The sequence below is a fragment of the Sporolactobacillus laevolacticus DSM 442 genome, from assembly GCF_000497245.1.
GTDB classification, from domain to species: Bacteria; Bacillota; Bacilli; order Bacillales; family Sporolactobacillaceae; genus Sporolactobacillus; species Sporolactobacillus laevolacticus.
Window position 1 is genome coordinate 1 of record NZ_AWTC01000019.1, and the last position, 57,671, is coordinate 57,671.

The window sequence follows — 57,671 nt, forward strand, 5'->3', positions numbered from 1 at the left end:
TCTTAGCACGAAGGGAGGCTTTTTTTGATACATCGCTGGAAGCTTTCCGGAACCCCAGGCATAGCCTAGGGTTTTCAGTACAAGAAAAAAAGGAACCGAATTACCGGTTCCTCCGAATCTTTTCTTTTCACAGATGCAGACGCAGGTATGCGTCGATAAATGGATCAAGATCGCCGTCCATGACGCGGTTAACGTCTCCGATTTCGACATTGGTACGATGATCTTTGACCATTGAATACGGGTGGAAGACGTAGGAGCGAATCTGACTGCCCCAGCCGATTTCTTTCTGCTCACCATGTAGTGCAGCCATCTCGGCTTCTTTCTTCTCTTCTTCCAATTGATAAAGACGTGATTTCAGCATTTTCATCGCCTGATCACGGTTCTGGAACTGAGAGCGTTCCGACTGGCAGCTGACAACGACTCCGGTTGGAAGGTGCGTCATTCGCACGGCAGAAGAAGTCTTGTTGATGTGCTGACCGCCGGCACCACTGGAACGGAATACGTCGACACGCAAGTCCTCCGGTTTGATCTCGATCTCAATGTCATCATCGATTTCAGGCACCACTTCGCAAGATACAAAGGATGTATGGCGGCGTCCGGCAGCATCAAACGGCGAGATACGCACCAGACGGTGAATACCTTTTTCAGCTTTCAAATAACCGTAAGCATCCGGTCCCTTGATCATCAACGTGACGCTCTTTACTCCTGCTTCATCGCCTGGCAAATAGTCCAGTGTTTCGACTGTGAAGCCTTTATTTTCAGCCCAGCGTGTATACATACGCAGCAACATTGACGCCCAGTCCTGTGCCTCGGTGCCGCCCGCACCCGGATGAAGCTCCAGGATCGCGTTGTTGCGGTCATGTGGACCGCTTAAAAGCAATCGTGTTTCATAGTGGTTGAACGCAGTACGCGCTTCGCCTAGAGATTCCTCAAGCTCAGCTTGAAGATCTTCGTCTTCTTCTTCTTTGACCAGTTCATAGGCAACCTGAAGATCTTCGAATTTTGTTTCAAGATCTGTCAGGCTGTCAACCTTGCCCTTCAAATCATTGGATTCATCGATAACTTTTTGAGCTTTTTCATTATTGTCCCAAAAGCCCGGCATCGACATTTTTTCATCCAATTCGGCGATCTTTGCCTTCTTATTATCTAAGTCAAAGAGACCCCCTAAAGTCTTTGAGACGAGTTTCCATCTCATCAATTTCGTGTTTCATTTCAGGTAAATCCATGTCCATCCTACTTTCCATTTCGCACGGATTATTTTCCGTGGCAGTTTTTATATTTTTTGCCGCTGCCGCATGGGCACGGATCATTACGGCCGACATGCACCTTGCGCTTGGCGGGTTGTTTTTTCGCCGGTTCGTCGTCCTGGCCGCCGGAGATCACGCGCAAGCCGTGTGTCACACGTTCACGCTGGATCGGTTCCTCACGGATCTCAGCCTTCATCAGGAAGTTGACAATCTCTTCATCGATACTGGCAACCATTTCTTCGAACATCTTGAAGCCTTCGATATTATATGCGCGGTAAGGATCGACTTGACCATAAGCACGCAGATAAATACCTTCGCGAAGCTGTTCCATCGCGTCGATATGATCCATCCATTTTGTATCGACCGTGCGCAGCGTAATCACACGTTCAAATTCACGCATCCGATCCGGAGTAAATTGCTCCTCTTTTTCATCATAGCGAGCGATTGCTTTTTCATACAGATCCTCAATCATTTCTTCAGGATCCTTGCCATCAAGATCACTGAGCGCTAATGTGCCTTCGTCGAACACTTTCGCGTTCAGGTAGTCGATGACGCCCTGAAGATCCCATTCTTCCGGCACTTCACGTTCCGGTGTGTGGGCTTGAACCTGACTTTCAATGACCAGTTTGATCATGCCTTCAATATCAGGACGCAGGTTCTTCGACTCGAGTACTTCCATACGCTGTTTGTAGATGATTTCACGCTGCTGGCGCATAACGTCATCAAATTTAAGCAATTGCTTACGCGCATCAAAGTTATTGCCTTCGACGCGTTTCTGAGCTGCTTCAACCGACTTGCTGACGAGCTTGCTTTCAATCGGTGATGTATCATCCATCCCGATTCGCTCCATCCAGCTCTTCATCTTATCTGAGCCGAACCGCTTCATCAGATCATCTTCAAGCGACAGATAGAAACGTGATTCACCAGGGTCCCCCTGACGTCCTGAACGTCCACGCAGCTGGTTGTCGATACGACGAGATTCATGCCTTTCCGTACCAAGAATGAACAGACCGCCAAGGTCAGCAACGCCTTCGCCGAGCTTAATGTCGGTACCACGACCGGCCATGTTGGTAGCGATCGTTACCGAGCCTGCTTGCCCTGCATTTTCAATGATTTCTGCTTCACGCGCATGGTTCTTAGCGTTCAATACGTTATGCGGAATGCCGCGCCTTTTCAACAATTTCGAAATCAATTCCGAAGTTTCAACGGCGACAGTACCAACGAGCACCGGTTGACCGCGATGATAGAGCGTTGCAATTTCATCCACAACAGCATGGAATTTGCCTTTTTGCGATTTATAGATCAGATCCGCGTTATCGATACGGACCATCGGTTTATTCGTTGGAATCTCAATAACATCCATGTTGTAGATGCTCTGGAATTCTTCTTCTTCCGTCTTCGCCGTACCGGTCATACCGGAAAGCTTGGAATACATGCGGAAAAAGTTCTGCAGCGTAATCGTCGCCAGTGTCTTGCTCTCGCTCTGGATCTCAAGACCTTCCTTGGCTTCAATCGCCTGGTGAAGGCCTTCGCTGTAACGGCGACCCTGCATCAAACGACCGGTAAACGGATCGACGATCACAATCTGACCTTCTTGAACAACATAGTCCGTGTCGAGGTGCATGATCGCGTGCGCCTTCATTGCTTCACTCACATGGTGATTGATCTGTACATTCGTGTAATCATACAAGTTCTTGATGCCGAAAAAGTTTTCTGCTTTCGTCATGCCTTCTTCAGTCAGCTGTACCGATTTTGTCTTCAAGTCAACGGTATAATCCTGCTTCTCTGTCAATAAACGGGCAAACTGATTAGCACGTACATAGAGATCGGTAGACTTCTCAGCATTACCGGAAATAATCAAAGGCGTCCGTGCTTCATCAATTAAAATGGAGTCCACTTCATCGACAATCGCAAAGTTCAGCGGACGCTGAACCATTTCTTCTTTGTAGAGCACCATGTTGTCACGCAGATAGTCAAAACCGAACTCACTGTTCGTTCCGTAAGTGATATCGGCTGCGTATGCCTCTTTCTTTTCCTCAGGGGATAAGCCATTTGTATTCAAGCCAACCGATAAGCCGAGGAAGTTATATAACAGCCCCATCTGCTCCGCGTCACGGGAAGCCAGATAGTCGTTGACCGTAACCAGGTGAGCACCTTGACCTGCAAGTGCATTCAGATAAAGCGGCATCGTCGCAACGAGCGTTTTACCTTCACCGGTTTTCATCTCGGCGATGTTTCCTTGATGAAGCGCAATCGCGCCAATCAATTGGACATAGTAAGGCGTCATGCCCAGAATACGCGTCGATGCTTCACGTACTACTGCGAAGGCTTCCGGCAGCAGATCATCAAGCGTTTCGCCTTTTTCCAGACGCTCTTTGAATTCCGGCGTCTTCGCCTGAAGTGCATCATCGCTCAGTGCCTTCGTCTCATCCGCCAATTTTTCAATTTCATGCGCGATTTTTTCCATCTTGCTGAGCTTGCGGAGGCTCGTATCTCCTAGAACCCTTTTGAGCATTCCTATCATGCCTGCATACACCTCATTTAAGATTTCTGATTTAGTGCCGCTTGCCCGCACCTTCAGAGTCAATCCCTATATCATTCTTTCACGTATGAACCTGTCCGAAAAAATGTCTTCATCAATATGTTCTCTATTTTATCAATATTCGCCATCGGTGACAATTGGCAACAGACTGCGTTGCCAAAGATGCACTCATGTGGGCACACGAAATCATGTACATTCAGATGTTCGACCGTTCGCGATGTTTTTGGTCCCCTCAGGTAGCCAAAGGTGAACAATTTACATTATAAGGCAAAACGAATGCCTTGAAAATAGACGGTTCTGTGGACGCGATCCTAAAGAATGTCCAAACTTAGGCGATTCAGTAATGTCATCCAACGCGCTTTAGTGTTTTATCGACCTGTTTCGTTGAATTGTCGGAGTGCTTAATCATTTAAAAGAGGAGATCCGCATATGCGAATCTCCCCTCAGCTGTATATAAGCGGATGTTCAAAAATGTCCGGGAAAGGTAAGAAAGATCTTCTGCTAAGCACGTGCACGTCCTGTGCACAACGCAGAAGTCACCACATCCTGTGAAAGTTCTGCGTCAGCTTGTTTCTTCACTCCTCACGTATTACAGGGGATCTTCGACTAACGACCCTCACGTCCTGTGAGTAACGTCGAAGTCACTACATCCTGTAGAAGTACGCTCCGGTGCTCGAAACTGCGCTTCCTTGATCTTCTCGGCCTTTTTTATCCTCCTTTTTGAACAAGCTCTTAAGTTTTAATCGTTATTCCTGGTCAATCAAACCAAAGCGTCCGTCTTTTCGGCGATACACGACCGCCGTTGAATTGTCATCGGCATTGTTAAAAACAAAGAAGGAATGGCCGAGCATATCCATCTGGAGAATCGCTTCATCTACCGTCATCGGCTTAAACACAAAGTGTTTTTTGCGGACAACGCTAAGCGTCTCTTCCTCATCAGCCGTCTTTGTCACGGTAGTGCCGGCATTTTGGATGGCTTGTTTCGCACCATGACGGCCCTTCCGATTCAGTTTCGTTTTGTATTTCTTGATCTGACGTTCAAGCTTGGAAACCGCCAAATCAATGGCTGAATAAAGATCTTCCTCGCCTACCTCAGCTCTCAGGAGAAGGCCTTGAAGCGGAATCGTGACTTCAACCACCTGTTCTGTATTGTGAACACGCAAATTCACTCGCGCATCCGTTTCAATCGGTGCATTAAAGTACTTTTCCAGTTTGCTGATTCTTTTCTCTGCATAATCCTGCAAAGATGATGTCACTGTGATGTTTTCCCCGCGAATAATAATATCCATGAGAAAGCCTCCCTTCAATACTATATACATTCGCCATTCCCGTCCGAATTCCTTCTTAAACATCAAAATATTTTTACAACAAACGCTTTCATATTCATATTTTCGACAAAAACTGCTGATTTAAACGCATTCATTTATTCATGCAAAAAAGGTATTATTCACATGCAATAATACAATCAAAACACAGGCAGCAAAAGGACCAAATTGTATTGACGCGGCCTGTTATAGCACATATAATGATTACGCAAACAGGGAAAGATTATGGCAAAAGCCCTGATCTTGTCCAACATTTCCCTATATAAATTTATGAATTTAGTGTAAGAATATCTAACACAATCTTTTGAATATAATTCATAACACAAAGGTAATGAGCGAGACGGTGACCATATCTCTTAAAAGGAGTTTTGACCATGTCAGTCAAGAAGGAAGAAATCATTGAATTGTTCGAACAGCTCAATGAAGACGAAAAAGAATCCACCTACAATTACTTGCAATTCCTCGCAAGTCTGAATACAGAAACCGAAAGTGAAGCTGTTGTAGCCGACTAATCAATTGAAAAAGAATCGAACGCCCATCCGTTAATTTTAGCGGGTGGGCGATTTGTTTTGTTCGAAAAAAAAATAAAGAACTAAGTAACAAATTTCGATCACCAATGACATCAGTATATGGGCGAATGACTAATTTGTGACCACTGAATTTAGAAAACTTCAGGTTGAAGGTAGTCCCCAGTTGTTTGGGTTAAAAAAATAATCACCGGCGTCTGCGGTGATTGTCATTCCCTTTTATCTAAAAACATACCATCCTTAGTCGGTCCAGAATAAGGATTGCGGTAGCGATTAACTGTACGTTTCCTGTGTCGAAATGCATTCATGTCATTAGCAATTTCCTGCTTAATCGCCTGAAGCCCTTGATCGATTCTTTGGTTGATTCCTTCAATTTGATGCCCGAGCTCACGATCCGAATCACTGAAATGATCCGTAAGTTCTTTTAAAAGTGCTTCTCTTTCATCAAGCATCTCCTGCAGCTTCTCAATGAACAGATCACGGTTCGTGTGGTCATACGCTGCAATCAGATGATCCAACTTAACCGTTTGATCATAAACCTCTCGGAGTCCCATTTTACGCATGATCCCTTTTCGGTTGATTTTTTTGCGTAATCTCAATGACCTGCTTCCATGTATCACGGAACTCTGTTACCAGACCTTCCACTTCATTAAGGATCTTTAAGTCATTTTTGATGTTTGCCTCAATCAGGCGGCGATTCATGTAATCGTACATCTGCATCATACTTTGAGCGACTTGCTGTTTCTGGTCTAGGGTTACCATCAGTTCACGTATGATATCCTGAGCTTTTTGAAGATACTTGTTTTTATCCTCAATATTTTTCTCAGTGATAGCGATCTTAGCTTGACGGATAAACTTAATGCATCCATTGTAGAGCATCAAGGTCAATTCCCCAGGTGTTGCAGTTAAAATAGAATTTTGTTGGTAGGTTTTATACGCACTTGCGGGCATAATATTCTCCCCTTAATTATTGACCTGTGAGTTGTGATAAGTAAGAAGCTTGGCTGTTTGACTGCTGAATCGCGGCTTCCATGGCGTCAAATTGATTGTAGTAACGAGTTTGAATGTCTTGGAGTCTCAATTTAAAAGCACTAATCCGATCATTCATTGTGTCAATACTTTCACCCATTGAATACTGGCTCAAGGTCATGTTTGTATTTCCGGCCTTGTTCTCAATCTGATCTATGGTATTCTTCAATGTTGTGTTTAAGCGTTGTATAATCCCCTGCGATGAAGAGCTAGTTCCTGTATTTGTAAACATTTCCATAACGGCTTGAGGATTTGTGCTGATCGCCTGTTTCAGCTTATCCGGATCACTAATAATTAGTTTCCCATGATCCATATAGTTCGAACTTGTCGTAATTCCAATACTAGCTAACTGATTCATTTTTGAACTTGATGTTCCACTTACAGGAGAGTATAGATCAGTCCGCATTTCACTAAGCGCATTACGCAAAATATCATCGTTAGACAGCATACCTGATTGAGCCTTAGTAGTCCAAGCAGTAATATCCGAATCCTTCATCGTTGATTTTTGTGAATCGGTCAAAGGTGGGTAATCGCGATTGCGAGTTTCCGATAATTTATCATTAATTTGTTTGATTGTATCGTTGTATTTGTCAACGAAATCAGAGATCGATTTAAATACTGTATCTGTATCATTGTTGACACGAATTGTCACAGAATCGGAAGAGCTTGCGGTATTTCCTTGAAGTGTAAATGTTACACCGCCAAGGGTAAATGTATTTGAATGACTCTTTGAAGCAGCAGGAAGTCCATTAATATTATACGAAGCGTCTGTCCCCCCTTTTTCTTTAGTTGCGTCCATCTGCAGTGTTTGTGTCAAAAAGCTGCCGTTGAATTGCATCTGCGGACCACTGCTGTTTAATTTTCCGGTATCAGTCCGTGTCATGGAAACAACTTTATTCGTTGAATCATAAAAAGCAGTCACTCCAGCTGATGATTGCGATATAGCAGATAAAATCGAATTGAGCGACGTGGAAGGAGCAAATGAAAATGATTTCGTATTTACTGTGCCGTCTGTTCCCGTCGTGTTCATTGAAAAATCAATTGAGTTATAGTTATAATCCGGTATGTTTAATTTTGATCCTGTAGTCAAAGTCTGATTAAACGTCATTTGCCCCGTCTTCCTATCCAGTAATACTTGCGGACCGGAAGATCCATCTGCTTTATAAATACTTGAATCTTGAACTACCTGATAATTTGTAGACGTTCCGTCTGCATTTTGAACATTAATCTGGCTGCCACTTGGAAAACTGTTGATATTAACAAAAGCATGCTTAAGTGAAAAAGTTTGCCCATTCGCGACTACAGTCTGAGTTTCGTTTTTAACTTCATTTAAATTCCAAGTTATACCGTTACTGAAAGCGCCATTACGAACAAGATCCCACATGCTTTGATCCGGATCAAAGTTTGTCTGATTAGTAATTGCTGTTTTGCTGTTATTATAAGCCGAAGTTGCCATCGTTATATTCGAGAGTGTATAGGTGGCATTTCCTGAAATTGGACCAGCAGTTGCTGTGACAAGCGAAGGATTGCTGGAAGTTGTTGTTTTTGCTAAAAAAGTTCCCTGCAGTTTCATCGTCTGTGTCGTCGTCTGTAGATTACTTAACAAGGTATTCATTGATCGATAATCATCACGTTGCCATTCGATCAGTTGCAGATTTTGCTGCATCTGGACAAGTGGCTGACTCTCCGCAGTCATCAACTTAGCCACAATACTATCAACGTCAATTCCACTCGCCAATCCACTAACACGGTTTGTATTTGTAGCTCCGATCAAACTATTTATTGAATCAATGGAAACACTGCTACTTGAACTAGAATCTGCCATAAAGAATCACCTCTTAACCCTTCAAATTTTTTTATTCACAATTAGCCCTAATTTTTCAGCGATTGCTGCGTACATGTCCATGAACTTTTTCGGAGGGATCTCCCTAATCACACGATGTGTTTTTACATCCTCTACCTGTACATAATACTTATTCAATTTATCATGAAGCACATAATGCATTTCAGTCAGTTCAGGATTCAACAGCTTGTTTGCCTCAACAACTAAATCATCCAATTGTTTTTTTGTAAAGGGAGAATAGACCCGCATTTTCCCTTTGTCCGAATCACCACTTTGATGATTTATTACTTGATTTGATTGTAAATCACCCTGCACTGATGAAGGCAATGCGGCTGTCTGATAATTTTGTTCCGTTGTGCCTAGCGAAACATCGGTATTCATGTTCTGTCCTCCTCTACATATCCACAAACTCTTCTACTACTTTTATCGGTTCTTAGGCTAAATATTTTAATAGGTATAAGATTAAATCAAAAGCGGATCCCCATCATGGAGACCCGCTCTGATTAGTGTAAAGTATAAATCAAAAAACGATCTTAATTATCTCAGTAATTGAAGAACGCCCTGAGGAAGTTGGTTTGCCTGTGCGAGCATTGCTTGAGCAGCCTGATTCAAGATGTTGTTCTTCGTGAAGGAACTCATTTCAGCCGCCATGTCAACATCCGCAATTCGAGACTGAGCTGCAGTCAGATTTTCAGAAGATGCACTCAGGTTGTTAACCGTGTGTTCAAGACGGTTTTGAAAAGCACCTAGTTTTGCTCGTTCTGAAGAAACTTTAGTGATAGCATCGTTCACAGCAGTAATTGCTGTTTCTGCTCCAGCTTGAGTTGTTACATCAACATTATCGACGCCTAAGCTCTTAGTATCCATTTTGTTGATGTCAACATTCATCGTTTGGTTTTCATTCGCACCAATATGCATAGTTAAAGCGTTGTTAGTTGTTGTAATAGTAGAGGTCGTTGCTGCTGCTTTACGTACTGAATCAATGTCTAAGCTAAATTGAAAACCACCAGCTTCAAAGTCGCTATCAGTAATTACTGTGTTTGCAGCATTAGAATAAACGCCACCACCAGCAGAGTTAGTAATTGTAAAGTCACCAGTAGCTGCATATTTTGCGTTAATGTTTAGAGTCGTTTGACCAGCTTGTACAGTGGAACCAGCGGAAATCGTTAATTTTTGACCACCAGAACCAACTAAAACCGCATCAGTACCACCATTGTAATTTACGTCACTTACTTTAGCAACTACAACACCATTTTCATCTGATAATTGGAAATCAAAATTTCCTGCTGTAGCACCATCTGTGACATTCAAAGTATAGTTTCCTAATTTCAAACCAGTTGAAGCACCAGCAGTTGTGAAATCCAAATCAGTTGCAGCTAAGCCAGTGGTATTAGTATTAATGTTTGCAGATACTGTAGCTGGAGCAACGTTTTTAACTGTGTAGGTATCTGCTGCTAATTTTGCATCTGCAACAGATACAGTTTTTAATGCAAGGTTATCTGTGCTTAATACAGCTGAATTTCCGACACTACCATTAAGTAACTTTTTCGTGTTGAATTCAGTATCGTTAGAAATACGATCTACTTCATCTTTCAACTGACTGATTTCTTTCTGAATTTCTTTTCTATCCGCATCAGTTGAAGTATCGTTTGACGATTGAACAGCAAGTTCACGCATACGTTGCAGGATATCTTGGGTTTCATTCAACGAACCTTCAGCAGTCTGAACAAGAGAAATTCCGTCTTGAGCGTTGCGGCTTGCTTGATCCAATCCACGAATCTGGCCTTTCATTTTTTCGGAGATTGCAAGACCCGCAGCATCATCAGCCGCACCATTGATACGAAGACCTGATGATAGCTTTTCAAGAGATTTTTGTGTAGCCGTTGTGTTTTTGTTGAGCTGAGTTAGTGTATTCAGCGCAGCAATGTTGTGATTGATAATCATAACTTATTTCCTCCTTGAATTGGAAATTCCACGTCCATGTGGAAAATTATTAGGAATTGGGAAGGCGCCTTCCCAACCGCCTTACATTTTATATATCGTCACTAGGAGGAAGATGTTTAGTTAAAATTTGATATTTTATAGCAGCAATATAAAAATGATCAAACAGAGGTTTATCATACCTACTCCATAACTATTATCGAAAATATCACTAGTATTTTTAGAAAGACACGTGAATCAAAACTGTTCATTTTTCTTGATATGGTAAGATTAAGCATAGATGTTAGGGGGTATCAAGTTTTCACATGAAAATCTTCCTTTATATCATCATGTTGTCTGCGTTATTAACGTTCCTACCACAATATCTTCATGCGCCGCTTTTGATCTTAAATGGGTTGATTGTTAGTTTTTCCCTCATCAAACAATCGACTAATAAAAGAAAAGCGGTGTGGCTGACTGTACTATTGATGGTTATTGTAGTCATTATTGTCTATCCTGGTTTGTTGTTGCGCGTTCTTGGGTTTGAACGCTAGTTGCATTAGCGTTAATGAATCGTCGGCAAAAAGCGAACTTGGATCAAATTATTGTCCTGGCTGATGGCCATGACGACATCGCGCTTGTTTGAGATATAGCCTGTTTTGTTCACACGTACTCTTACATAGTCATTATTCTTGGTTACCGGGATGTTTAGGGTAAAACGGCCATTTTCATCAGCTTTAACAGACTGTTGGAAGGTCGGGGATGGAAAATAAGCATAGCTTACCTTCACGCCGAGTGCAGTTATAACTTTAACCGTGATGGTGTCTGTTTTTTATAAATCGGATAAGCTCTTGAATCTAATTGTATAGGAAGCAATCGAGAGGCTTGGGTCGAAATGAACTTGCTGCTCGATGAAGAATCATCTTGAACCTCATGTAAGTTAACAGAGATTTTTTCTGTATGTGAACAACCGTATGCAGTAATCAATGAAACTACTGCCAATAGCTTTTTTATCACCTGCCTCCGCCTCACTTCTTCTAAGATCTGTGAAACTGATTTATTACCGATCTATTGATAGCTATTCGACTAAAAGCGTCTCAAACTATAGGGTACTGTATTCGTTAAATAGGTTGCTCCTATAACTCGATCTTTTTTCCCTATCAAAATCATTTCATTAGTAAGTGAGAACATATGATATGCGTGCTACTGCTGAAAATCCGGAGATCTTTTGTTTTTTATTTTATCAGTCTTTTCCAAAAACCCTTGACCTTTTTAATGAAATTGCACAACATGGCATTGAGCAAGGATAAAAATTAGGTGATCACATGACCGAAAAACAAAAAATCATCGGCGGCTTTTTTTCACTTGAGCTGCCGAAGCAAACCGAATACCACCGAGGAGCCATTCACCTGAACAGTGCACGTTATTGTCTGGAGTATGTGCTACGCGCGCGAAACTATAAGAAAATCTATCTGCCTGCCTACATCTGCGATAGTGTGCTTCAACCGATCAAGCGGCTAAACATTGATTATGTCTTTTACTCTATTGATGAGCATTTTGCGCCGGTTTTCGATCAGGTTCCAGAGAACGATGCTTGCTTCTTTTATGTCAACTACTTCGGATTAAACACAGGTAATGTCCGGGAACTTTGCCACAAAATGCAGCATCTCATTATTGACAATACGCAGGCGTTTTTTGACCTGCCGCTGGAGCACGTGGATACCCTTTACTCGGCTCGCAAGTTCTTCGGCGTACCGGATGGCGGCTATTTATTTAGCAATACTGAGAAACGGATTGATTTGGATCGAGATCCGTCCTATTATCGCTTCGATGCGCTGCTAAAACAGATTGATTTGGGCAGTGTGCCAGCAGAGCCGCTGTTCGAACAAAATGAAGCGTATCTTGACACATGCGGGATGCAGGCGATGTCTCGTACCACGCAACGAGTATTGAGAAGTATTGATTACGAGCACGTGCGCGCTACACGAAATGCGAATTTCCGTTATCTTCACAAACAATTTGGAGCATACAATCAACTGAATGCGAATTTCAGCAATGTGAACGGACCGATGTGCTATCCGTTCCTCATCGACCGCGGTGAACAATTAAAAGATTATTTATTGAAGCATCAAATTTACACCGATGATTTCTGGGAAAAAGTGACGTCGCGCGTTCCAACTTCTAGTTTCGAGTATCATCTGGCTAAGAATTTGATCCCACTGCCTATTGATCAGCGCTACAATGAAAAAGACATGGATGCAATCGTACGGATTGTTCGAAGTTTTCTAGGTTAATGGGAAAGAGCAACCAGTTCGGCCATAGGTTTGCTCCTCTGTAATGATAAAAAGAACAGCCTTTCAATGGCATAATGAACTGCCCCCCTGAAGTTGGACAACAAAAGTTCAACTTCAAGGGGGGGTTCTCTAAACCTAAATTGATTCTATCAATCTGATCACTCGATTGATCGCTCGGGATATCCTGGTCCCCTCACATAAAAATTTCAGCTCCAATTGCTAAACACTGCTCATAGTTTTGACATTTGTGCCCCTCATATAAAGCCTTTTTTACCATACCCGCATCATCTCTTCGACTTTTTCTTTGTCCGCTTTCCCGTTTTTCATAAATACATTTGGGAAGCCCGCTCCATATGCTCGGACATTTTTCTCGCCAAAAATTCCGGCAACGCGGCGGCATGTGTTCGTCAATCCTGAGTTTTCGTGGGATTGAAAATAATTTTTCAAATGCTCTCCATACATCCATTTGTCCTCAGCATCCCGATCAAATCCGATCACTGAGCACTTCACTTTTTCACTATCCATTTTGCGGCGTGCGGAAAGGATGATTCGTCCGATAAAATCGTCATCAGGCAGTGAGTAGCCGGCAAAGATGATGTGTCGTGCATTTTCGAGTGCCACTTTCATATCGTTCTGAATTTCTTGGATAAAGGAAGGCTGTACCGCTTTGAATTGGGTCTGCATCGTAATCGCCGTATGATGCGTTTCGGTAATTGTTCCGCAATGAATGCATTGAACGGCGTCATAAATGCCGGCATCCATCGCTTCTTTTTCCTCAAGCGACCGCGGCATTCTTGGGGAAAGCGAGGGCAGAATCTGCGGCGGAAACAGGCTTGGCGAATCAATCAACCATTCGTTGCCTAGATAAAAGGTCAGTTTGCCGCATTTCGGGCATTGCCTGAACCCATGGCAGCCATGCGGAAAGTAAAACTTGCCGATTCTGACCCTCCGCCCAGTCAAGTACTCCTCATCATTCAGCTGCTGCACTGCCGTTTCATTCATTGGAAACCAGGCGAATGGTTTCTTTCCCTCCACATTCCTCACGGCAATAAAATGAGCAAGATCGTTAAACAGTTTCATTGGTTGCGGTGGTGAACCAATGCTTGGGCACTCCTTCTTGCTGTTTAATTCTTTATGCGCGTTAAAGATTAGCCAGAGAAAAATCGGATCCCAATTCATCGAAATAACCGCATAACTGAATAAATAAAAGCGGCGTTCATCGAAGTCGGTCTCGGTTGCTCTTAACAAACCTTCGTCCGTCATCCGCTCAGCCAATAGCTTCGCAAATTGATGATAGTGCTGATAAAGTGGCAAGGTTTCCGGATTATGGATCAATTCAGTATAACCGATTGCATGCATTAATTGAGTCAGCATATCCAGTGTTCGTCGCGCCGAAATCAGCCGATCAAGTGTAATAAACCGTTCTTCCACTTCGATTCCCTTTTGAGACTGAATATGAACATCCAGCAAATTATATAAATCATCGAGACTGAATTGGTGATCCTGATTTCGCGGACAGCGCTCAATCACCAATTTAACCGCCCGCCAATCATAAAGCCTTTTTAAGTGTCGCGCACGTGTCTCGGGAATCTCAAGTATGCGCATCGCTTCTTCGTCTTGAACTTGAAAATCCGAATCAATAAGTTTTAATAAGGCGCACATCTCGCTGCGTATTTGTTCATTTGCCTTGGGAAGCACTTCATCAATGGCGTTCCGTATCTTTTTTTCCTTTTCACCGTCGGATGCTTCAGCCAGTGCCTGAAAGGCCCGTCCCAGATCCTTCGTTGTTTTCATATGTAACGGCTTGGTGGTTCCCGCGCCCCAGAAAATCACGGTTTCCGGCCAGTACGGTCTATAGTTTTCAAATTCGCTCATGTTCTCCATCCTGATCATGTTTTTCATCCTTTATTTTGCCCAAACAGCGATGAATCAGCCATTGTTTCTGTATCGAATGAAACCACTTAATCATTGGAAAAGTAATATAAGAAGATTTACTGTTTCGAACTTGATCCCAAAAGGAGCCAGTACATGCGAACTACACAATTAACTCATACATTTCTTGACATTGTTTTGAAGATGCCGGGACTGAAAGTAAATCGTAACGATTTTTTTAAGAGGGCATTCCCGAAAGAAGATATTAACCGACTGATGGAAGTCGGACCCGTACGTTATTTTGGACAAGCGGAGCTGGATCGGAAAGCTTCCCAACTGATTCACCATGCGACATGGAAAAGTTCAGCAATGTCGTTTGCCGCAGGTGTTCCAGGCGGACTCGCGATTGCGGCAACCCTTCCGGCTGATACGGCGCAATTTTATACGGTTGCGCTTCGTCTCGCTCAGGAGCTGGGGTATCTATACGGACGTGAGGACTTATGGCTTACTGAAGATTCATCAGATAAAAAGGGACAAGAAACACTTATTCTCTATTTGGGCGTGATGCTGGGTATCAGCGGAACTGGAGCAATGCTGCGTGTATTGTCATCAAAGCTGTCTGCCAGAGCATTAGAACGCATTCCGCAAAAAGCGCTCGAGCAAACACTCTACTACCCGCTGATCAGGAAGGTCGTGCGATTTTTCGGGATAAAAATGACAAAGAGCACCTTTGCGAGAGGCGTATCAAAAACGGTGCCGATTCTCGGCGGCGCGGTGTCCGGAGGAATGACCTATGCCACAATGAAGCCGATGGCTCGCCGACTTAAGAAAGCATTGGCCGCAGGTTTAGCGGATGATCGAACGGTGATTGAGCGTGATCTTAACGAATTGAAGAGACTCAGTGGTGAGCTAACGCCAAAGTGAACACAATATGGCAGCTTCATCTCCCTGACACTTGGTGCCAGGTTGTCTTGATTTACATGATTGTCAGAATAAACTAAACTGAAACTAGATTAAGACAACTGGAGATGATACATAGTGTCCGAACAATGGCAGACTTATCTGGCTGAACATCAAGAACGTTTTCTTCAAGATTATTTTGAATTGCTCCACATTCCGAGCATATCAGCTGATCCTGCGTACGCAAAAGATGTGCGCGCAGCTGCTGAATGGGTTGGAAAAAGGCTGGAACACGCGGGTATTGAGCATGTGAAAACACTAGAAACCGGTGGCCATCCCGTAATATACGGCGACTGGCTGCATGCGGATGGCCTACCTACTGTGCTGATTTATGGCCACTTTGACGTTCAGCCGGCTGAGCCGCTCGAACTTTGGGACTCGGATCCTTTTGAACCGGTTATCAATGATGGAAAAGTGTACGCACGCGCAGCCTCAGATATGAAAGGCAACCTGCTCCTCCCGATCATCGCTAGCGAGGCGTTGCTAAATACTGATGGCGCATTGCCGCTCAATATTAAGTTCCTTTTTGAAGGCGAGGAAGAAATCGGCAGCCGATCCTTAGGCAATTTTATCAGTACTCATAAAGATTTATTAGCTTGTGATTTGGTCGTTAGTGCCGATAGCGGCGCGGGTACCGAGGAAGATCCGAGTGTTGGAACCGGTGTGCGCGGTGTCTTTTCAATGCAGTTAAATGTAAAAACAGCAGACATGGATATGCACTCCGGTATGGGTGGCGGAATTGCGCCGAATGCCATTCATGAACTGGTCCGTATTCTCGATTCGATGCGCGATGAAGAAGGACGCATCCTTGTTGATGGATTTTACGATCAGGTACGTGTGTTAACAGAGAATGAAAAGAAACAAATCGCCGATTTTGATTCATTTCCCGAAGGGCTGCGTGAAAGCACGGGATTTAAGGAATTTTTCGGTGAGCCGGAATATACCCCAATGGAACGTGGCGTCGCTCGTCCGACACTGGAAATCAACGGTATTTGGGGCGGCTACCAAGGCGCCGGCGGAAAGACTGTCATTCCTTGCGATGCACATGCGAAGCTTACCGTTCGCCTTGTTCCGGATCAGACACCTGAGCGTATTCAGGAATTATTAGAAGATCACATCAAGCGTCACACGTTACGTTCTGTGGATGTAACCGTTGAGGACGCCCACGGAACAACGCCATACCGCGTACCTGATGACAATCCTGCACTTAAAATACTGGAAAAAGTGCTGAGCGACATAACCGGGCACCCGGTTAAACGACAGTGGTCCGGCGGCTCCGTGCCGGTTACAAGCTTGTTCAAAAGTGAGCTTGGCGCGGAATCCCTGTCTTTAGGTGGATCACAGGATGACGAGCGTGCGCATGCGCCGAACGAATTCTACCGTCTGAGTAGCTTCAAACGGATTCAAAAGGCATACTGCCTGTTCTTACAGGAGCTTGGCCATTTTTACGCGTAAGTACGTCACTCACACAATAAACAATTTTCACTCAATCGTTTTTCATCCGCCGGAATAACAACATCCGGCGGTTTTTTTTGAATCCATATTTGAAACAAACATGTTTGCGTCGATTTTGTTAAATTCTTCACATTTTCATGAAAGCGCATCAATAATTTGATAAAGTAGATGTGAAGAACAGCTTTTCTTTTACGTAGCAAGTATAAAAACGATAAACGAAACACTTAAACTAACCATCGAGGGATGAACATGTATCAGACAAAAGAATTTGATAAGCAAGGCCTACATTTTATCCGTTTAATGGATGAAACGTCTTATGTGGATATCTGCCCAGAGCGCGGCGGGATCGTGACGGCTTTTCACGCAGACGGCGAAGATGTGCTGTATATGAATGAAGCTACACTTTTTGACACAAGCAAGAATGTGCGCGGCGGTATTCCGGTGCTGTTTCCGATTGCCGGCCAGCTGGCGGACAAAACATACGAATGGAATGGCGAAACCTATCAAATGGCGAATCACGGACTGGCACGTACCCGGCCATGGCGCGTTATTAGGCAAGTGAACGATGAAGCACATGCCTCTATCAAAATCTCCTTCCATAGTACGGAAGAAACGCGGATATCCTATCCTTTTGATTTTGAAGTGGTACTCACGTACACACTGGAAAATGGACGACTAAGTATCGACCAGACGGTTAGCAATCTTTCCTCAGATCCGATGCCGATCTATCCGGGCTACCATCCTTATTTCAATATCACGGATAAAACGCTTCACTTAACCAGCAAAGCAACGAAGTATTTGGATTACAACGATCAAAAGATCAAACCATTTACCGGTGTGATCGACATGAACGGTTTGAAAGAATCGGTGGTATTACTCGATGGCGCAGATACTCGAATTGAGTTTGCTTTTAATACTGCAAAAAAAGTGGTGTTCGATCAGGACGCACGCTTTCGTTACACTGTTCTGTGGGTTGAGGGAGACCAGCCCTTCGTTTGCGTTGAGCCGTGGACAGCAACGACAAACGCAATGAATGAAGCTAAGAAGGATTTGCTACTGGTTAATCCTGGCGAACCGATTGAATTAAACGTCTCTATCCATCTTGAAAATCGTTAAGGTTTATTGGTAAAACAAACGGTTGCCCTCGTAATTTGAGGACAACCGTTTTCCTATTAGAGGGTGTTCGAAAAATCCGGGAAAAATCACCAGCGAATCTCTGTGTCAACTTGCTTCTTCGCTCCTCACGTATTATTCGCATACGCTCCGGTGCTCAAAGCTGCGTTTCCTTGACCTTCTTGGTTCTTTTTGTCCTCTTTTTCGAACAGACTCTATTATAAGATCGTTAACTGATTCGACGATTCTGTTCACGCAACTTTTCAATCTCTGCTTCAAGTTCCATTCTTCGTTGCTTTAAAGCATACAGTTCATTTGTGATTCCTTCTGTCAGCTGGACATTGCGTTGGCGTAGTTGCTGATACAAGCCCAAGATTCTACGATTCACGTAGGTTAATTGTACACGCAGATCACTTTCTCTCTGTCGGTCACGTTCTGACGACTCTTTGAGAAATGCTGCCAAATTATTCTTGATTTCTTTCTGCCATTCGTGATCATTCATTTTCGCGGCGAAGAGGTACAGGTCAAGATAGTCATCGATCTTTGCATATTTTGGATGATTCATCATGTGTAGAGCCCTCCCTTTTATCTTTCGATGCGCGTCTACGGATTAAAAACGCCATTCATGCAGTGAAGACTCATAGTGAACACGCCCATGAACATCTTCGGACACTGCTCGTCGACGAAAAAATCTGTTTTGTCCATTTTATTAAAAGATCGCAAAATTGTTACACTTTTTAATAATATGGCAATTGATTTTCTGTCTGTGCTTTTCGAATGCCAAACCCCCATTTACGCGAACGGTTTGGACTATGATCACCGTCTCATAAGCTATACATCTCGTAATTTTTCTTATTTTATCCTGAACATCGTGATCTGTCAAAAGATTAATCTATTGATCAATGAATACGTGAACCGCATCTGTGCATACATTTGTGTTCACAATTATAAAAAACTGGGAATGTCGAGGAAACGCTAAAATCCAATACCAGAAGCCGTCTCCTCTGTCTCAATTAGAAGTCTATCGATCAGTTTGAAGGATAAATCGATCACTTCTGAAAATATATCGATCACTTTCACGGATTTATCGATCATTTCCGCTTGAATGGATCGATCTGAGCTTCCGATGACAGCAACTTTTTTCTATTTTTATCCCAAAAAGCAAAAAACACGGTTTCCCGTGTTATCCATTACTTCTTTTTCTTCTTCATTGCTTTCATCGCTGTTAGAATGTCTTCTGGCAGATCGCCGCTCACTGCTCGGCTGTTTTCCTTCTGGATTGCCTCGTAAATCTCACCACGGTTGACGTCAACCTCACGCGGTGCTGTAATTCCGAGCTTGATCTGATCTCCAGCGATCGCAACAATTTTCACTTCAATATCGTCACCGATTCGAATCGACTCACCAAGTTTTCTTGTCAGTATGAGCATGTCGTCACGCCCTTTTTTCTGACGCGGCAGCAGCCAAGCGCGCTCTTAGCGAGTAATCAGAACGATCCGGAATATACTGTTTACCCAGTTTCTTGCTGCCGTTAATAATGATCGGTGCCTTAAGATTAACGGTTGATTCAGAAAACGGTTTTCGGACACTGACGATCACCCAGACGGCGACATCTTCTTGAGAACGGATATCCAATTGCTGTACGAAGTGATCAGGGAGATCAACACTATAACCCTCAAAATATAAAAATGGTGAGGTAACAATGAATGCGACATCTTCATCGTCAACAGACTGCAGAATGGAAAAAGCTTCACCGAACGGCTGAAGGATGAAGCGTTTGTCATGGGCAAAGCCGGGAATACCAAATGAAAATGAAATAATCTCGGTTTCTTTAATTTCCTGTTCACCAAAATACTTTGTTTGAATGATCATGAGCCGCTTTATCCTTTCTCATCGACAAAAATGCCGACCGCTTGAATGTCGAGTGACGGGTATTGCTGCATCGAAACATTAACCTGTCCAGGTTGATAGGTTAATTCAGGAGCACGGACGCCTGCTTCAATAATTGGAGCGTGGGTCTGCCAGCTTATCTGAAGCTGTGTAGGTGTTACCTCATAGCTGACCGCCTCTGATGCCGGAGTGCTTCCGGTATTATAATGTGTACCAATCACAGCAAGATCTACATTATTTGCTGCTTGCTTCGCAAATAGATTTTTTCCTTTGTTGCGTTCAATATGCAGGAGCTCGTCCCCTTCTTGAGCATGCCGGGAAATGCCGTCGAGCACTGCCTGCTTGCCGGCCTCAGCCGCTTCGGCGATTCGTACTCTGGCCGATTTCAAATCTAGATTATGCCATCCCGCCGACTGGTCAATCGCCACTTTGCCAGGTTGACGCTCAATCGTCATTTCCGCTTTGGGCTGCTGAATGGACTGGTCGGCTTTCGGCTGACGCATCGTCTGAAACGCATTTTGCGTGCTCATTGCTATTTTACCGAAAACCTGATGCATCTCTAAATGTGGAAAAGTAATTGCCATATTCTCACCTTATTCTTAAAAAGGTGCCTGCTTCAATGATGAATTGCTCAACCTGTTTTTAATCAGCGCAAAAAGTCAACGAGTGATGTCTGGATGATCTTGGCACCCACAGAAAGTGAAGCATTATACACGTTTTGCTGTTGATTCAGTTTAACAATCGTTTCCGCATAGTCCGCGTCCTCATTGTCGGACATGACCTGCGTCGCGATTGTTTTTTGCGCGTCCAATCGATTCTTTGTCATATCAATTCGATTGGTCTTCGCACCAAGGTCGGCTTGTGCATTACTTAAAGCATCCAGATGGGTGTCAATTTTACCTAGATAATTGTTAATATCGGTGCCAGTTGCACTCCCGCCGTTCAGCGCATTTTTTAAATCGTTTAAATCGCTGAACAACGATGAGGTAAACACTTGATTCGGGTTTACATTGATCGCCATTTTAATACCGTCATTGACAGCCACTGAAAAATCAGGATTATTCAATGCAGTTTGATTGATCGTGACGGTTCCATCCGCTGCTTGAGTTAGGAGCGAGTTTGCCGAGTCGCTGCCGCTGAAAATATACTGACCGCCAACCTGCGTATTGCCCAGACTGACGAGTTGTTGTGTCAGCTGATCCACTTCTGCGCCAATCGCTTTTCGCTGATCGGCCGTATATGTATCCGTACTTGCTTCATTCGTCAGTTCTCGAACCCGGTTCAGCACGTCATCCACCTGCTTTAAGGTATCATCGGAACTGTCCAGCCATTTATAAGCGTTCGTCACATTTTTTTGGTACTGCTCGACATGGCTCACGTCTGTACGGTAGGCAATACCCATCGTTGCAACAACCGGGTCCTGAGAAGGTCGGGTAATTTTCTTGCCGGACGCAAGCTGATTCTGGTAATCAGCGATTTTGCTGTAGCCGCCAGAAATATTTTGCAGAACATTATTGGTCATCATGCCTTGTGTTATACGCATTTATTATCACCCCATCTTATTAATCAAGGTGTCCAGCAATGTATCAAGCGTCGTAACGACTTTCGCCGCTGCGCCGTAAGAATGCTGGAGTTGGATTAAGTTGGTCAGTTCTTCATCAAGTGACACGCCGCTGATTGATGAGCGGCGATTTTGTGCGGCAGTGAGCATAGTGTTTGAATTACTGGAAAATTGGTCAGCAGATTGAGCATTAACTCCGATTTGGCCAATTAGGCTCTGTAAATAACTCTTCAGAGTTGTTGCATCGCTGGTTGCTCCATCAATGGTGTAAGGATTGACAGCAATCACATCGGATAAGGCCGAAGCCCCACTATTATCACCACTTGGTTTCGCAGTACCATCTGCATTCAGTCCATTCGCTTTCACATCACTGCCGGTTAAATTTTCATTCACATGAATATTAGCCGCATTCACCGTTCCGGATGCATCGCCTAAGAAAAATAGCCCTTTACTGCTGTCATACCCTGCAGTATTTTGATACACGGTGTTAAACTTATCTGCCAGAGTGCTCGCCATATTATCAAGGCTTTTCAACACGCTTGGATAATCGTTCGTATATGCATCGATTAAACCTTGTAGTTTTCCCGAGAATCCGGTCAATGCACTCGGTCCTGCCGGAGTTGTATCGTCTGTCTTAACCATCGATACAGTGACATTTGGACTAGAAGTACCTGCTCCGGTGATGTCTGTCTTCAAATGATTATTGGTCAGCGCCGCGCCATCAACCAATGTTGCTGCCGGACTGAAAGAAGCACCATTTTGATCAACCATCTCGATCGTATACTTTCCTTCAGCAAGCGGTGAAGGATTACCGCCGCTTGGCACCTTGGTCACCTTGATGTTGACAAGCTGTGCGAGCTTATCAGTCAGCGCGTCACGTTCATCATACAAATCATTTGCGAGCAAACCGTTGGCTTCCTGCTTGTTGATTTCGGTGTTCAGCGCGTTGATTTGATCTGCATAGTTGTTAACTAACTTCGTATTTTCCGTAATTTGCTGATTAAGGTTATTTTGAACCTTGCCCAAGGATAGAGCGATGTAATTAAAAGTGTCGGCGACGGCGGATCCTTTTTGCAGAACAACCGTGCCGGTACCGCTCGTTCCCGAATTTCCGGCCAGATCCTGAAGAGATTGCCAAAATCCGTCGAGTTCGGACGATATTCCGGTATCCGTCGGTTCATTTATGATATCTTCCATTTGGCTGTATGCGTCACTCAGTGAATTCCAATAGCCATTCTGATTGGAATTGTCCCGCACCTGCAGATCAACAAATTGATCGCGGATACGAACGATTGCGTCGTCGTTCACGCCTGTTCCGATCTGGCCGGCGCCACGTGCGGCATTGATGCCGATGCCCGGATACGGTAACCATGTGGTCAGGTTGACGCGCTGCCTAGAATATCCGTCAGTATTAGCGTTTGAAATGTTATGTCCTGTTGTCTGAATCGCTGTTTGTGTGACTTGCAGTGCCCGCTGCATCATATCCAAACTTGAAAAAATAGGGATCACTGATCGCACCTCCGTCTTGGTTAAGTCCGAGAATCAATACGTCCGCTGAAGACGGATAACGTTGCCTGTCCGTCTCTTGGATTTCGGTAATTATTAAGTGATTGCTTTTGCGGCTTAAGCAGGTTCAAGTTCAGCTTGACCCAGAGCAATGAATCACGAAGAAGTTCTTGATTCAGCTTGTTCGCCTGCTTCAACGTATAAACGCTATTGGCTAAATCAAGATAGATTTTTTGCCAAGCCTCACGTTCTTCATCTGAAACAACTGCTTTCTCCCAATCGGAAAAGGTGGCATCTTCGGCAGCACCGATGCCCAAATCTGATTGAACAACGTCTGCGCGGGATGCTTCCAGCTGCTGCAGCTGCTCAACGAGTGGATTTTCCTTTTTGCTGATCTCACTCACAGCCAGCGCGTCTCCCTTTTTGATCGCTTCCCGTTTTTCAATGGCAAGGGCATAAAGGGTGTCGTGGCACTGAAGCATCGCTGTCATTGTTTCTTTCATTCGCTCTAGAGACATGCTCGTTCACTCCCTGTTGCCGAACCTTTATTGTCTGTTCCAGAAATTGTACATTTTTTCCGCAATGCTCGTTGAGGAAACATGGTATGTGCCGGCATCGATCTGTGACTTGATCCGCTCAATCTTTTCCTGCCTGGCTTCTTCCAGTCTCTGACTACCTTGCAATCGCTTTGCCGCATTCGAAATTTCGACCTTGTCGCTGGTCTTAGCCGGCGAAGACTGCTGTTCGCCCGGTTTAGCCGCCTGGTAATTATTTGTATATGATTGAACAGGCTGATATCCGTTAATTTTCAATGGTTTCACCTCATCCCAGAGGAATTTTACCGTATTGTCATTTAATCCTTGGTAATGTTCTTCTGTCTTCTTTCCATACATTATATCGGCTGTCAAGAGAATTTCTTTAATCGTTCAGACATTTTTAGGTATGATACGTTTTTCCTTTTTGTTTCATTGCCGCGTCTCCCATTGTTTGTTCACGAGCAATATCGTGTTCTAATTGATGACGGCAGTTATCGCAAAGCGTTCCGGTCTGGATCATCTTCCCGCAGGACTTGCATGGGTAACCCAGATTAGGGAATACAGCGGTCTGAAGTCTCCCTTCACGGATCCACTGATAGATCAGGTTGATTTCGACGCCTGTCGCTTCGTGAACCTCAGTCACCGTTGACTGCCTGTTCTCCTGCTTGCGAATATAACGATACACCGTCTCATACATTTCGTTCTGTTTTTTGAGACAATCAGGACAGTATGGAGAAGATACTCTGACAAAAAGTCTGCCACAGCTCTTACAATTTTCGAGTTCGGCCAACTTGATTCCTCCTTTAAAATCAACATTCTGGGTGATCATACTTCGAAGGGATTTAACTCATAAAAAATTCTATGCTCACGAAAAATCTGACAAAAAATGAAGCTGTTTTTTTACTGTCTGCATTAATTATCGGTTAGGGTACGCTGAATTTTAGCGACATTGTCACATATTCAGCCTGAAGCAACAAATAACCATGGTAAAATAACTAAGCACTAATTTTAACAGTTTATCATTAGCCATGGCTAGTCCGCCAAGGCCTTAAGTCCGAATATAAAAACAAAGTCCGCATGATAATAATCAAGCACCAGGTATTCGATGCGAAACAAGCAGAAATCCGTCAAAACTCGCGTACGGCTTTGTCGAACAAAAATAATGCTACATATTGTCGCACAGTGAAAGGAGATGGCTTTGTGCGCTCTTTTAGAAAGCATTGGCTTGGCTGGTTTCTTTTGGTCGACATCATGCTTGCTGTGCTTCTTTTTATTGTTTATTCACCCGATAATCGCTTTATTGGGAAAAAATGGGTGGCAGATGTTTTTAACGATGCCGAACAAGTGAAAAATGAAGCTCTCCAGCTCGCTGATCAACCATCATCAAAACGCGCAGTTCAAATTGATGCACCGGAAATTCAGCAAAAACCGGAATTGCCGCGCGGTTGCGAAGTCACTTCTCTAGCGATGCTGCTTCAGAAGGCCGGCCTGCACATTGGAAAAATGGAACTTGCTCGTAAAATTGACAAAGTACCTTATTACCAGAATCAGCTGTTTGGTAATCCAAATGCAGGTTTTGTCGGTAGCATGGATGATATCAGCAAACAAGGTTTCGGGGTTTATCACGAGCCTTTGGCAAAACTCGGCCGTCAATATCTCCCAAGTCGGATTATTGATTTGACCGGCAGATCTTTTGACTCGGTCATTGCTCAGCTTCAAGACGGAATTCCGGTTGTTGTGATTACAAACGTAACTTTTAAGCCATTGCCGCAGAACGCGTTTCATCTATGGCATACGAATGAAGGCAAAATAAAAGTCACCAATCAGGAACATGCCGTTTTGGTGACCGGATACGATAAGAATCATATTGTGTTCAATGATCCGCTTGGAAAAAAGAATGAAACAGCTGATCGAAAAGCATTTATTGACGCGTGGCAGCAAATGGGAAGTCAGGCGATCAGCTATAGGAAATCACCGATCTTTTAATTAGAAAACATAAAGACCGGGAAGGATGGATTTACCGGAATTTATGTTTTTTTCATCCATGGATTAACGTAAGCGAATCAATCTGCTTCGGATGTGCCGCGGTTATCGCTGTCGCCGCAAGGCGCATGGTCGCACCAGTTGTGTATAAGTCATCGACTAATAATATCTTTTTTCCTGTGACTATCCTTACTTGATCATTCTTTAAATGAAACGGCGTTTCACGCATCAGCAGCCTTTCTCGACGGTTTTTCTTGCTCTGCTTTTGTTCATTTTTCTCACGAATCAGAGCGTCGACGATCGGCTGTCCAAGTTTCCGGGCCAGTAGTTCAGCTTGATTAAAACCACGCTCAACGAGACGCTCGCGACTGAGTGGTATCGGAACGATCGCTTCATATTCTCCGCCGCTCCGTAGATTCAAGAAACGAAAGCGCAAGCGATGATCAATGATTCGGCTATATGCCTTCTTTAATTCTTTTTCAAATCCATCGGCTAAAATGGCGTCTCCACGAAATTTGAACATAGTCATTACTTCTTTGATGAATCCGTTATAGCTATATATCGCGTAGTTTCTGCCGTACAGCCCGTTTCTACCACTTTGCTTCCACCGAATGCAATCATGGCAAATTTGATCATGAACAAATGCCGGCTCAAGGGAGTGCAGATCCCGGCCGCAAAGCCGGCAGCTGTACAGCGGATCAATACGTTCAAGTTGTTCTTGACATGAGAGACAAAAACCTGTGCTCGTATCCGGCGAAAGTAGTGAAAGGAACGTCAGCGGCTCCCGCTTTTCAGCACGACAAAACAAACAGTGCGAACCGCTCAAAATCCCCCCTCCTTGTTCATTTGTTCAATTTGATGCCGTGCCTGAACCATTGCGAATGTCTTCCCATTATGAAAAAAGAGGATATCGCCCTCGGGATAATCAGGAGACCTTCCCACTCGACCGGCAATCTGAACGAGCGCACAGGCATCAAATACCGGATCATCCGCGCCAAGAACTGCTACTTCAACCCCAGGAACCGTGACACCTCGTTCCAGGATTGTCGTTGTGACCAAAGTTCTGATCTTGCCTTCTCGGAACGCAGCAACCTTCGTGTGACGATCCGGATCTTCCGCGTGAACACCTGCTGTTCGCTCAAATCCTTCTTTTTGTAAAATCTCTGTCAGTTCACGCGCCAATGTGACGGTAGGAACGAATAGAAACTGCTGACACCCCTGTTTCTTTTTCTCCATCAGCCACTCATGAATTGTTTTAGGAAGCTGCCCATGCTGAATGAAACGCGTCCAATTGCCGATCCAGCGAAAGAGCGGTACAGGCAGCGGATGGCCATGATAACGACGGGCAATCTTGATGCCACGTAAAGAACCCATTAAATAGGCGTTCCTCAACCCTGGCGGCGGTGTTGCCGTCAGATAACCAAATGGCGCGCCGGGTTTCGCTGCTTTTCGTACTGCGAATTCCAACATCGGGTCATAATGGAACGGAAAAGCGTCCACTTCATCAATAAAAACACAGTCAAAACAATCGGAGAAGCGAATGAGCTGATGTGCCGTTGAAATAACCAGCTGCGCTTGTGGATCATTGTCATCGCTGCCGGCATAGAGACCGCTCACTGTAATCGAGGGAAAAGCCGAACGAATGCGTGGCAGCAGTTCACGCACGACGTCCGTACGCGGGGTCGCTAGCAGGATATGATGCCCTTGCATGAGTGATCGTTCAATTGCCTTGTATATGATTTCTGTCTTACCTGATCCGGTTACAGCCCAGATGAGAAATGAATAGCCGGCAGCAAGCGCTTGATCCAGAGCGTTCGCTGCCGCAGTCTGTTCTTCGGACAATATTCCGTTCCAGGAACAAAGCCTTGCAACACTGTTTACGCTCGCCCATGCTTTAGGCGCGGGACCGCTCCATGTCACAAGTTTGGTGCATGAGCGAACAATGCCCATATTGAGGCAATGCCGGCAGTAAACGCATTTTTTCCGGCAGCGTGCGCATGTGCAGACGGCAAATGCCTCCTGATCACGATTGCCGCAGCGACGGCACTGCCATTTCTTTCGGCCGGTCAGTAAATCAAGGAGATTTTCTTTTAAAAGCTCGACTGCCGGGCGAATAGCCACATACCCGTTTTTTATATGTGTTTTGATCACTTTTTCAGAAAAAGGAAGTTCTTCGGCACGGTACTCCCTTCCATATAAAAAGTGCTGCACGTCGAGGCTGAATTTCGGAGATGAATCGTTCTTGCTGGAGAGTAACATCATGGATAGACCTTCTTTCGGAGAATGAATGAGGAAAAGATTTGAAGAGGATGTTCGAAAAGTCCGGGAAAAAGGAGAGAAGGATCTTCTGCTAAAATCATGCACTTCCTGTGCATAACGCAGAAGTCACCGCATCCTGCGGAAGTTCTGTGTCAACTTGCTTTTCTGCTCCTCACGTATTATTCGTATACGCTCCGGTGCTCAAAGCTGCGTTTCCTTGACCTTCTTGTGACGCCTAGGATGGGCTAGTGCAGGCGTTGCAACAGGATGTTGCGTTCTTAGCCTGTAAACCTATCCTTTGTCCTCCTTTTCGAACGGACTCTAAAAGGAATTTGAGTCATGTGAAAAAATGATAAAGAGTGATGAATGAGAAAAATGGACTGAAGAGGGGGAAATAGGTGTTAAATAAATTTTCGACACATTCCGGAAAATTCCTGCATCAGGCGCTCTTTTTTGTTTGATTTTTTTTTGCTGCCTCCTAAAAAAAATAGAGCCACATGATAGACATGCGACTCCTCATACAAATCATATTTTTAAAAACCCGATCAATATATTTTAACCCAACCGTTCTTTATCGCTTCAACCACAGCCTGGGTTCTGTCTTCTACACTCATTTTCTGCAAGATGTTGCTGACGTGGTTCTTAACGGTCTTCTCGCTGATATACAAATGCTCGCCGATCGCCCTGTTGCTCTTTCCGTCAGCCATAAGCTGGAGCACTTCACATTCACGATGGGTCAGGATATGAAGCGGCGGACGGTATTCCAAATCACGAAAGCCGGACAGTTCGCTTGAATACCCTTGTGTAGCCAAACGACGGAATTCATTCACGAGATTGTGGGTGACTTTCGGATGTATGTAGGCGCCGCCTTGTGCGACAATCCGCACGGCTTCAATCATCGAGTCGGCATCCATTTCTTTCAGCAAGTAGCCAAGCGCACCCGATTTCAATACATGAGTTACATAGCTCTCGTCATCATGAATGGAGAGAATAATAACTTTCAGACCCGGATGATTCTTGATCAGCTGCCTGGTCGCCTCAACGCCATTCAGCTTCGGCATGTTGATATCCATCAGCACAACATCAGGATCTGTGTCTTCAATCAACTTTTCAGCAGTGCTACCGTCATCTCCTTCAGCAACCACTTCAAAATCGCTTTCCATATCCAAGATTCTTTTGACGCCTTCACGGAAAAGACGATGATCATCAATTAAAGCAATAGTTGTCACTTTTGGTCGGACATTCGTCACAATTATCTCTGCAGTCAACAGTACGATTCATAAGTAGATACCAGCGGATACCGCATACATTTTGCTCTATGCTTATCTTTAATAATTAATAATGGCCTAATTAACTGATTGCTGGTGTATTTATTGATCCGTACATCCCGGATGACTGCAGATTCTCACCTCTCTTTTGGTCTGTCAGAATGTTCAATGAGGCATGGGATTGCACTCACCTGACATGTATATTTCGTTGTTATTCGAGTTCATCTTCGCGCTGGAGTGGGATGTTAATCAGAATTTTGGTGCCTTGGTTAAGTTCCGAATGAATGATCAGCTCGCCATTCAGTAATTCGGCGCGTTCCTTCATTCCGATCAGTCCGTAACTTCCTTCCTTTGACACCGACTGATCAAAGCCTGTCCCATCATCCATCACCAGAATAAGGACCTTGTCCGTCCTATATTCCAGCCGGACATTGATTTGTGTTGGATTCGCATGGATGCAAGCGTTCTGCATGGCCTCCTGAATAAGCCTGAATAAAGCAGCCTCAATACGTGATTGAAGCCTTTTTTCATTTCCGATACTGTCAAAAATGATTCGGATGGCTGGATAGTCACTGTTCACGCGATGAAAGTACTTCTTGAGTGTCGGCACAAGCCCTAGATCATCGAGGCTCATCGGGCGCAGATCATAGATGATCCGCCGAACTTCAGCTAATGCGCCTTGCACCATGACTCTGTACTTCTGTAATTCTTCGTGGGAAGCTTCCATACCTTCCTTTTGCCCAACACGCTCGACCACATCAAGACCAAGCAATACTTGAGCCAGAGTTTGTGCAGGCCCGTCATGAATCTCTCGTGAAAGTCTTTTTCTTTCTTCTTCAAGCGTTTCAATAATTTTAAGGCCAAGCGCGCGTTGCTCCCTAGCGCTTGCAATGACCTCTCCTACTTGCTGCAAGTCGCTTGTCAGATAATTCAGCACAACCGTCACTTGCCCGATCAAAGTCTCCGCTTTTTGAATAGTCGCTGTCAGCTGAATCAAACGGCGCTCCAATTCGTCACGCCTTTTCTTCATCTGTTTCTCCATTTCACGGACAATAGACAAATCGTTCTGAATCGCATTTGCTGCTTCATAGGCGTGGCGAATATCTTCTTCTCCATACTGATTAAACGCTCGACTGATCTCAGCAAGACGTCCTCTCGATTTTCTCGCCTCTATTTCGAGTACGTCGCTTCGATCAATAATGCCTTTCAATTCTTGCTTAACAAGTTGGAGTTCTTTTACCAGCGCGTCATGCTCTTTACGTGATTCTTCACCAATCTCAAAGATTTGAGTTTTGCTGCTGCTCACATTATCAATCATGCTATTGATAATTTTATCAAGATGCTTGACATCAAGTGCCGCGTTGATCGGTTTGCTGGTTGACATAATTTCCCTCCATAACAAATGTAGCGGAACACATTAAGACGTGCTAGCCACATTGTGCCTATCTACGTATAGGCCTAAAGCACTAATTCAACATCAAATGCCTTTGCTCCTGCTATTTTTCGCTTCTCTCACTTATTTTATATTGGTCTGAAACTCATGTACCGCAGTCATTCGATGTTATTTTTGCCATAAAATTGTCTATATCCATTGTTTATTAGGGATAAACAATTATCAAGTGTAAATGTTACCATATAGAGGGAGTTTAAAAAGTCCGGGAAAAATTGCTGTCGAATCTCTGCGTCAACTTGTTTCTCCGCTCCTCACGTATTATTTGCATACGCTCCGGTACTCGAAACTGCGTTTCCTTGATCTTCTCGGCCCTTTTTGTCCTCCTTTTTAAACAGCTCATATAAAATGATAGCACGTATACTTGGCTTGTCAGGATGAAAATATATTTCTTCTACGGACGAAATGCTCCAATATGGAAACGAATGAAAGGTATGGATGGAAGAGTCTGTCTTCATCTCTTTTCAACTGGCACATGCCCCCACACCGATACATTCGGCTTAGAACGTTTTATTTTCATGCATTGCTATTTAAAATGCTGCTGTGACTGCAAGTATAAGATAATATATTTCATTCAGAGCCAACGAAAATTTTGCCGATATAAAGGAAGGAGAAATTTATGCCTTTAGTTAATTACATAACGGTCCGAACATCCGCTATGGTTGAAACTGAAATTAAGCGTTCACGTTTTATTGCTGCCGTCTATCCGGTCGAAACAGAGAGCGACGCCGAACAGCTGATTCAGAATGTTCGTAAAGAACATTGGAAAGCAAATCATAATTGTTTTGCTTATATCATAGGAAAGAAACAAGAAATTCAAAAAGCCAGCGATGATGGCGAGCCGAGTGGAACTGCCGGTGTCCCCATGCTCGATGTGCTGAAACGCCGTAATATATGCAATGTTCTCGTTATTGTTACCCGTTATTTTGGAGGTATAAAGCTTGGGACAGGCGGATTGATTCGTGCGTATGCACATGCAACTAGTGACGGACTTAATGCTGCAGAAGTCATTGAACAGGTGCCCTCCCTCCAATGGGCTGTGACCGTTGATTATCACTTGAGCGGGACTTTAGAAAACAAATTGCGTGAATCCCCTTATATCGTTAAAGGGGTCCAATATAGTGACAAGGTCACCTTTGAGCTTTACACTAGTCAGGAAGAAGGTCCCGCATTTATCGAATGGATCACAGATTTGACAAACGGCCAGGCACAAACAGAAAAAACATGCGAACTTTATTTACAGAAAAAGCTCCCGAATCCTAGCGAATTGTCTTAAAATTTCATTTTGTAGATCCCAGTGACTTTTGGTCTCACCTCAGTGCCGACGAATCGTCTTCTCTTGTTATTTTTGTTACCGTGTTTCTTTCTTGCGAAATTTGCCGAAAAAGCACAAATTTTACATTGATGGATTGGACGGACTTATGTAAAATTAAATTATTGTAAAGAAAAATGTGACTAATTAACCACAACAGTAGATTACTACACACGGTGAGTTCTTAATGGCCTTATGCATATTTGTAATAGATAACGAATCCTAAGGAGAATACGTCGAAAATGGCATTGAGCAGAATAGAAAACCAAAAAAAGAAAAAGTATGGCTTGCGAAAAAAAGTTATCATTATTATTTTGACTGCACTTCTTGTTCTGGTGGGGAGCGGCGCAGCGTACGGCTATTATTTAACGAAAAAACTTGAAACTGTAACAAACCATGCTCAAAAGAAACTGGCACGCGGCAACAAATCGGACTTGCGTGCTGAAAAGGTTGATCCTGTAAAAGATAATTTCTCTATTCTGTTTATGGGGATTGATAAACGTAAAAATGAACCAAGCAGATCTGATGCCTTAGTCCTCGCTACGTTTAATCACGCCACAAATCAAGTTCATATGGTCAGCATTCCACGTGATTCAAAGGTACAGATTATTGATCCTACACACACACGCGACTATGGCATTTCCAAGATCACACACGCACATGCTTATGGTGATGCGAACAATAATCAAGGTGCAGACTATACCATTGCAACTGTTGAAAACCTGTTCAAGGTTCCCGTAGATTATTATGTGCAGGTCGATTTCGCTGCATTCGTTAAAATCGTTAATGCACTTGGTGGCGTAGAAATGAATGTTCCGGTCAAACTGGTTACGCAAAACAGTCACGACAAGAAAGGCAAAGACGCAATCGTACTTGAGCCTGGCAAACAGCTTCTCAATGGTGAGCAAGCACTTGCTTTGGTCCGCAACCGCAAGTCCCCAGGCGCGGGAGGAGATTTCGGCCGAGGGAGAAGGCAAATGGCTTTGATTGAAGCTATTGTTAAGAAGAGTGCAAACCTTTCTTCGGTTGCCAAATACAGTTCAGTCATTGATTCTCTTGATAAGAACTTTGAAACGAACTTAACCTTTGGCCAACTGCTCAGTCTGCGCCGGTATGCAGGGTCCTTATCAAAAATTAATACCCTGCAACTGAAAGGTACAGATGACATGAGCAGCGGAATTTACTATTACGCGCTTGATGACAACTACTTGAATAAGGTACGGTCAGAGCTGAAAGCACAGCTCGATTATAAAACCATTGCCGCCAGCGGTAACGGAGCATCCGATAGCAGCGGAACGAGTGGGACGTCTTCCAGCGAAAGCTCTAATTCTTCAACTGACTCATCCGGCCTGGCAACCGATTCATCTGGAGGCACAAGTAATCAATAATCATTGTACTTAAGCCTGTACGCAGTATTCATGCGTACAGGCTTTTTTGTATTTGTAGTATGCATGATATTTATAATACTTGGTCCTATCTCTGTAAAAGTTGGTCTTATTCTCGAATAAGTCGGTCCTATTCGTGTTACTTGGTCCTTTGACCACTGAGTGTTATTGACGCTTGATTTTATCCGAAAGTTGACGCCATTGCCTGTCCAATAAGTGCCAGCTATAATGTCCGTAGGACGTTATAGCTGGCACTTATTATGAGAAAGGAAAAAGGTATCCCTTTACCGTGTAATCCTACTTACACGAGGGATACCCATAAATCAACCATATGGTTATTATATCAAACTATGACCTTGTTGGTAACCAATTAACAGGTGTTTTCTGTTAAGAGTGCGGGAAAGGTGCCTTGCCCTTGTTGCGGAGGAGAGCTTAAAGTTATTGGAAGCCGTTTGAGGAAATACATCGAAGACTCGGGAAAGTGCGTGTCTCTAAGAATTCGTCGTTTGTGTTGTGGCACCTGTTCTAAGATTCATCATGAACTCCCTGATCTACTTCTTCCTTATAAACGTTATGAGTCCTGTTGCTTTGAAAAAGCAATTTCCCAGCCCAACAAAAATGATGTCGCTACGGACAATTCGACTCTATTCCGTTGGAACCGTTGGTTCCTTGAGTTTATCGATTACTGGCTGGCCTGTCTTCATTCGATCGCTCTCCGCTTTCAACAAATGGATTTAGCCCCGGTGGCTCCTTCGTCCGTGGAATCACTGACACTTTCGTGTTTGAACCTAAATCATGGCAAAGTAACGCCAATCATCCTAATGACTAAGTCCAAAATTTTATACTTTCTTTCTTATCCTGCAAAAAAAGCATGGAGCAGCTCGTATGAACCGCTCCATGCTCTCTTGCTTACGATCTATTGTAAACTACCTTTATTTTACCTTCGCTAAGTTTAAGATCCGCTTGTACGTATTCAGAAGCGGTTTGTAATTGGCACTCACAAGGCCGACACCCTCAACGACGAGTTCAATAATCAACATAACACCAATGATAATGATCATTGATCCAAGCAATGTTGATGTTGAGAAGAGGATTGCTGCCAGTGCGAACATTGCGCTCATGCCATAAATCAGGACCACCGTCTGGCTCTGCGTGAAACCAAAGCGGAGCAGGCAGTGGTGCAAATGCGATTTGTCAGGTGCCGTCAAAGGCCTTCTGTTAACAAGTCGGCGAATAATCGCAAACAGTGTGTCGGAAATCGGCACCGCCAGAATAATAATCGGCACAACGAGTGAAAACAGCGTGACATTCTTGAAGCCAAGCAAAGCAAGCACAGAAATGATATAGCCTAGGAAGTAGCTACCCGTATCACCCATGAAAATTTTCGCCGGATGAAAATTGTACGGCAGAAAACCTAAAGTACTGCCAAGCAAAATCGCACTGACGGAGAACACAAACAAGTTGCCTTCCGTTAATGAGAGCCCGGCGATCGTCAGTATTACAATACTTGATACACCTACAGCAAGTCCGTCAAGACCGTCAATCAAATTAATCGCATTTGTGATGCCCATGATCCACAACAAGGTGAGCGGTATGCTCAGCCAGTATAGATGCAAGACACCGTTAAATGGAAGATTAATAAATGAAACATTGATTCCGCTCAGAACAATAACCAGTGCGGCGAAGAAATGCGCAATTATTTTCACCTTTGGCGACAATGAATACATGTCATCCAGAATGCCTGTGATTATAATAATCACACTGCCAATGATCAGCGGCAATGTGAAACTACTGTCCGGCCACAGGATAAGCATGCCAATAATAAACGCTAAGTAAATAGCCAAGCCGCCCATTCGCGGCATAATCGTTTTATGCACTTTGCGGGCGTTCGGAAGATCTGTCGCGCCGATGCGAATCGCCAGTTTCCTGACTAGAGGTGTCAAACCAACCGCAGCAAGAAAACAAATAATGAACGTCACATAGACCATTTTGTCAGCCCCGCCCTTAACCAAAATTTCGGATTCGTGTCATGTCTCAAAATAGCACTCTCTAAAACTTTTCTTATACGGAATTATAACATATTGTAAAGACAATGCTACATGTTTCTTAACAATCTCTCAATGATATCCACAATCCGTTAAAATTAGTTTACAATATTAACAGCCTATAGAACTAAATTCGGTATTTTTTTGATGATTCCAAGCAATAATTGGAATCCCAAGTAGGATAAAACAATGCGGAACAAGGCAAAATGTATAAGACTGCCTCATTGAATTAAGGATGGGATTTTATTGAGTGAAAAAAAACAAGTCGGCACGATCTATATGAATGACTTTCACACAAAGCAGGAATTTACGGCTGTTTTTAATGACAGCCTTGCAGATCGTAAAACCATTAACCTATATTTTCTTAATGATCACGGTTTTAACATTGCGCAAAAAGATCGCGATTATAATGCAGTGCTTAATCGCGCGGACTACTTGCTCAATGACGGCATCGGCATCAAATTAGGAGCGAAGCTGTGGGGTGTCAACCTTCAAGAAAACTTGAATGGAACAGACCTGATTCCCTTATTACTGCAAATATGCACAGAGAACAGCTTGTCGGTCTATTTGCTTGGATCAACTCAAGAAATCGCACTGTCAGCCTCTAAAAAGTTAAAGGAACAGCATCCAAATTTAATCATCGCCGGAACGCATGACGGCTATTTTTCATCTGATTCCGAAGTTGTCTCAGCGATTAATCAATCGCGTGCCGATGTCCTACTCGTTGGAATGGGCATGCCGCTGCAAGAAAAATTTATCGATCGTAATTCTGAAGTGCTGAAACCATTAGTACGAATCGCTGTCGGCGGATTTATCGACTTTGCTTCCGGAACAAAACCGCGGGCGCCGAAAATCATGCGCCGGTTGAATCTTGAATGGCTGTTCCGCATGGCACTGGAGCCGCGGAGAATGTGGAAGCGCAATGTCGTCGGACATGCTCAATTTTTCACGAAGGTAATCTGGCTGAAGTGGAGACATGATCGGTAAACTTTGCAGATTTTGATCGTCCCCTATTTTTCATCTAGGGGATTTTCTTGCCGGATGATGATAGAATGATAGTGGAATAATCTATTGATGAAAGAAGGATCCGCATGGATAAAAATTTTTTTATTCGGAACCGTAAGAAGCTTTATGAAGCGTTGGAGGATCAGTCGCTTGCCATTCTTTTTGCCGGGGAAGCGGCACACCAGTCCGCAGACGAAAGCTATCCTTTCTATCCAAATCGCAATTTTTACTACATGACGGGCATTACCGAACCCAAAGTCATTTTCGTTGCCGCTAAATTCGGCGGAAAAGTTGAAGAAACATTGTTTATTCAACGTGCTGATCCATGGATGGCCAGGTGGGTCGGCGAAACAATCACGCCAAATGCAGCACAAGATGCATCTGGCGTTGAGAATATTGAGCTGCTCGATCAGTTTGAAGACTACGTGCGTTCGCAACTGGATGGACGCGTGTACAAGCATCTATATGCTGATCTTGAAGCAAAATCATGGGAATTTCCAGCGAAGCCGGCGAATAAATTTGCGGCGGAAGCAGCTGTCACCTATCCATATTTGTCGATCCACAATTTGTATCCGGTCATTTGCAGGTTCCGCGTCGTTAAATCTGCGGAAGAAATTGAACTGACGCGTGAAGCCGGCAAAATTACTGCTGACGGAATTAAAAATGTTCTGGCTAATGCGAAGCCGGGTATGAAGGAATATGAGCTGGAAGCTTACTTTAACTTCGTATTAAAGAGCCGAGGATGTACGGAATTCGCTTTTCCAACGATTCTCGCCAGCGGCTTCAACGGAACGGTCCTGCACTATTCGGCAAACACAGGAACTGCCGAAGACGGTAGTCTCGTCCTGCTCGACCTTGGCGCACAGCACAACTATTACAATGGCGACATCAGCTACACCTTCCCTGTAAACGGCAAGTTCACGCCTCGCCAAAAACAGATTTACGACATTATCCTGCGCTGTAACCAAGAAGTCACAAAAATGGCAAAGCCGGGTGTCGCGTTTAAGGCGCTGAACAACTTCACGATCGAATTCTACACCGAAGAATTGATGAAGATCGGCTTGATTAAGACATCTGAAGAATTACGCAAGTATTACTTTCATGGCGTCAGTCATTCGCTTGGTTTGGACACGCATGACGTCGGACCCTATCGCGAAATGGATTTGGTACCGGGCGAGATCATCACAAACGAACCTGGCCTTTACATTCCTGAAGAAAGCATCGGCATCCGTATCGAAGACGATGTGCTCATCACAGAAACCGGTTCCGAAGTGCTGACTACCGGCCTGCCGCGTACAACCGATGAAATAGAAAATTTCATGGCGGAAAACAATAGTAACCTTAAGTAAGTAGTTTAGAAATTAAGAGATTCCGATGGTTGGGGTCTCTTTTTTATACTATAGGAAACATTCATGACCCGCTTAAGGGGCGCGGGACATCGCTTGGATGAAAATACAGCAATAGTACTGCGTATTTACGTACAAAAGTTATAATATTAAGGATTATAGTATAAGTGCAACTATGACTTCGCGTTAGTCATAGGCTTGGCAAAGCCAAGTTTTCTAATGTCAATAAAAGATGCATTTTGTCATTTCCCGGGTAATAAAAGATGTACAGTCACGAATCATTCAATCTGCTAAAAAGAAGAAAAAGAGAATTGTCAAAGGATGGAATGACATGAATCAGCGAAAAATTGTCATCGCACCGGATTCATTTAAGGAAAGTTTGACGGCGCTTGAAGCCGCTGAAGCGATTAAGAAAGGCCTACAGTACATATGGCCTGACGCCGATTACGTACTTGTACCTATGGCGGACGGAGGCGAAGGAACTGTTCGCTCGCTGGTCGATGCTTTACATGGGCAGATCATTACTCAAGAAGTTACCGGACCGCTTGGTAAACCCGTGTCAGCATTTTTCGGATTGGTGAATGACGGAACCACTGCGATCATAGAAATGGCTGCTGCATCGGGTATTGAACATATAAAACCTGAGGATCGCAATCCGCTCATCGCAACGACTTATGGAGTTGGCGAGTTAATTCGCTCCGCGATGGATCACGGCGCCAATCATATTATTCTCGGACTGGGAGGCAGCGCAACAAACGACGGTGGATGCGGCATGGCACAGGCGCTAGGCGCCAGACTTCTTGATGACTCAGGGCGCGAATTGGGATTCGGCGGCGCTGCACTGGATGAGCTGGCTTCCATTGACTTGTCGTGCTTTGATCCTCGAATCAAGACTATTCGATTTGAAGCTGCAACTGATGTCACCAATCCACTCACCGGTACTCAAGGCGCATCTGCCGTCTTTGGCCCGCAAAAAGGTGCCTCTGAACAAGATGTTTGCAAGCTGGATCATGCCCTGAAAAACTTTTCAGAGGTCGTTAACCGTGATTTCGGCATTGACATTGATAGGGTTCCCGGTGCCGGTGCTGCAGGCGGCTTAGGCGCAGGCGCTATCTTCTTCTTGAACAGTAAGCTTCGCCCAGGCATTGATTTGGTTATCAAAGAATCGGGTCTGAAACAAAAACTGTCAGGAGCTTCACTCGTGATTACCGGTGAAGGTAAAATAGATGGCCAAACGGTTTATGGAAAAACGCCGATTGGTGTCGCTCGCTGTGCCAAAGAGCAGCATATTCCGGTTATCGGGCTCGCAGGTTCACTTGGTAATGGATGCGACGCAGTGTTGTCACATGGAATCGACGCATTCTTTTCCATTGTTCCAGGCGCAGTATCCTTAGAAATCGCTTTACATGAAGCCAAAGCTAATCTAATCCGAACAGCCGCCAATGTTGCCCGAGTATGGCAGATGGCAAAGAACTAAGTCATCAGCCATTTTTTTGACATTATCGTCGAACGCCTCATGGATCCATTAAAAAAACCGGTTAGCCTGAGCTAACCGGTTTTTTAATGGAGATGTATTAATTTAGTCCCCATTGCTTGCTTATGTAGTTAATCCAGACTTGCCTGCCATCATTGTTCATGGTGTGACCATCTTCACCGACTAGATCCGCTCGCTTTGAACCTTTAGGCCAATTTGACAGATAGTCGAGTACTGTTATTTTTTGCTTTTTTAAATAAGCATTCAATTCGTCAATCCGGTCATTCATATAAGGCTGATTCGATGAATAGTTCGGAAGGGAAACAAAAAAGGCGGCTTTCGGATACTTGATTCTAACTTTTTCTTCTAGAAACGTTGTGACTGTCTCCGTATCTTCAGTTCTGACTTGACGGTCATCATTGTAGAGCAGCGGAGTAAAAATAACGGCATCCGGTTTCCCATTAACGTTTTGTATTAAATTTTCAACTTTCGCCTGGTTCAGTGCCAATGAATTTGTTTTCCCTAAATCCTGCACAGTTATCTTAAAAAACGATTCGCCATAAACCTGATCCAGCTGATTCTGTAAAAGAAGAGCCAATGCCTGGACATTATCGCTGCCAATAAGAGAAATTTGAACTTGCCCACTCTTTTTATATGCGTCTGTTGCTGCATTTCGCAGTGTTATGGGCAGCTTCGCAATTTTCTTTTCAATCGCATTTTGTGATGTATCAGAGCTTTCATTAATTCCAGATAGGTCACCCTGCGATTTAAGACTGGCAGCCGCCCTAACTTGATTTAATTTATGATTCCAATATACTTTGCCCCCAACAATGCTTGCAAAGCAAAGCAAAATGACTACAATCAGCCAAAATTTTTTCAATCCGCTCACCCTCAACAAAATATTGTAATGAAAGATGGAAAAGCTCTCTTGCATTTAATATATCGGTTAGAGGATCATCATGCAATCATTTAACAGACGAATCAATTTATTTCAACAATTTTTATTCAGAATCGAGTTTGTTCCCTTCCCGGATAACAACGATATTTACACGCCTGTTCATCGCTTTATGCTCAGGTGTATCATTTTTAACAATAGGCTGATATTCGCCATAGCCGACAAAATGCATTCTTTTTGGTAAAAGTTCATCCTTATTAATGAGATAATTCATAACCGTTTGGGCGCGAAGTCCGGACAGCTCCCAGTTGGAATGAATTGCCGATTCCTGATTTCGAAACGGTGTATTGTCCGTGTGCCCCTCGATACTGATATCATTCGGCACACTCTTAAGGATATTACCGATCTTTCCCAAGACTGATTTCGCATTTGGCTTAAGATTGGCCTTGCCTAAGTCGAATAAAATCTTTTCACGAAAGGTGAGCTGAACGCCTCTCGCTGTTTCAACAAGCGACACATCAGGACTTAAGTGATTGTCTTTTATGTATTTATCGAGTTGAACATACAGCGCATCGAGTTTCTTCTCATCCTTCTTTTTTTCCTGATTACTGATCGGCTGCGCTTTTTTCACCAAGGGCACAGTGGGTTTTGTCTGTCCTTTATCCGTGCTCGGATACCCCATTCCCTGTAATATTGAATCCCCCTGAAAAGAGGATTTTAAAGAAGAAACAAGCGCATTAAATTTCTGATTTTCAATACTGCTCATTGAATACATGACGATAAAAAAAACAAGAAGAAGAGTGATTAAATCAGAATACGTCACCAGCCATCGTTCTGAATTGTGACTCGATTCTTCAGGCCGGGAATAGCGTCTTTTTCTTGGCCTGCTCATGACTGGCCAACCTCTTGAAACGCATTTCCGGCATTCGCCCCACTACCTGCATGACCCGCAAGACGTTCCTCGACCTTTTGCGATTCCTCATCAGTCAGGAAAGCGTAGAGTTTTTTCTTAAGAATCATCGTGCTTTCCCCGTATTGAATCGATAGAATTCCTTCGGTTTTCAATTGGCGAATCATGACATCCGAAGCAAGATTGTTCTTTATCTTCGTGTAGATTGGTAAATAAATAACATTTGCGCTACCGACACCATACAGCGTAGCAATAAAAGCGACGGCGATCGCCGGTCCGAGTGCAGCCGTATCTTCCAGGCTGCCCAGTACATGAACGAGCCCCATAACGGTCCCGATAATGCCCATCGTTGGCGCGTATCCGCCGGCAGACTCAAAGATTCGTCCGATGGAGAGAATCTTCTGTTCATAAAGCTCTATATCACGATTCAGAATATCATCGATGACATCGGAATCCACACCGTCGACAACCATCTGAATACCATTGGACATAAACGAATCGTTCGTAAAATTTCGCTGTTCCCCTTCCAGAGCGAGCAAACCTTCGCGTCTCGAAATATTTGCGAGTTCAATCAGTCTGACAATTGTGTCGCTCGCACGTTCTTTTGGCTTAACAAATGCATATTTTAGAATAAACGGTGTCTTGGCCAATGTTCTTCCCGGAAAGCTGACAATAACCGCTCCGAATGTTCCTCCGAACACGATTAGGAAGGCGGTTATTTTCAGTAAAGCAATGAGTTGGCCGCCCTCCATCAGAAACCCTATAACCAAGGAAAGTAATCCGACCAGCAAGCCGATGACTGTTGCAACATCCATGTAAGTCAACCCTTTCAGCTCTAGTGCCTTTCTATATTTGTTATCGGCTGATTGGCGGAATTATTGAAGAGATTCCTGAGATTCAATTCGCTGGACCTAGTGTTCACTACTTTTGCAAATAGGATTTTCATCCTATTGACTTTATGATAATTCTATGAATTTTTTAGGTGAACACATGATTATTATAAATATTTTATTTTAGTAGGAGGTCCATCTGCGAAATTTCACTTCCGTTTTTTGTAAACACTTGATACAATGAATCTTGTGATTTATTGTCGAATCAAGGCTCATAAGTGTGAAAAAACCTTTTTTCTACCGGGAGCTTCCTATCCCACCTTGCGATCATATTGATTTGTATCGCGAAGCGCTTCCCTATTTCATTAGGGAATAATCGAACGGGAGTGAATGGCTCTTATGCCAAAAGTCGTAAAGGTTGAAAACTTGAAGGACGGAAGCATTCTTGCAAAAGACATATACATAAATTCTTCAGTGCTCTATCGATCCGGCATGCTGATAACGTCTGAGTTAATCACATATTTGTCAAAAAAAGGAGTACCTTTTGTAACTATTTATGATGCGCCGCCGGTAGCTCCATTTCGACATACAAATACAGCTCTATCTCGAATGACATCTCATGGGCGAAAAGAACTCACTTCACGATTCCAGAATGACATGGCGCAAATCGCCAACGAATTGCGTTATGGCCGGATTCTGCACTCGGAATCATCTTATAAGTGGCTTCATTCGCTCTATTTGCGTTTTTATTCAAATCCGACGGTTCGACTGCTCTTGGACAGTATGAAACAATGGGATCCGGTCTGCTATATTCATTCGCTCGATGTGTTCGTGCTTGCCAGCTTGTTCTTTAAACACACACAATGGAAAGTAAGCGAAGACTTTATTCTAGGCTGTTTGCTCCATGATATTGGCAAGCTGTACACTCCGGCTGATATTCTCCTGAAAAAAGGAAAACTGACGCAGCGAGAGTACAGTAAGATTACCCGACATACGGTTGACGGTTATGAATTGCTCAAACGCATGAACTTTCCCAATGAAACATGCAGGGTTGTCCGTTCACATCATGAACGAATGGATGGGAGCGGGTATCCGGATAACCTTATCGTAAAAAAAGATGACCAAAATTTAAAGTTGATGATGATTACTGACGTCTATTCCGCTTTGACGCTGAACCGTTCTTATCGGAGACCGATGCATGCAACGAAAGCGATGCAAATCATCCTGAACGATAGCGCACGCAATCATTTGCTTGACCTGCAGACCTGCTATTCATTTATCAACTTTATTCATATTTTTCCACCGGCCACCCGTGTGCTGCTAACTACAGGAGAAGAAGGCATGATTCTCGCTAATCCAGCAGGATCAGACATACTTCCCCGCGTCAGACTTGAAAAAAGTGGCTGCGTCATCCAATTGCCAAGCGATCTTTCAATGACCGTGGAAACAGTCACTAGCTGGGACAGTAGTGAGGTTGTTAAGCAAGCGAAGCAAACTTGGAATGACTACATTCATTATCTGATCGATGGCAATAGTGTTAAAGCAGTCGATTGTCTCGACGCGCTTTCAGACGGCATGCGTATCGAAGATATTTTCATCAAACTGTTCGAACGATCGTTGGACGAGATACAAAAAGGACTAACTCTGAAACGTTTTCTGGATGCCGACTATCTGATCGCCACCTTTACCATCCTGAGGTTGCTGAGCTGGAAGATGTTGAAAATTTCTCACCAACTTAGTAAAAATGATCTAGGAGAGGTTGTCATTGCCAACCTCGAATCTTTTAAGGGACTGACACGGACAAAATTGATGGATGATTTATTCTCCATCAGCGGATGGAAAACGGACTTCTTAGCTGAAATAAATGAGATCGGTGTGGTCCGCGACCTCCTCCAACGAAAGAATGCCAATTATTTAGCCGTTTCTTTCTCAAGTCGTTCACACGCACCGGTGGTTTCAAATCTACTTAACCAACTCAATTCAGAATTCCCGAAACTAACCGTATTTGTTCATGGAAGTCAGGCAAACCTGATCAAGGAATCCGCCATAGAAAGATTGTTTGTCAGTACAAATCTGAGCGAATTGATCCTCAACATGAAACAATTCTTTGAGAGTGAACTAGGCGCTTAAATTCATTTTTTGAACGCGGTATGAGAGCTTTCGATTAATACGCTCATGCTTTTATTAATAAAAGCGGGTAACCTTGGTATCTCTCAAGGTTACCCGCTTTATTTGATCACATCGATTAATAATTAATTATTCATCTGTTCCTGAATCATATCATGAACTCTTTGTTTTTCAGCCGCACCGACAACGAGGTAATAGATGCCATTAATTGTCTGTCCTTGGCCTTTCACTTCATAATCGATTGTATGCTTGCGCGTATTGCGATAATTGAAAGCCAAATTCTTCATATCATCAAAGGTCAGATTTGTTTTCACATTACCGCCGAGTGCATTAAGAATCTGTGAATATCGTGAGACAGATGAGACATTGGACATTTTGTTAACAATGGCCATGATCACATCCCGCTGTCTTTGATTTCGGCCAAAGTCGCCTTGTGGATCCAAATGGCGCATCCGGACGTAACCCATCGCTTTCGCACCGGTATCCAAGGTGATTTCGCCGCGCTGGTAATGATAGCCCTTCTTGTAGTAGCCTTCGTCATGCCAATCCAGTTTATTGTTAACGGTCACACCGCCGACCGCATCGACAAGAGCGCTCATGCCTTGCATATTGATTTTAATATAGAAATCAAAAGGAATGCCGCCGACGAATTGCTGAACCGTATCTTCTGCCATTTTCGTGCCGCCATAAGCGTACGCAGCATTGATTTTGTCGATCGTCCCGCGGCCAACAATTTCTGTTCTTGTGTCACGCGGAATGGAAATCATTTGCATCGTGTTTGTATTCGGGTTCAAAGTCGTTGCGATGATCGTATCGGAACGACCACGGTCGCCTTGTCGCTCATCGACACCCATGAGCAACAAACTGATCGGATTCTTCTGTGTAATTGCTTTGTGATTTCCTTTACCGCCGGAGGTTTCATACATAGATCCTGCAGTTGATGCGACCGAATGATACATCCACCATGCATAGCCTGCGCCTGCAGCAAAAAGGAGCACAATGATCGATCCGATCGTCAATAAAATCTTCTTTTTCATGATCTCTTCCCTTTTCCTCTTATATTCATCTTCATTTATTACAGGACAACGATAATGAAATAATAACATGTCCCTGATCCGTTGTGAATATCTTCCTTTTTCACACGAACAAATCTCTACTACTGAACAATACCTTTCGCCTCATATACGGATAATCAGGGGTTCTAAGTAAAAAACAATTGGAATTTTTGACGGAAAGCTCTTTGAAAAAGGAACTATTGATACACGATTTAACTAGTCCTGACGAAAAAAGAATAGAAAAAAAGCGCAACAGATATATTCCGTTGCGCCTTCTTCTATAGACAGTAAATTAGTCAACGACTTCGATCTTATCTTTGCCGCCGAATTTTTCATACCAAGGTGTTGCGTTTTCAGCAAGGATTGCGTTGAGTTCTTCAACGTTAGCCTTACCTTGAGTGCGAAGCCATTCAACAGCGCCTTCTTCTCCACCCTTGCCATAAGCTTCAACGCCGTCACGCCATGTTGCACGGCCACAAAGTACACCGTTGTATTTTGCACCTGCATCATGTGCGAATACGAGTGTTTTTTGGAAGAGTTCAGTAGATACGCCTGCGCTCAGCCAGATGTAAGGAATTGTTGTCAGTTTGTCAACTTCGAGGAAGTAGTTCTTAGCTTCTTCAGCTGTGTAAACAGGAGCGTTTTCGCCAACGCCTTCTACACGGCTCATGTCAACAGGAACTTCCAACTTCAGAACGTCGATGCCGTAGCGTTCTTGTGTGAAGACTTTGATCGAGTCAAGAACCTTTTGAGGTTTAACTTTTGCATATTCTTCTTTGTCCGTAATTTTTTCATCGTAAGTTACGATTTCAAAGAACAAAGGAATATCTTCGGCTTTACATTCAGAACCAATACGTTCTACGAATGCTTTCTTTACATCGTTGATTTCATCTGGTTCATCTGGATCGAAGTAAACGAGCAGTTTAACAGCAGTACCGCCGCTTTCTTTGATACGTTTTACAGACCAGTTAGGAAGAAGGTCAGGAATACGGCCAGGTTCTGTAGCGTCATAACCTGTTTTTTCATAAGATGTCAGCAAACCACAAGAAGCTGCGCGTGCTTTGCCGGCAGGAATACCGAATTCAGGATCAAGCAGAATTGCACTTGCATATGGAGTTAATTCCTTGGATACGAGCGTTTTGAAATCCGAAAGTTCTTGAATAGAAGCGTCAGAACCCTTAGCAGCACCGATCATTCTCTTCAAAGAACCACGTTGGTCGATTGCCAATGCAGCGATAACACCATTTTTGTCAGACAGTTGTTCAAGGAATTCGAACTTGCCTTTGGAAATTTTAACCATTACCTATAACCTCCAGGATATTATTGGACAACTTTTGTGTCCCCTACTATAAACAAACGACAATCACTTGCCGCACCTTCATCAGGTGGCCTATCGTTTTTATCTCACAAACTTCATTTTACGTCATTTTCCGTCATAAAGTCAATTTCGCATTTTCAATAAATGTGTGAACAAAATTATATTTTTTTTAAAGGTACTGTTTCATTTTTTATTATTTCATGACACCTTGTCTGTTCGTTTAAATAAAAACAGCTATAGCCGGAATTATCCGTGAGCTTATGGTTGGACGCAACCACTACAGGGAATGCACCAACCATCTTAGCAATTCATCCGCAAACCCGGTTGACAATCAACTGTAACCCTCCCATAAGAGTCGCGCACCTTCTGCTCCAATCAACGGAGCAGAAAATCAACATTGAATGTTAACATAGCCTAAAACAAAAAAGATCCCGATATGCGGAATCTCGTTTTTTACTACTATTAAATTCATTGCTGTTCAATTTGATAAGTTCACATTTAAATTAGCCAAAAAAAGTTTGATAAAGGAGGAATACGTTTAAGCAGATAACAATCGCTGCGATGCACCATGCAGCCACTGTCGTCAATTTACGATTGACGAGCTTGCCCATAATCGCTTTGTTGCTCGTAAAAATAACAAGCGGAATAATCGCTAAAGCAATACCGAACGAAAGAACAACTTGGCTCATAACAAGTGCCTTGGTAGCATTAGCCCCCGAAATAATCAGGATCAGCGGCGGAAGCATTGAGCAGAAACGGCGAATAAAAACGGGAATTCGCTTATGAATAAAGCCCTGCATCATGATGTCTCCGGCAAGTGTGCCGACTGAGGAACTTGATAGACCAGCAGATAGTAACCCTACACCAAACAAAATACCGGCGATCGGCGCGATATATGTGCTGAAACCATGGAAAGCCACGGTTAGATCATTTATGACTTCCCGGCCGAAGAATGTGGAACCGGCCACAGAAAGCATAATTGCATTAATAACGCCGGCAATAATCATCGCGATGAGAATATCAATCAATTCAAATCGGAAAATCTTTTTCCTTTCCTCGGCTGTTTGGCCGATCACTCGGCGGCAGGTTAATCCAGAATGCATATAGATGGCATGAGGCATGACCGTTGCTCCGAGGATGCCTGCGGCAAGCAGCACGCTGTCGGTTCCCTGAAATTGCGGAACAAAACCTTGGACAAATGGCTTAAACGCCGGTAATGCGAAGAAAATTTCAAAGCTGAACGCGATCACAACGATGAACACCATCAGCGCAATCACCATTTCTAGTGGACGAAAGCCCCTGACTTGGAAGGTGAGAATCAATAATGCGCAAATTGCAGTCAAAATTGCAGCTGGAATCATGGGCAATCCGAAAACAAGATGAAAGCCGAGTGCCGCACCGATAAATTCAGCCAAATCGGTTGCCATAATCATGATTTCTCCCTGAATCCAATAAAAGAACGAGACACCTCTTGGCCATCGATCACGGATGATTTCAGGCAGATTGTGTGAAGTCGCGATACCGATTTTTGCTGAAAGTGTCTGGATTAAAATTGCCATCAGGTTCGAAATAACGACAACCCATAAAAGTAAATAGCCGAACTGTGAACCTGCCTGAATATTCGTTGCGTAGTTGCCAGGATCAATATAGGCCACCGCAGCGATAAATGCCGGGCCGATGAACGGAAGCATTTGGCGCCAGCCTTTTTTTTCTCCAATCGCCTGATCAAACGATTGTGTCTCCGGTTCAGAAGTATTCGTTGCGGAAGATCGTCTCTTTTTCATAGTCTTGTTAACTGATTGATTCAGTCCGGTCACCTGCTGATCTAGATCGGACATGACTCTCCTCCTTTTTCGCTCAATGAATATAAGTTTCTTTAATGAAACTTATGTGCCTAACAATAACCTACGATATTCTCTATGAGAATGCAACTGTTTTTTCTTTGTAATCGCATATTCCGATAATTATTTTCACGTAATGGAAGATTGGAAAGCTAAAAAAATATAGGAAACAGGTGCATCTTCAGCCCTGTTTTTTAGGAAGGCGCACGCAGCACATATAGATGAAGACCACCGCGCAGAGCGCACCGTATAGTGGATAAAGCGTGGAAACCAATGAGCCATAGCCAAATTGGCCAATCATAAATGCACCGACAACCAGGAGCACCATGGACATTCGCACACTAAAAAATTTGGGGAAAACACTGTGCAATTGTCTGGAAAGACCAAAGATATTACCGACAAATGTGGTAAGAATTTCGCCAAAGATCACTGCGATAAAAGCGAGACGCATCGTTTCTCCGAGCGGCCGCACCATCTCTGCCATCGGCAGTTCATAAAGAAAAATATCCAGCTTGCCGAGCATCATTAAGTGTGAAAGCAACAAGAGCACACCGAGTCCTGCCCCTCCCAACAGCCCTCCGTACCGCAGCACCTGTTCATCTTTAAATTCCTTCGCCATCGGGACGAGCACAATCAAGGCGGTTGACAAATTAAATGCCGCATAATTAAATGAGGGCAACAGCCAGCGAATATGGCCTGAGTCTGGAAAATATTGAGCAGCGGCATGGCTTGAATAGAACGTGATCAACACGAATCCGATAAGTAATGGGACCACAAGCGCGTTGACAAATAACAAGCCTTGAACCCCTTTGATCAAAAACAAGATGCTAATGAAAACTGCAAGCATAATGCCAAGCTGACGGCCCCAGCCAAGCTGTTCCTGAAAGATCGCTCCCGATCCGGCCAGCATGACGCCTGTGATCCCAAATATAATAAAAAACAGCAAAGCTTGAATAACGTTGCCCAGTCTTTCGCCAAAAATCGCCGCAACCAGTTCATTGAATGAGTACGCGTCAATTCGATGGGCATAAATCATCATTTTTGTTCCAATCCAAGCAATTAATAGACCGCTCAGGATTGAACCGATCGTTCCGAATGCGTGATATTGCGTAAAGAACTGAATAATCTCCCTTCCAGAAGCAAATCCTGCGCCTACAACAGTCCCGATGAAGGTCGCCGCCACTTGCAAAATGCCAATGATTTTTTTTTTCATCAGGAATGCTCCTTTCTTTCCACCAACCGTACAAATAATAAGGGATCTTTTATGTCCTGATTCATTTTATGCGCAGCCTGTCCCTGCCATGCCATTTCCAATCTTTACAAAATGCAACCGCCCTATTATAATGGGAAAGTAATCATATTAACTCTTTTAGAGGAAGGGGACATGTTTTATGGCCATTTTAAAGAGCAGTGTCTTAAACAATCTCATTGTCGCACGCCGCCAGTCCCCTTTTCTCAGGCACATCTGAACCGTTGTACTGACTATTAGGGACTGTTCGATAGGAAGACATTTTTCGTACTTATCGAACTTATCCTTTAGGGAGACTGGGGCCTTTCACAGGGCATTTCCCACTTTACGAAGATCTTGCCGTGTGCAGGATCTTTTTTTGATACCCAAATTTAAGTACAACCGGAGGAAGAGCATTGAATTTATTAAATTACGGCTGGAATCAGCAGTTAGAAACTGAACCATTAAATCTTGAAGACGGCCAGAGTATTGGCCGAATCGTTTCAGAATACAAGGGCCAGTACAAACTCATTACGGAACGCGGTGAATACCTGGCTGAGGTGTCAGGAAAAATGCGCCATCAGGCGATTGAGCGTGAAGATTTCCCTGCAGTAGGCGACTGGGTGATCGTCATCGAGCGGCCTGAGGACCGGCGAGCAACCATCCATCGTGTACTTCCCCGTTTCAGCAAGTTTTCAAGAAAATCTGCGGGAGTCACAACGGTCGAACAAATTGTTGCCGCCAATATTGATACCGTATTTCTCGTTATGGCGCTCAACCATGATTTTAATATCCGAAGGCTTGAACGTTATCTGACGATGGCCTGGGAAAGTGGAGCAAATCCGGTGATTGTGCTGAGCAAGGCAGATCTTTGTAATGATCTGGAATCGAAAATTGCTGAAGTAGAAGAGATCGCTTTTGGTGTTCCGATCATTACGGTCAGTGCCGTCCAAGATCGCGGCAGAGAGCGCTTAACCGATTATCTGGGGACCGGACGTACTGCTGTTTTTCTCGGTTCTTCAGGTGCAGGTAAATCAACGTTGACCAATTGGCTGTGCGGTAGGACGATCCAGCAAGTGAACACCGTACGTGAGGATGATGACCGCGGCCGGCATACAACAACAAACCGAGAACTTATCGTCTTGCCGGATGGCGGCGTTATTATCGACACACCTGGGATGCGCGAATTACAGCTATGGACGGCCTCTGATGAATCACTTGACCATAGCTTTTCAGATATCGAAGCGCTTGCCTCTCATTGCCGCTTTAGCGATTGCACCCACAACAATGAACCAGGCTGCGAAGTTCAGCATGCACTGGCTGACGGACGCTTGACTGAAGAACGCTATAACAGCTATCTCAAATTACAGCGCGAGCTCGCCTTCTTGCGCCGTAAAGCCGACATTCAAGAACGGTTGAAAGAAAAAGCACGTTGGAAAAAAATCCATATGGAGATGCGACGTAAGCACTGAGTAGATGTAGAACTGAGCTTTTAGTTCAGTTCTTTTTTTATTCAATAGATTATTCCACAGCGATTTTCCTAGCTCAGCGTTCATTTTATTCATGCGTATATTGGAATCAATGGCGCATAAATCATAAATCCAGAGCCACATGCACATTCTCTCACTTTCCATTCAAAAAGCGTCTGGTGTACAATCCCTCCCTTTTCCGCACTTTGACCGGGGATTTTTTGATAAAAATATGCTTTGATTTATGTTACACTATGTTTTACTGGTTTTTTTTTGAAACAGGCTGCTGCTTGTCTTTATTTGCGACGGAGGTATATGCAATGACTAGCGAATTAACCCATATAAAAATTCAGGATTTCGATCTTGTCTATGAATTAATGAACCATTCTTTTCCAAGCATCGAATTCCGGCCACGTGACAAGCAATTTGAACTGCTGAAACACCCTAACTTTACTATTTATGCACGCTACAGCAGCTCAGGTCAAACACTAGATGGATTCATCGCAGAATGGTCGTTCGCAGATTTTTGCTTTGTCGAACATTTTGCTGTTCAACCTTACTTGCGCGGGCATGGTGTCGGATCTGAAATGATGAGGCAGTACCTTAACCAAGCAAAAAAGCAGGTACTGATCGAAGTTGAAGAACCTGTGACCGATCTTGCGATTCGTAGAATTCATTTTTATCAACGTTTAGGCTTTGTATTCAGTGCTTTTGGTTATATTCAGCCCGACTTGCGAAATTCAGGTGAGAAAGAAGTCACCTTGCGAATGATGAACTACCCCACCCCACTCACCAAGCCGGAATTCCTGCAGCGCAAAAAAGAAATCTTTCAACAAGTCTACGGAATGGATCAAGCAGGACGATGTTAAAATCATAGCAATTTCAGTCGTAGTACCTTTCACGTACAAAGGATCAGCACAGGAACAAATCCGGCTGATCCTCTGTGATTAATAAACGCAAGTTGCGCCAATGATGATTAAAAGAATGAAAAGCACAACCACCAGTGCGAAACCTGAGTTTTTCCCGTATCCTTCTGAAGCACCCATGATCCTCATCACCTCCACATGATTTTCATTAATAGCGTATGCGAATGCCCCATATCGTTTCGCCCGTTTTTTATTCATTGTCTTCCAATTCGGTTACGCGTTCAGATCGTGCTCACTGTGATAAAATGGAAAAGGTTGGTTTAGCGATTACCGAGTTTGGTAATCGTAATCTTATGTATTTCAGGAGGCTTGCCGGATGGAAAATTTCGAAACACTGCTGGATCATTATGCTGATATTACAGTCACGATCGGTCTTAATGTCCAGAAGGATCAAGATGTAATGATTTTTGCCCCTATAGAATCGCCCGAGTTCGTAAGAAAAATTGTGAAAAAAGCTTATGAAGTAGGTGCGAAAAATGTTTTTGTTGACTGGACGGACGAGCAATTAACTCGCCTCCGGCTCGAACTTGCTGCTGAACAGTCACTTGAACAGTTCCCTGATTGGCGCGCTAAATCGTTCCAGGAACTTGCCGATCAAAATGCAGCATTCCTTTATATTTATTCTCCAAATCCGGAACTGCTAAAAGGAATTGATCCCTTACGGATTTCAGCAGCACAAAAAGCAGCAGCAGCAGCGAACAAACAATTCACGAAGGATAAGAGCAGCGCGAAAGTAAGCTGGACAATCGTCTCGGTTCCGACGTTAGCATGGTCTGCGAAGGTATATCCAGGTATGGGTGAAGCAGAACGGATGGATGCACTTTGGCAACAGATCTTCACTATTACACGTGCAAATAACGCTAATCCTGAAGAAGCATGGAAAAAACATATTCAAGCACTAACCGACAAACTGAATTACTTTAATGAGAAGCGATTTAAGAAACTGCATTACAATGGTCCGGGTACAAACCTGACTATTGAGCTTCCAACCGAACACCTTTGGGTTGGCGGCGGAATGACAAACGGAAAAGGAACTCCTTTTCAGCCAAACATGCCTACTGAAGAAATCTTCACGATGCCGCTCAAAACCGGTGTTAACGGCACGGTTTCCAGCACAAAACCGCTCAACTACGGCGGCAACCTGATCGACCATTTTTCGATTACCTTTGAAAATGGACGAATTGTCGATTATACGGCGAAACAAGGACTAGATACACTGAAACAAATCATTGAGACGGATGAAGGCGCGCATTACCTTGGTGAAGTGTCACTTGTCCCTCATCATTCACCGATTTCAGAGACTAATCTCATTTTCTACAACACACTATTTGATGAAAATGCTTCCTGTCATTTGGCAATTGGCCACGGCTTTCCGTTCAACTATCGAGGCGGCAGACAAATGTCTGAAGAGGCGCTCGCTGCAGCTGGTATGAACCAGAGTCTAACTCATGTTGATTTCATGGTTGGGTCGGGTGAACTCGATATTGATGGCGAAACTGCAGACGGACAGATCATTCCGATCTTCCGAGAAGGAAATTGGGTAATTTAAAAAACGAATGCGAAAGTTAAAAAACAGGCCTGAGCGAATCGCTCTCAGGCCTGTTTTTCGTTCTATTTATTTGATTGGTTTTTCTAAACGGACTGCACAAAAATACGGTGCTTAAATCTTGTAACGATTGATTTCTTCCTGCATAAGCTGTGCCTGCTGATCCAAATCTCCGGCAAGCTTGTTCAGTTCCTCCATTGAAGCAGTCTGTTCCTGAACCGAGGCACTCATTTCTTCTGTGCTCGCTGCTGTCTCTTCACTTGTCGAAGCGATGACTTGAGTGCCCTGGGTCACCTGTTCGATTTGTTGATGTGTATTGATAATCGCATTGGAAATCGTCTGCATGCCCTTCACATTGAGTTCAATGATTTTTTCAATTTGCGTAAACGCGTCGTTCGATTCAGAAACTGCCGTTTTCTGACCTTGAAGCGTTTCGCCGGTCTGCCGGCAATAGGAGACCGCCTGCTGAATCTCGTTATTCATAGATTGAACCGTATCGGTCACTTCTTTTAATGACTCATTCGTCTGCTGAGCCAGTTTTCTGATTTCACCGGCAACAACTGCGAAGCCTTTGCCATGTTCACCAGCATGAGCCGCCTCTATGCTGGCATTCAGGGACAGCAAATTAGTGCGCCTTGCGATACCATCAAGTACGTCAATAATTTGATGCACATTTTTCGCATGCTCTTCAAGCTTTAATACCGTATCAATGATCTGATTTGTTGTATCGGCAGAGTTCTTAGACTGTACAGACAAATGATTCATTTTGTCGAGACCGCCGCGGGCAAATTCAATCATCCGATGTGCACCTTGCAAGACGTCTTTACTTTGATCATCAATTTTGTTTACTTGTTCAAGCAGATTCTGTAAAGAGGATTGACTCTCGTCAATTGATTTTGACTGATTAGACGCCCCTGCAGCAATTTCCGTAACTGTGGCACTTATTTCATTTGCGGAAGCCACATTTTCTTCCGCACTCGCAACCAAGGTCTGCGACGCACCGATTATTTGTTGCGAAACATCAATCATCTTTTTAAATGCATTCCGATTTGTATTCGCCATTTCGTTGATGCTTCTGGTCAGATGAGACAATTCATCGTCGCCATCTACGGGTATTTTAACGGTGAGATCTCCTTGCTCAATCTGCCCCGCCGCCTCCTGAACTTTCCGCAGACGTCCAATCACTTTTCCAAGCATATAGCTTGTGATCAAGATGGAAACAGCGATAATCACAAGCAAGGTTACAATCGAAGGTAGAGTGATCAGGTTGGCTTTGTTTGAGATTTCACTTTTATCGATAATCCCCAGCATGGTCCATCCTGATGTACTGTTTGTTTTAAAACTGATTAATTTATCAGAACCGTTTACTTTTGCATAAAATTTACCGCTTTTGCCCATACGGTGTATTTCTTTATAGAAGTCTTCACCGGCAACACTTTTGCCAATTTCATCTTTTTTGGGTGAGGCGATATATGTACCCTTGCTGTCAAGAAGCGCCACATAACCTGTATCACCAAGCTTTACTCGACTCACTTGATTAATAATTGACTGAATGAATAAGTCCAGTTTAATAACGCCTTTAACTTGTCCATTATCAACTACCGCTTGCTCAACACTGACTACTTTTTGCTTGGTTACTTTGTCGATGTAAGGGTTAGTCCAAACCGATTTGCCATTACCTGCCATCCCGGCTTTGTACCATGACTCCGCTGTTGGATCGTAACTGCTTTGAAAGAAGTATAAAGGTGCACGAACGATATGCTTGTCTACTGTAGCGTAAGTAATCGCCTGATACTTGGTATTTGAGCTAAGCACATTCTGAAAAGCCACATTAATGTCATCAGTGTTTTTCTGCACATGATCCAGCATCTTGCTCATGGTAAACTGGCGTGTGATCGACTGTGCGTCATCAAAGTATGTTTCAAAAGTCAAGTCTGTACTGTTCAACTGTGCCATTGTTGATTGTGTCAATTGATCTTTGATTAATTTTGCTCCGTAGAAATAGCTGAATGATCCTCCTGCAATTCCGACAATCGCAATAATCGTGACAATTGGGATCAAAAGCTGCTTTCGGACACTCATGTTCGCAAGCATGCGGCTGTTAAGAAATTTAAACACTGGCGCGCGTTTCACAATATACGCAACTCGTTTCGCATACCCATTTTTTATTTTCTCTACTATTTTTTTTGGTGACTTTACAGCTTTCTTGTCCTTATTCTTGTCGATGCCCTTCTCTTTGTTCATGCGCCAATAGCCCCCCGTAATACCTTCCGCATAATTATGATCAAGCTGCTTCTTTGAACAGAAACAAACGTTAGAAAAATCGTGTAAAATAGTGTTGTATTTATCAATGTAAGGATTAAATCATGACAGTGTATATTCCTTTAGCGATTTTCGTATGATAGCAGCATCGTTCTCCAAATCCGATGCGAGTTTTGTCAGATGCTCCATCCCGGCTGTCTGCTCTTCAATGGATGCTGTCACTTCTTCAGTACCTGCTGCTGTCTGCTCGCTAATTTCTGTCATTCCGTCCATATTATCTTTTATTTCCTTTGTTCGATTTGCCATTTCCCTGATTGCACCGGAAATGTCAGTGATCTGGCTCTGGTTATTCGCCACTGCTTCGGCAATTCGCTTTGCCGCACGCTCGAAATCACTGACAACAATAAATTGTTCTTCAAGTACCTTGCTTGTTTTTCCAGCAAAACCAACCGTATTCTCCGTATCAACACGTATCCCGTTCATCAATTCGGAAATCTCTTTCAGTGCACGATCGGTTTGTTCAGATAGCTTTCTCACTTCATCGGCAACAACGGCAAATCCTTTGCCTTGCTCTCCCGCCCGTGCCGCCTCAATTGCAGCATTCAATGCGAGCAGATTCGTTTGCCCGGCAATTTCGGAAACAGACTCAATGATTTTGCCGACATCCTTCGAACGAGAATCAAGAGACGCAATCGCATCGATAATATCAGCGGTTGCGCTAATCGTCCTTTCCGAGTGATTCCTCAGTTTCACGACAGATTCCTGATTGCCTGCTGAAATGTCTGCCAGTTGTTCAGCACCTTGCTTCATAAAGCCCGTCTGTTCTGTTATATTTGCCATCTTAGTTTCCAGCAGATCTGTCGCTTCTTTATTTTTGGACATTAATTCTGCCTGATCTGAGGCACCTGCAGCGATTTCCGTCATTGTCGATCCGATTTCGTTCGAAGAAGCAGTATGCTCTTCAACGCTTGAAACCAACGACTGAGAAGCATCATTCACTTTTTCGGAAACAGCGGTCATGCTTTCGATGACACTATGATTCATTCGAACCATGTGATTAATTCCTTCGGCAAGAAGAGCAAGTTCATCGTTCCCGGAATCTTTGACGATTACACTCATATCTCCACTTTCCGCTCTAGCTACCGCTAATCGGAGTACATGTACTCTCTTGTTATAGGAAGAAAAAATGAACCGCAGTACTATGGCACCTGCTACAATGGTCACACCAACTGCTAATACCGCAGGAACTAGCATGTCGGATTTCCCTAAGTAGTAAAACACCGCGCCGACAATAATAACGCCAAACAAAAACGCAACTAAATAGAGGCTTTGGAGATTGAACCCCTTCAATATCCAGCGGCCTTCCGCCTTTTTTTTCTCTTTTAAAGCCATGACCGATCCATCCCTTCAAGCCCAGTCTGATAGCTTTTTCACAAACTCGCACGACCCAGCACTACATGTATTATATCGGCTCACAGACGTGAAAGTTTATGGCTTTTAGATAATTATCCTTGCTGGCTGGCACGCATACGCTGGGCATGGTGGCTTCCTGTATAAAACAAATAGTAATAGAGATCAAGCAAGAATACGATCACCATTGCCAGAATCATTCCACTCAGATCAAAAGTAAAGGCATCAATCAGGTGTCCGGTTCGTCCTGGTACAAAAGTTTGGTGCCACTCATCAAACATTGCGTAGCACATTGCAAGTGCAGGTCCACAAAAATAACAAAGCAGACGCGGCATGACTGTAGTCATAAACAGATTGATAATCATAAAGGTTAAGAGGCAGTATTCAGTGACATGGCTCGCCTTTCGGAAAACAAATTCAAACAAGGCATAGGGTTGATCAGAATTGATCTGTTCCCCGCCATAGTTAAAGTTGACATGCGGAAACGTCTCAGATGTCCACTGAAAATGAGCTTTCAGGAACGGCTGCATATTTTGTTCAGAGTATGGCATTGACGAACCTCTATAAATCATAAAGCCAATAAAAAAAATCAACACGAGCCAAAAACAGAAGGCCTTAGGATTTTTTAGCATCTCTTATTCAATCCTTTCATCATAAAATGATTACTCATCAAAACTGTTTGTATTTATTGATAGAATAAACGCTAT

The 57,671-nt window shown here is 43.7% G+C and carries 52 protein-coding genes; 17 read left to right on the forward strand and 35 right to left on the reverse strand.

Annotated elements, in window-relative coordinates; translation table 11 throughout:
* Positions 1-127: 127 nt before the first annotated feature.
* The 3 genes from prfB to hpf all read right to left on the reverse strand — a co-directional run bounded on the left by prfB (position 128) and on the right by hpf (position 5,078).
* Positions 128-1,226 (reverse strand): peptide chain release factor 2 gene (gene prfB / locus P343_RS33820; RefSeq protein ID WP_152525319.1). Its coding sequence is split into 2 segments (ribosomal slippage): positions 128-1,162 and positions 1,164-1,226, totalling 1,098 coding nucleotides; the frame shifts between segments, so codons are not numbered across the junction.
* 28 nt (positions 1,227-1,254) lie between these two features.
* Positions 1,255-3,771, reverse strand: a complete 2,517-nt coding sequence (gene secA, locus P343_RS33825) for a preprotein translocase subunit SecA (RefSeq protein WP_031264199.1) — start codon at positions 3,769-3,771, stop codon at positions 1,255-1,257.
* 764 nt (positions 3,772-4,535) lie between these two features.
* Positions 4,536-5,078 carry a ribosome hibernation-promoting factor, HPF/YfiA family gene (gene hpf / locus P343_RS33830; RefSeq protein WP_023511348.1) on the reverse strand — a complete coding sequence of 181 codons (543 nt, stop codon included), beginning with the start codon at positions 5,076-5,078 and terminating at the stop codon, positions 4,536-4,538.
* 410 nt (positions 5,079-5,488) lie between these two features.
* On the opposite strand from hpf, the gene P343_RS37265 reads away from it, so the two are divergent.
* On the forward strand, positions 5,489-5,626 hold the full coding sequence (locus tag P343_RS37265; protein WP_023511349.1) for a hypothetical protein: 138 nt from the start codon (positions 5,489-5,491) through the stop codon (positions 5,624-5,626).
* A 224-nt stretch (positions 5,627-5,850) separates the two neighbouring features.
* On the opposite strand, the gene fliT is transcribed toward P343_RS37265, so the two are convergent.
* The 5 genes from fliT to P343_RS33855 form a co-directional block, all read right to left on the reverse strand.
* Positions 5,851-6,195: a flagellar protein FliT gene (gene fliT / locus P343_RS33835; protein WP_031264200.1), complete on the reverse strand. Its 345-nt coding sequence runs from the start codon at positions 6,193-6,195 to the stop codon at positions 5,851-5,853.
* Position 6,196: 1 nt separating this feature from the next.
* On the reverse strand, positions 6,197-6,592 hold the full coding sequence (fliS, locus tag P343_RS33840) for a flagellar export chaperone FliS (RefSeq protein WP_023511351.1): 396 nt from the start codon (positions 6,590-6,592) through the stop codon (positions 6,197-6,199).
* Positions 6,593-6,608: 16 nt separating this feature from the next.
* Positions 6,609-8,495: a flagellar filament capping protein FliD gene (gene fliD / locus P343_RS33845; RefSeq protein ID WP_023511352.1), complete on the reverse strand. Its 1,887-nt coding sequence runs from the start codon at positions 8,493-8,495 to the stop codon at positions 6,609-6,611.
* Between the two features lie 21 nt (positions 8,496-8,516).
* Positions 8,517-8,894 carry a flagellar protein FlaG gene (locus tag P343_RS33850; protein ID WP_023511353.1) on the reverse strand — a complete coding sequence of 126 codons (378 nt, stop codon included), beginning with the start codon at positions 8,892-8,894 and terminating at the stop codon, positions 8,517-8,519.
* Positions 8,895-9,050: 156 nt separating this feature from the next.
* Positions 9,051-10,457, reverse strand: coding sequence for a flagellin N-terminal helical domain-containing protein (locus P343_RS33855; protein ID WP_023511354.1), 1,407 nt, complete (start codon positions 10,455-10,457; stop codon positions 9,051-9,053).
* A 302-nt stretch (positions 10,458-10,759) separates the two neighbouring features.
* On the opposite strand from P343_RS33855, the gene P343_RS33860 reads away from it, so the two are divergent.
* Entirely contained in the window at positions 10,760-10,987 is a 228-nt protein-coding gene (locus tag P343_RS33860) for a hypothetical protein (RefSeq protein ID WP_023511355.1), read from the forward strand.
* Between the two features lie 11 nt (positions 10,988-10,998).
* On the opposite strand, the gene P343_RS36980 is transcribed toward P343_RS33860, so the two are convergent.
* Positions 10,999-11,223, reverse strand: a complete 225-nt coding sequence (locus tag P343_RS36980; RefSeq protein ID WP_152525321.1) for a hypothetical protein — start codon at positions 11,221-11,223, stop codon at positions 10,999-11,001.
* Between the two features lie 535 nt (positions 11,224-11,758).
* On the opposite strand from P343_RS36980, the gene P343_RS33865 reads away from it, so the two are divergent.
* Positions 11,759-12,727 (forward strand): hypothetical protein, encoded by a 969-nt coding sequence (locus P343_RS33865; protein WP_023511357.1) that lies wholly within the window; start codon positions 11,759-11,761, stop codon positions 12,725-12,727.
* Positions 12,728-12,997: 270 nt separating this feature from the next.
* Here P343_RS33865 and P343_RS33870 read toward each other — a convergent pair whose 3' ends face one another.
* Entirely contained in the window at positions 12,998-14,602 is a 1,605-nt protein-coding gene (locus P343_RS33870) for a hypothetical protein (RefSeq protein ID WP_152525322.1), read from the reverse strand.
* A 153-nt stretch (positions 14,603-14,755) separates the two neighbouring features.
* Here P343_RS33870 and P343_RS0119215 point away from each other — a divergent pair, with 153 nt between their 5' ends.
* The 3 genes from P343_RS0119215 to P343_RS33885 all read left to right on the forward strand — a co-directional run bounded on the left by P343_RS0119215 (position 14,756) and on the right by P343_RS33885 (position 18,130).
* Complete coding sequence (locus P343_RS0119215; RefSeq protein WP_031264203.1) at positions 14,756-15,523, forward strand: EcsC family protein; 768 nt, start codon at positions 14,756-14,758, stop codon at positions 15,521-15,523.
* A 114-nt stretch (positions 15,524-15,637) separates the two neighbouring features.
* Positions 15,638-17,014, forward strand: a complete 1,377-nt coding sequence (locus P343_RS33875) for a dipeptidase (protein WP_023511359.1) — start codon at positions 15,638-15,640, stop codon at positions 17,012-17,014.
* A 249-nt stretch (positions 17,015-17,263) separates the two neighbouring features.
* Positions 17,264-18,130, forward strand: a complete 867-nt coding sequence (locus P343_RS33885; protein WP_023511361.1) for an aldose epimerase family protein — start codon at positions 17,264-17,266, stop codon at positions 18,128-18,130.
* A gap of 226 nt (positions 18,131-18,356) precedes the next feature.
* Here P343_RS33885 and P343_RS33890 read toward each other — a convergent pair whose 3' ends face one another.
* From P343_RS33890 to P343_RS33925, 9 genes are all read right to left on the reverse strand, one after another.
* Complete coding sequence (locus P343_RS33890; RefSeq protein WP_023511362.1) at positions 18,357-18,695, reverse strand: hypothetical protein; 339 nt, start codon at positions 18,693-18,695, stop codon at positions 18,357-18,359.
* A gap of 622 nt (positions 18,696-19,317) precedes the next feature.
* Positions 19,318-19,557 carry a carbon storage regulator CsrA gene (csrA, locus tag P343_RS33900; RefSeq protein WP_023511364.1) on the reverse strand — a complete coding sequence of 80 codons (240 nt, stop codon included), beginning with the start codon at positions 19,555-19,557 and terminating at the stop codon, positions 19,318-19,320.
* 4 nt (positions 19,558-19,561) lie between these two features.
* Positions 19,562-19,999 carry a flagellar assembly protein FliW gene (gene fliW, locus P343_RS0119225; RefSeq protein ID WP_031264204.1) on the reverse strand — a complete coding sequence of 146 codons (438 nt, stop codon included), beginning with the start codon at positions 19,997-19,999 and terminating at the stop codon, positions 19,562-19,564.
* 8 nt (positions 20,000-20,007) lie between these two features.
* The gene (locus P343_RS33905) at positions 20,008-20,601 is read right to left on the reverse strand and encodes a DUF6470 family protein (RefSeq protein ID WP_023511365.1); all 594 of its coding nucleotides are present in this window, start codon (positions 20,599-20,601) and stop codon (positions 20,008-20,010) included.
* Positions 20,602-20,663: 62 nt separating this feature from the next.
* Entirely contained in the window at positions 20,664-21,560 is an 897-nt protein-coding gene (flgL, locus tag P343_RS33910) for a flagellar hook-associated protein FlgL (RefSeq protein ID WP_023511366.1), read from the reverse strand.
* A gap of 6 nt (positions 21,561-21,566) precedes the next feature.
* Entirely contained in the window at positions 21,567-23,087 is a 1,521-nt protein-coding gene (gene flgK, locus P343_RS33915; RefSeq protein WP_023511367.1) for a flagellar hook-associated protein FlgK, read from the reverse strand.
* A 20-nt stretch (positions 23,088-23,107) separates the two neighbouring features.
* Positions 23,108-23,602 (reverse strand): flagellar protein FlgN, encoded by a 495-nt coding sequence (locus P343_RS33920; protein WP_023511368.1) that lies wholly within the window; start codon positions 23,600-23,602, stop codon positions 23,108-23,110.
* 27 nt (positions 23,603-23,629) lie between these two features.
* Entirely contained in the window at positions 23,630-23,896 is a 267-nt protein-coding gene (gene flgM / locus P343_RS0119230) for a flagellar biosynthesis anti-sigma factor FlgM (protein WP_031264205.1), read from the reverse strand.
* Between the two features lie 124 nt (positions 23,897-24,020).
* On the reverse strand, positions 24,021-24,410 hold the full coding sequence (locus tag P343_RS33925; RefSeq protein WP_023511370.1) for a TIGR03826 family flagellar region protein: 390 nt from the start codon (positions 24,408-24,410) through the stop codon (positions 24,021-24,023).
* 410 nt (positions 24,411-24,820) lie between these two features.
* On the opposite strand from P343_RS33925, the gene P343_RS33930 reads away from it, so the two are divergent.
* Positions 24,821-25,606 carry a C39 family peptidase gene (locus tag P343_RS33930; RefSeq protein ID WP_023511371.1) on the forward strand — a complete coding sequence of 262 codons (786 nt, stop codon included), beginning with the start codon at positions 24,821-24,823 and terminating at the stop codon, positions 25,604-25,606.
* A 52-nt stretch (positions 25,607-25,658) separates the two neighbouring features.
* Here the strand turns inward: P343_RS33930 and P343_RS33935 are convergent, their stop codons facing one another.
* The 4 genes from P343_RS33935 to P343_RS33950 form a co-directional block, all read right to left on the reverse strand.
* Positions 25,659-26,429, reverse strand: coding sequence for a ComF family protein (locus tag P343_RS33935; RefSeq protein ID WP_023511372.1), 771 nt, complete (start codon positions 26,427-26,429; stop codon positions 25,659-25,661).
* The gene (locus tag P343_RS33940) at positions 26,426-27,865 is read right to left on the reverse strand and encodes an ATP-dependent helicase ComFA (RefSeq protein ID WP_023511373.1); all 1,440 of its coding nucleotides are present in this window, start codon (positions 27,863-27,865) and stop codon (positions 26,426-26,428) included. The genes P343_RS33935 and P343_RS33940 overlap by 4 nt, the downstream gene beginning before the upstream one ends.
* A gap of 542 nt (positions 27,866-28,407) precedes the next feature.
* Positions 28,408-29,112 (reverse strand): response regulator, encoded by a 705-nt coding sequence (locus P343_RS33945; protein WP_023511374.1) that lies wholly within the window; start codon positions 29,110-29,112, stop codon positions 28,408-28,410.
* A 229-nt stretch (positions 29,113-29,341) separates the two neighbouring features.
* Entirely contained in the window at positions 29,342-30,514 is a 1,173-nt protein-coding gene (locus tag P343_RS33950; RefSeq protein ID WP_023511375.1) for a sensor histidine kinase, read from the reverse strand.
* A 685-nt stretch (positions 30,515-31,199) separates the two neighbouring features.
* Between P343_RS33950 and P343_RS33960 the strand changes: the two genes are divergently transcribed.
* The 3 genes from P343_RS33960 (at position 31,200) to P343_RS37545 (ending at position 34,227) form a co-directional block, all read left to right on the forward strand.
* Entirely contained in the window at positions 31,200-31,856 is a 657-nt protein-coding gene (locus tag P343_RS33960) for a YigZ family protein (protein ID WP_023511377.1), read from the forward strand.
* Between the two features lie 278 nt (positions 31,857-32,134).
* Entirely contained in the window at positions 32,135-33,280 is a 1,146-nt protein-coding gene (locus P343_RS33965; RefSeq protein WP_023511378.1) for an LCP family protein, read from the forward strand.
* Positions 33,281-33,681: 401 nt separating this feature from the next.
* Positions 33,682-34,227, forward strand: coding sequence for a DUF6431 domain-containing protein (locus P343_RS37545; RefSeq protein WP_236620369.1), 546 nt, complete (start codon positions 33,682-33,684; stop codon positions 34,225-34,227).
* Here the strand turns inward: P343_RS37545 and P343_RS33970 are convergent.
* The gene (locus P343_RS33970; RefSeq protein WP_023511379.1) at positions 34,210-35,265 is read right to left on the reverse strand and encodes a glycosyltransferase family 4 protein; all 1,056 of its coding nucleotides are present in this window, start codon (positions 35,263-35,265) and stop codon (positions 34,210-34,212) included. The genes P343_RS37545 and P343_RS33970 overlap by 18 nt on opposite strands.
* 303 nt (positions 35,266-35,568) lie before the next feature.
* Here P343_RS33970 and P343_RS33975 point away from each other — a divergent pair, with 303 nt between their 5' ends.
* The 3 genes from P343_RS33975 (at position 35,569) to P343_RS33985 (ending at position 39,150) form a co-directional block, all read left to right on the forward strand.
* Positions 35,569-36,309 carry a WecB/TagA/CpsF family glycosyltransferase gene (locus P343_RS33975; protein ID WP_023511380.1) on the forward strand — a complete coding sequence of 247 codons (741 nt, stop codon included), beginning with the start codon at positions 35,569-35,571 and terminating at the stop codon, positions 36,307-36,309.
* 104 nt (positions 36,310-36,413) lie between these two features.
* Positions 36,414-37,676, forward strand: coding sequence for an aminopeptidase P family protein (locus P343_RS33980; RefSeq protein WP_023511381.1), 1,263 nt, complete (start codon positions 36,414-36,416; stop codon positions 37,674-37,676).
* Positions 37,677-38,004: 328 nt separating this feature from the next.
* A complete protein-coding gene (locus tag P343_RS33985; protein WP_023511382.1) occupies positions 38,005-39,150 on the forward strand; it encodes a glycerate kinase in 1,146 nt (381 codons plus the stop codon).
* A 97-nt stretch (positions 39,151-39,247) separates the two neighbouring features.
* Here P343_RS33985 and P343_RS33990 read toward each other — a convergent pair whose 3' ends face one another.
* The 3 genes from P343_RS33990 to P343_RS34000 form a co-directional block, all read right to left on the reverse strand.
* Entirely contained in the window at positions 39,248-40,027 is a 780-nt protein-coding gene (locus P343_RS33990; protein WP_023511383.1) for an SGNH/GDSL hydrolase family protein, read from the reverse strand.
* A gap of 121 nt (positions 40,028-40,148) precedes the next feature.
* Positions 40,149-40,934, reverse strand: coding sequence for an OmpA/MotB family protein (locus P343_RS33995; protein WP_023511384.1), 786 nt, complete (start codon positions 40,932-40,934; stop codon positions 40,149-40,151).
* Complete coding sequence (locus P343_RS34000) at positions 40,931-41,767, reverse strand: flagellar motor protein (RefSeq protein WP_023511385.1); 837 nt, start codon at positions 41,765-41,767, stop codon at positions 40,931-40,933. Before P343_RS34000 ends, P343_RS33995 begins: the two co-directional genes overlap by 4 nt.
* A 414-nt stretch (positions 41,768-42,181) precedes the next feature.
* On the opposite strand from P343_RS34000, the gene P343_RS34005 reads away from it, so the two are divergent.
* Complete coding sequence (locus tag P343_RS34005; protein WP_023511386.1) at positions 42,182-43,912, forward strand: HD-GYP domain-containing protein; 1,731 nt, start codon at positions 42,182-42,184, stop codon at positions 43,910-43,912.
* Between the two features lie 122 nt (positions 43,913-44,034).
* Here P343_RS34005 and P343_RS34010 read toward each other — a convergent pair whose 3' ends face one another.
* From P343_RS34010 to P343_RS34025, 4 genes are all read right to left on the reverse strand, one after another.
* Positions 44,035-44,946 carry an LCP family glycopolymer transferase gene (locus P343_RS34010; protein ID WP_023511387.1) on the reverse strand — a complete coding sequence of 304 codons (912 nt, stop codon included), beginning with the start codon at positions 44,944-44,946 and terminating at the stop codon, positions 44,035-44,037.
* 310 nt (positions 44,947-45,256) lie between these two features.
* Positions 45,257-46,264, reverse strand: a complete 1,008-nt coding sequence (locus tag P343_RS34015; protein WP_023511388.1) for a tagatose 1,6-diphosphate aldolase — start codon at positions 46,262-46,264, stop codon at positions 45,257-45,259.
* A gap of 521 nt (positions 46,265-46,785) precedes the next feature.
* Positions 46,786-48,090 carry an Nramp family divalent metal transporter gene (locus tag P343_RS34020; protein WP_422784833.1) on the reverse strand — a complete coding sequence of 435 codons (1,305 nt, stop codon included), beginning with the start codon at positions 48,088-48,090 and terminating at the stop codon, positions 46,786-46,788.
* A gap of 214 nt (positions 48,091-48,304) precedes the next feature.
* Positions 48,305-49,336: a YkvI family membrane protein gene (locus P343_RS34025; protein ID WP_023511390.1), complete on the reverse strand. Its 1,032-nt coding sequence runs from the start codon at positions 49,334-49,336 to the stop codon at positions 48,305-48,307.
* Between the two features lie 431 nt (positions 49,337-49,767).
* Here P343_RS34025 and rsgA point away from each other — a divergent pair, with 431 nt between their 5' ends.
* The gene (gene rsgA, locus P343_RS34030) at positions 49,768-50,823 is read left to right on the forward strand and encodes a ribosome small subunit-dependent GTPase A (protein ID WP_023511391.1); all 1,056 of its coding nucleotides are present in this window, start codon (positions 49,768-49,770) and stop codon (positions 50,821-50,823) included.
* Between the two features lie 317 nt (positions 50,824-51,140).
* A complete protein-coding gene (locus P343_RS34035; RefSeq protein WP_023511392.1) occupies positions 51,141-51,689 on the forward strand; it encodes a GNAT family N-acetyltransferase in 549 nt (182 codons plus the stop codon).
* Between the two features lie 78 nt (positions 51,690-51,767).
* Here the strand turns inward: P343_RS34035 and P343_RS36985 are convergent, their stop codons facing one another.
* A complete protein-coding gene (locus P343_RS36985; protein WP_422784834.1) occupies positions 51,768-51,875 on the reverse strand; it encodes a YjcZ family sporulation protein in 108 nt (35 codons plus the stop codon).
* Between the two features lie 187 nt (positions 51,876-52,062).
* Here P343_RS36985 and P343_RS34045 point away from each other — a divergent pair, with 187 nt between their 5' ends.
* Positions 52,063-53,295, forward strand: coding sequence for an aminopeptidase (locus tag P343_RS34045; RefSeq protein WP_023511394.1), 1,233 nt, complete (start codon positions 52,063-52,065; stop codon positions 53,293-53,295).
* Positions 53,296-53,406: 111 nt separating this feature from the next.
* Here P343_RS34045 and P343_RS34050 read toward each other — a convergent pair whose 3' ends face one another.
* From P343_RS34050 to P343_RS34060, 3 genes are all read right to left on the reverse strand, one after another.
* Positions 53,407-55,536 (reverse strand): methyl-accepting chemotaxis protein, encoded by a 2,130-nt coding sequence (locus P343_RS34050; protein WP_023511395.1) that lies wholly within the window; start codon positions 55,534-55,536, stop codon positions 53,407-53,409.
* Between the two features lie 120 nt (positions 55,537-55,656).
* Positions 55,657-56,946 carry a methyl-accepting chemotaxis protein gene (locus tag P343_RS34055; RefSeq protein ID WP_023511396.1) on the reverse strand — a complete coding sequence of 430 codons (1,290 nt, stop codon included), beginning with the start codon at positions 56,944-56,946 and terminating at the stop codon, positions 55,657-55,659.
* Positions 56,947-57,059: 113 nt separating this feature from the next.
* A complete protein-coding gene (locus P343_RS34060; protein ID WP_031264209.1) occupies positions 57,060-57,596 on the reverse strand; it encodes a VanZ family protein in 537 nt (178 codons plus the stop codon).
* Positions 57,597-57,671 lie beyond the last annotated feature (75 nt).

What these genes read in the sequence shown, in the direction of transcription:
- P343_RS34050 (WP_023511395.1), bottom strand. Translation starts at nt 55,536, where the DNA reads ATGAACAAAGAGAAGGGCATCGACAAGAATAAGGACAAGAAAGCTGTA.
- P343_RS33960 (WP_023511377.1), top strand. Translation starts at nt 31,200, where the DNA reads ATGCCTTTAGTTAATTACATAACGGTCCGAACATCCGCTATGGTTGAA.
- P343_RS33920 (WP_023511368.1), bottom strand. Translation starts at nt 23,602, where the DNA reads ATGTCTCTAGAGCGAATGAAAGAAACAATGACAGCGATGCTTCAGTGC.
- P343_RS33850 (WP_023511353.1), bottom strand. Translation starts at nt 8,894, where the DNA reads ATGAATACCGATGTTTCGCTAGGCACAACGGAACAAAATTATCAGACA.
- P343_RS33980 (WP_023511381.1), top strand. Translation starts at nt 36,414, where the DNA reads ATGGATAAAAATTTTTTTATTCGGAACCGTAAGAAGCTTTATGAAGCG.
- P343_RS34005 (WP_023511386.1), top strand. Translation starts at nt 42,182, where the DNA reads ATGCCAAAAGTCGTAAAGGTTGAAAACTTGAAGGACGGAAGCATTCTT.
- P343_RS34035 (WP_023511392.1), top strand. Translation starts at nt 51,141, where the DNA reads ATGACTAGCGAATTAACCCATATAAAAATTCAGGATTTCGATCTTGTC.
- P343_RS33865 (WP_023511357.1), top strand. Translation starts at nt 11,759, where the DNA reads ATGACCGAAAAACAAAAAATCATCGGCGGCTTTTTTTCACTTGAGCTG.
- P343_RS33855 (WP_023511354.1), bottom strand. Translation starts at nt 10,457, where the DNA reads ATGATTATCAATCACAACATTGCTGCGCTGAATACACTAACTCAGCTC.
- P343_RS33860 (WP_023511355.1), top strand. Translation starts at nt 10,760, where the DNA reads ATGAAAATCTTCCTTTATATCATCATGTTGTCTGCGTTATTAACGTTC.
- P343_RS33905 (WP_023511365.1), bottom strand. Translation starts at nt 20,601, where the DNA reads ATGGCAATTACTTTTCCACATTTAGAGATGCATCAGGTTTTCGGTAAA.
- P343_RS34010 (WP_023511387.1), bottom strand. Translation starts at nt 44,946, where the DNA reads ATGAAAAAGAAGATTTTATTGACGATCGGATCGATCATTGTGCTCCTT.
- P343_RS0119215 (WP_031264203.1), top strand. Translation starts at nt 14,756, where the DNA reads ATGCGAACTACACAATTAACTCATACATTTCTTGACATTGTTTTGAAG.
- P343_RS33985 (WP_023511382.1), top strand. Translation starts at nt 38,005, where the DNA reads ATGAATCAGCGAAAAATTGTCATCGCACCGGATTCATTTAAGGAAAGT.
- P343_RS34025 (WP_023511390.1), bottom strand. Translation starts at nt 49,336, where the DNA reads ATGAAAAAAAAAATCATTGGCATTTTGCAAGTGGCGGCGACCTTCATC.
- P343_RS36985 (WP_422784834.1), bottom strand. Translation starts at nt 51,875, where the DNA reads ATGAGGATCATGGGTGCTTCAGAAGGATACGGGAAAAACTCAGGTTTC.
- P343_RS33890 (WP_023511362.1), bottom strand. Translation starts at nt 18,695, where the DNA reads ATGATGAATCATCCAAAATATGCAAAGATCGATGACTATCTTGACCTG.
- P343_RS34015 (WP_023511388.1), bottom strand. Translation starts at nt 46,264, where the DNA reads ATGGTTAAAATTTCCAAAGGCAAGTTCGAATTCCTTGAACAACTGTCT.
- fliT (WP_031264200.1), bottom strand. Translation starts at nt 6,195, where the DNA reads ATGGGACTCCGAGAGGTTTATGATCAAACGGTTAAGTTGGATCATCTG.
- P343_RS33950 (WP_023511375.1), bottom strand. Translation starts at nt 30,514, where the DNA reads ATGTCAACCAGCAAACCGATCAACGCGGCACTTGATGTCAAGCATCTT.
- P343_RS33995 (WP_023511384.1), bottom strand. Translation starts at nt 40,934, where the DNA reads ATGAGCAGGCCAAGAAAAAGACGCTATTCCCGGCCTGAAGAATCGAGT.
- P343_RS33965 (WP_023511378.1), top strand. Translation starts at nt 32,135, where the DNA reads ATGGCATTGAGCAGAATAGAAAACCAAAAAAAGAAAAAGTATGGCTTG.
- P343_RS33970 (WP_023511379.1), bottom strand. Translation starts at nt 35,265, where the DNA reads ATGGTCTATGTGACGTTCATTATTTGTTTTCTTGCTGCGGTTGGTTTG.
- csrA (WP_023511364.1), bottom strand. Translation starts at nt 19,557, where the DNA reads ATGCTCATACTGACAAGAAAACTTGGTGAGTCGATTCGAATCGGTGAC.
- P343_RS34000 (WP_023511385.1), bottom strand. Translation starts at nt 41,767, where the DNA reads ATGGATGTTGCAACAGTCATCGGCTTGCTGGTCGGATTACTTTCCTTG.
- P343_RS34055 (WP_023511396.1), bottom strand. Translation starts at nt 56,946, where the DNA reads ATGGCTTTAAAAGAGAAAAAAAAGGCGGAAGGCCGCTGGATATTGAAG.
- P343_RS33940 (WP_023511373.1), bottom strand. Translation starts at nt 27,865, where the DNA reads ATGATGTTACTCTCCAGCAAGAACGATTCATCTCCGAAATTCAGCCTC.
- P343_RS34060 (WP_031264209.1), bottom strand. Translation starts at nt 57,596, where the DNA reads ATGCTAAAAAATCCTAAGGCCTTCTGTTTTTGGCTCGTGTTGATTTTT.
- P343_RS34045 (WP_023511394.1), top strand. Translation starts at nt 52,063, where the DNA reads ATGGAAAATTTCGAAACACTGCTGGATCATTATGCTGATATTACAGTC.
- P343_RS37265 (WP_023511349.1), top strand. Translation starts at nt 5,489, where the DNA reads ATGTCAGTCAAGAAGGAAGAAATCATTGAATTGTTCGAACAGCTCAAT.
- hpf (WP_023511348.1), bottom strand. Translation starts at nt 5,078, where the DNA reads ATGGATATTATTATTCGCGGGGAAAACATCACAGTGACATCATCTTTG.
- P343_RS33885 (WP_023511361.1), top strand. Translation starts at nt 17,264, where the DNA reads ATGTATCAGACAAAAGAATTTGATAAGCAAGGCCTACATTTTATCCGT.
- secA (WP_031264199.1), bottom strand. Translation starts at nt 3,771, where the DNA reads ATGATAGGAATGCTCAAAAGGGTTCTAGGAGATACGAGCCTCCGCAAG.
- fliS (WP_023511351.1), bottom strand. Translation starts at nt 6,592, where the DNA reads ATGCCCGCAAGTGCGTATAAAACCTACCAACAAAATTCTATTTTAACT.
- fliW (WP_031264204.1), bottom strand. Translation starts at nt 19,999, where the DNA reads ATGATCATTCAAACAAAGTATTTTGGTGAACAGGAAATTAAAGAAACC.
- fliD (WP_023511352.1), bottom strand. Translation starts at nt 8,495, where the DNA reads ATGGCAGATTCTAGTTCAAGTAGCAGTGTTTCCATTGATTCAATAAAT.
- P343_RS33870 (WP_152525322.1), bottom strand. Translation starts at nt 14,602, where the DNA reads ATGAGCGAATTTGAAAACTATAGACCGTACTGGCCGGAAACCGTGATT.
- flgL (WP_023511366.1), bottom strand. Translation starts at nt 21,560, where the DNA reads ATGCGTATAACACAAGGCATGATGACCAATAATGTTCTGCAAAATATT.